Here is a 55349-nt window from a genome sequence, read left to right on the forward strand (position 1 = left end):
AGAAGGAAACCAGAACCCATGATCAAGACCCGTATCGCCGCCCTCGCCACCGCCCTTGTCCTTGGCGTTGCTCCGATCTCGTCGGCCATGGCCTATGATGCCCCGTCGCGTTACACCGCCTTCTCGCCCTATGACGTCGAGACCACCGGGTCCCTCGACGGACGCGGCCTCTCGCCCCTGCGTCACCCCTCCCATTGCCCGATGAGCTCGGCCGCTGAAGGCAACGCCAACCAGCAGAACTTCCCGACCCAGCAATACGGCCAGACCTCGGGCGGAAACCGCTGCTGATCGGGAGGAGCGGGATCACCCGATGCTGCTGAGAGGCGTCTCCTACGCCATGATCGCCGCCTTCGCCGGCGGCCTCGCCGTCACGGTGATCGGCTCGACCCAGGCCCTCCTGAACCTGTAGCCGACCCGACCAAATCCGACCCGACCCGCACCTCGACACCCCGCCCGGCTCGCGCCGCGGCGGGGTTCTTGTTCGCGTCGGCCCCGGCGACCCATCAGCTCCGGGCAAACACCAGGGCGAGGTTGTTGGCCGGCAGATCGAGGCGGGTCTCCAGGCAATCAGCAGCGCGTGAAGCGCGGAGGTCCTGCAGCAAGATTGCTCAATCATTGCTCAATCTCAGCCAAGACCGGTCGAAGAGGGCGTGAGCCCTGCCGCACCCGCAGCCAAGCCGCTGGAATGCCAGTGCGAGCGCTCATGAAGCCTCGTGCGGTCAGCGCTCGCCACTGCGCCCGTCCCTGGCTATACCGACCGTGGCGTGTGTCCGCGCTGCCGCCGCTTCACCCTGCCGACCTCGGTATCGAGGATGGCGCTCCCCTCCAATCCAGGCGGGTCCCCCTCAGGCAGGCGGGCACCCCTCAGGAGCGTGCCGCCGAAGGGATTGCCCGTGTCCGACCGCGCCTGCCATTGCCCGAGCTGATGCCGCCACACCTCCTTCTCGCCACCGCCGCGATCCTGCCCTTCCTCGGCAGCGTGGTCGCGATCTGTCTGCCCGGACAGGCGCGCAACGCCGCCGCAATCCTGGCCGGCTTCGTCATGGTGGCGTCCCTCGTCTGCATCGGGCTCCTGTATCCGGCGATCGCCGGCTCCGGCACCGTCGCCTGGACGGTGGACTGGCTGCCGACGCTCGGCGTCCGCTTCGTCCTGCGGCTCGACGGATTGTCCTGGCTCTTCGCCGTTCTGGTGCTGGGGATCGGCGCGCTCGTGGTGCTGTACGCGCGCTACTACATGGCCGCCGAAGACCCGGTGCCGCGCCTGTTCAGCTACCTGCTCGCCTTCGTGGGCGCGATGCTGGGCATCGTGCTCGCCGGCAACCTGATCCAGCTGGTGGTGTTCTGGGAGCTGACCAGCATCGTGTCGTTCCTGCTGATCGGCTACTGGACCGACAACGCGTCGGCGCGCGACGGGGCGCGGATGGCGCTCACCATCACGGCGGCCGGCGGGCTCTGCCTGTTCGTCGGCATGGTGCTGATCGGCCAGATCGTCGGCAGCTATGACCTCGCCGTGGTGCTCGCCTCGGGCGACACGATCCGCCGGAGCCCGCTCTACCTGCCCGCCCTGGTGCTGGTGCTGGCCGGCGCGCTCACCAAATCGGCCCAGTTCCCGTTCCACATCTGGCTGCCGCGCGCGATGGCGGCGCCGACGCCGATCAGCGCCTACCTGCACTCGGCCACCATGGTGAAGGCCGGCATCTTCCTCATGATCCGGCTCTGGCCGGTGCTGGCCGGCACCGAGAGTTGGTACTGGATCGTCGGCACCGCCGGCATGGTGACCATGCTGGTGGGCGCCTGGAGCGCGATCTTCCAGCACGACCTCAAGGGCCTGCTGGCCTATTCCACGATCAGCCATCTCGGGCTGATCACCCTGCTGCTCGGGCTCGACTCCCCGCTGGCGGTGGTGGCGGCGATCTTCCACACGGTGAACCACGCCACCTTCAAGGCCTCGCTGTTCATGGCGGCCGGGATCATCGACCACGAGACCGGGACGCGGGACATGCGCCGCCTCAGCGGCCTGTGGCGGGCGATGCCCTACACGGCGACGCTGGCCATGGTGGCCGCCGCCGCGATGGCGGGCGTGCCGCTCCTCAACGGCTTCCTGTCGAAGGAGATGTTCCTGGCGGAGGCGGTCGACAATGCCGGCGAGCACCTGCTGAACTTCGCCCTGCCGGTGCTGGCGACCCTGGCGAGCGCCTTCACCATGCTCTACTCGGTGCGCTTCATCCGCCAGACGTTCTTCGGCCCGGCGCCGCACGACTTGCCGCACGCCCCCCACGAGCCGGTGCGGTGGATGCGCATCCCGATCGAACTGCTCGTGCTGGTCTGCATCGCCATCGGCCTCGTGCCCAACCTCACTATCGGTCCGCTGCTGGCCGGCGCGGTCCGGTCGGTGCTCGGCGAGCGCACGCCCGATTACGACCTCGCGATCTGGCACGGCTTCAATGCGCCGCTGGCCCTCAGCGTCATCGCCCTCGTGGGCGGGGTGGGGCTCTATCGCGCGTTCGGGCGGCGGATCAACGCCAATCCCCGGGGCGGTCCCTGGCTGATGGACCGCCTCGACGGCGGCCGCCTGTTCGAGCGGACGATGACCGGCCTCGTCCTCGGCGCCCGCCGCTGGGAGCGCCACCTCGGCAGCGAGCGCCTCCAGGTGCAGCTGCGCATCCTCTTCCTCACCGTGCTGCTGGCCGCCGCGACGGCGGGGGCCATCCGGGGCCTCGACCTGTTCGCGCCCGGCCGCAGCACGGCGTTCGATCCCGCCTTCGCGCTGATGTGGCTCGTCGGCGCGGCCTGCGCGATCGGGGCGGCGGAGCGGGCGAAGTACCATCGCCTGTCGGCCACGATCTTCGTCGGCGGCGCCGGGCTGGTGAGCTGCCTGACCTTCCTGTGGCTGTCCGCCCCCGACCTCGCCGTGACCCAGATCCTGGTCGAGATCGTCACCACCGTCATGCTGCTGCTCGGCCTGCGCTGGCTGCCGAAGCGCGACGCGGCGATCCCGGTCCCGGCCTCCGAAACGGCGCGGGCCCGGCGCCGGCGCATCGTCGATTTCGGCATCGCCGCCGTCGCGGGGCTCGGCCTCGCCGGCCTCGCCTACGCGGTGATGACGCGGCCGGCGGTCGACGGCATCGCCCGCTGGTTCGTGGAGGAGGCCTACCCGAAGGCGGGCGGGCGCAACGTGGTCAACGTGCTGCTGGTCGATTTCCGGGCCTTCGACACCCTGGGCGAGATCTGCGTCCTCGGCATCGTCGGCCTCACGGTGTTCGCCCTGCTGCGCCGCTTCCGCCCCGCCGCCGACAGCCTGGAGCGGCCGCGGCAGCAGGTCAGCCACGACGCCTACGACGCTGCCCGCGCCGGACGCAGCCCCGGCGACACCACCGCCGACGCGCTCCTCGTCCCCCGGGTGGTGATGACGTGGCTGTTCCCCTTCATCGTCCTGCTCGCCCTGCACCTGTTCCTGCGCGGGCACGACCTACCGGGCGGGGGATTCGCCGGCGGCATCACGCTCACCATCGCGTTCATGCTGCAATACATGGCGCAAGGGGCCGAGTGGGTGGAGGCGCGCCTGCGTATCCAGCCGATTTCCTGGATCGGCATCGGCCTGCTGGTCGCCGTCCTGGCGGGAGCGGGCTCCTGGCTGTTCGGGCGCCCCTTCCTCACCGCCTTCTTCGCCTATTGGGAGCCGCCGCTGCTCGGCAAGGTGCCGGTGGCGAGCGCGCTGCTGTTCGATCTCGGCATCATGGTCCTGGTGGTGGGGGCGAGCGCCCTGATGCTGGTCGCCCTGGCGCACCAGTCCCTGCGCCGCACCCGCACCGTCGAGGCCGAGGCCGAACGGGCCGCCGAGAGGGAGATTGCCTGATGGAAATCGTGCTCTCGCTGGGAATCGGCGTCTTCGCCGCCTCCGGCATCTGGCTGATGCTGCGGCCGCGGACGTTCCAGGTCGTGCTCGGGATCTCGCTCCTGAGCTACGCCGTCAACCTGTTCATCTTCGCCATGGGCCGGCTCACCGTCGGGGCGCCGCCGGTGCTCGGGGCAGGCGCGGAGGTCGTCTCCGTCGACGATCCGGTGCCGCAGGCCCTGGTCCTCACCGCCGTGGTGATCAGCTTCGCGCTGACAGCCCTGTTCCTCGTCGTCCTGCTCGCCGCCCGCGGCATCACCGGCAGCGACCACGTGGACGGTCGCGAGCCGCATCAGGCCGATTCGCAGCCGGACTTCCCGCAGCAGGACTTCCCGCAGCAGGACTTCCCGCAGCCGAAATTTCCGCAATCATGAGTCCCGCAATCCTGACTGCCTCCGCCGACACCGCCTGGTCGGATCATCTCGTGGTGCTGCCGGTCGTGCTGCCGATCGCGGTGGCGGGCCTGATGTTCCTGCTGGACGAGCGTCGGCGCCGCCTGAAGGCGGCCCTGAGCCTCGGCACGGTGCTGGTCCTGCTCGGCATCGCCCTCGTGCTGGTCGGGCGCGTCGAGGCCGGCGCGCAGGTCTACCGCCTCGGCAACTGGGCCGCGCCCTACGGCATCGTGCTGGTGGCGGACCGGCTCTCGGCCCTGATGCTGGCGCTGGCCAGCGTGCTCGGCCTGTGCGCCCTGGTGTTCTCCTTCGCCCGCTGGGGCCGGGCCGGGCCGCGCTTTCACGGCCTGTTCCTGCTGCTGCTGATGGGCGTCAACGGCGCCTTCCTCACCGGCGATCTGTTCAACCTGTTCGTGTTCTTCGAGGTGATGCTGGCCGCCTCCTACGGCCTCGTCCTGCACGGCTCGGGCGAGGTCCGCATTCGGGCCGGGCTCGGCTACATCGCGGTGAACCTCGTCGCCTCGCTGTTCTTCCTCGTCGGCGTCAGCCTGGTCTACGGCACCATGGGGACGCTCAACATGGCCGACCTCGCCCGTCGGCTCGCCGGCCCGGCGACCGAACCGGCCCTGTTCGAGATCGGCTGCGCCGTGCTGGGCATCGCCTTCCTGATCAAGTGCAGCGCCTGGCCGCTCGGGTTCTGGCTGCCGACGACCTATGCGGCGGCGAGCGCGCCGGCGGCCGCGATCCTGGCGATCCTCAGCAAGGTCGGCATCTACGTCGTGGTCCGCCTCAGCCTGCTGCTGTTCGGCGCCGGGACCTCGCAGGGATTCGGACAGACCTGGCTGCTGGCGGCCGGGCTGGCGACCATGGCGTACGGCACCATCGGCCTGCTGGCCGCCCGCGACCTCACCCGGGCGGCGGGCTACGCGGTGATGATCTCGTCCGGCACGGTGCTGGCCGCCCTCGGCACCGGGGGCGACCGGGCGCTGGCCGGAGCGCTGTATTACCTCCTCGGGTCGACGCTGGCGGCCGCCGCCCTGTTCCTGCTGGCCGAGATCCTGCAACGCGGCCGCGACCCGGGCGACGCCCGGCAGGCGGTGTTCGCGGACGAGTACCGCGATCCCTTCGACGACGCCGACGCGACCGAGATCGGCCGGGCGTTTCCGGCGGCGGTGGCGATCCTGGGCTGCGGCTTCGTGGTCTGCACGCTGATGCTGGCCGGCCTTCCGCCGCTCGCCGGGTTCGTGGGCAAGCTCGCGCTGTTCACGGGGCTGGCCGCCGGCCCGATCACGGCCTCGGCCTGGGCCCTGATCGCCGCCCTGACGCTGTCGAGCTTCGGCACCCTGATGCCGCTGGTGCGCCTCGGCATCCTCACCCTCTGGGTTCCGAGCGACGACCCGCCGCCGGTGCTGCATCCCACCGAGTTCGCGGCCCTGGCCGGGCTGCTCGCGGCCTGCATGGCGCTCGCCCTCTGGGGCGGTCCGGCCCTCGCCTACGCGGACGAGACCGTGCGCTGGCTCGCGCAGCCGCAGGCCTACATCCAGGCCGTGCTCGGCAACCAGGAGGGCGCCGGATCGTGACGCGGCTGCTGCCCTATCCCTGGCTGTCGCTCGGCCTCGCCCTGACCTGGCTCCTGCTGAACGCACCGCTGACCCCGGGAAGCGCCGTGCTGGCGCTCCTCGTCGGCCTGGCGGTTCCCGCCGTGATGCGGGCCTTACGTCCCCCGGCGGTCCGGGTGCGCGCGCCCGGCACCCTCGTGCGGCTCGCCGGACTCGTGGTCTACGACATGGTGCGCTCGAACATCGACGTCGCCCGGATCATCCTCGGGCTCCGCCGCGGCGAGCGACGGACCGGCTTCGTCACGATCCCCCTCGACCTGCGCGATCCCTTCGGACTCGCGGCGCTGTCGATCATCCTGACGGGCACGCCCGGAACGCTCTGGGTCCAGTACGATTCCCAGAGCGGGAGCCTGCTCCTGCACGTACTCGACGAGACCGGCGGGGACGAATGGGTGCGGCGGGTCAAGGGCCGCTACGAGCGCCCTCTCATGACGATCTTTTCCTGATGGAGTTTCCGGCATGACGGCCATCGCGGTGCTCGATGGGGGGCTCGGCCTCGCGCAGGGAATGCTGGTGCTGGCGATGGCCATCGCCGTCTGGCGGATGCTGCGCGGCCCGCGCGCGCAGGACCGGATCCTCGGCCTCGACACCCTCTACCTCAACGGGATGCTGGCGATCGTGGTCCACGGCATGCGGACCGGCAGCGGCCTCTACTTCGAAGCGGCGCTGATCCTCGGCATGGTCGGCTTCACCGCCACGGTGGCGCTGGCCAAGTTCCTGATGCAGGGCGAGGTGATCCAGTGACCGGCGCGGCATTGCCCGTCTGGGCGGCCTGGCTGGTGGTCGCGCTGGCGATCACCGGCGCCGGTTTCTCGCTGACCGGTGCCCTCGGCCTCATCCGCCTGCGGACGTTCTACGAGCGCGTCCACGCGCCGACGCTCGGTGCCACCCTGGGCATGGCCCTGATCCTGACGAGTTCGATGGTCCTGCTGTCGCTGATCGAGGGGCGCCTCGTCCTGCGCGATGCCCTGATCGGCATCTTTCTCACCATCACGACCCCGGTCACCCTCCTGGTCCTCGCCCGGGCCGCCGCCCAGCGCGACCGCCACGAGGGCAATCCCGGCGCGCCGCCCGAACTCTGATCCGGCAGGGCTCCGGCATCCGCCCGGACGGCGCCCGGATGCCGCCACCTTCCGGGTGGATCAGGGTCCGTCGGCAAACCCGGCGCCCAACGCCGCGATACCCAGATCTCGACACCCAGATTCCGCCACCCAGATACCGACAGCCGGATTTCGACAAAGGCCCCGACACCCCGTTCGGACAGCGCGTTCGTCCCGTCCCGGAGAGCCCCCCGCATGCGCCTCGATGCCGTCACCGCCGCCCTGGGGCTCGCTTTCGCGGGACTCCTCGCCGCGAACACGCGTCCCGCCCCCGCCCTGGCCGCGCCGGCCGCGTCAGCTCCCGCCCAGCCGGACTCCACACCGGCCAACCGCGCGCCTGCCCAAATCGCCCCAGCCGAAGTCGCCCCGACCGAAGTCGCGACATCCGGGATCGCCGGGCGCCTCGACGGAGTCCATCTCTGGACCCTGCCGGACACGCCGAACGGGCTGCACCCGACCCAGAGCTGGCACGCGACGGGCTCGGCCCCGAACGGCGACCTCTACGTCGCCGGAATGGACCACCGCACCAACGCGGCCCTGTACCGCCTGCCAGCCGGCAGCGACACGCTGCGGCTCGCCGGCGATGCCCGGTCCGCCTCGGAAGCCGCCGGCAACTGGAAGCCCGGCGAGACCGCCGAGAAGTTCCACACCCGGCCGCTGTGGTTCGGCGGCAAGGTCTATGTCGGCACCATGGACCGCTCGACCCTGGACGACGGCTACCGCGACCGGCGCGGCTTCCATCTCTACGCCTACGACCCGGCCACGGCCCGCTTCACCGACCTCAGCGCCGCCGAGCCGGGCGGCACCGGCCTGCCGCATGGCAGCCTGGTGACGCTGGCCGGCGATCCCGCGCGCAACGTGATCTACGGCGCGGTGGTGCCGACCGCCGAGATCGTCCGCTACGACGTCGCCGCCGGCACCACCGCGTCCCTCGGGCGGCCCGCCGCCTACGATCGCGCCTTCGTCTATACCGGCCGCTTCATGTTCACCGATGCGCGCGGGCGCCTCTACTTCTCGGCCGGCAACCCGCTCACCGGGCCAGCGCACGACCCCGCCATCTACGGCCACCTCTACAGCTACGATCCCCAGCAGGGCATGGTGGCGCGGCCGGACTTCGCCCTGCAGGCGCCGCGCGCCCTGGAGGTCGGCCGCTGCCTGCCCGCGCGCGGGCTCTGCTACGCCGCCGACGACAAGGGCTACCTCTACCGCTTCACCGAGGCCGCGGCGGGGAAGCCCGAAACCTGGACCGCCCTCGGCCGGGTGACGCTCGACTGGACCGCCAGCTTCTTCTGGATGTTCCAGGTCGCCCCCGACGGCCGGACGGCCTATGCGGCGGTGACCAGCTACGTCCCGGGCACAGGGCCGTCCTCGCTCTACGAAGTCGACCTCGCGACGGGCGCCGCGACCCGCCTGTGCAGCCTCGCCGACCTCGATCCCCGCCTGGAGCGGCTCAACGTCCACACGGGCTCGGATGCCTGGGACGACCAGGGCCGCTTCGCCTTCGCGAGCTTCGCGGGCGACGGATCGAGCGAGGTGGTGCTGACGCGGGTCGATCCCGTGCGCCTGAAGGCGGCGCTCGCCCGGCACTGACGCCCGCTCGACGAACGGGCGCGCCCGTTCGTCGAGCGGGCGTGTCAGTCGAGCGCGCGAAGCTCCTCGCGGTAGCGGCGCCCGTTGGCGACGTAGCTCTCGGCCGTGCGGGCGAGCCGGGCGGCGGCGGCCTCATCGAGGGTCCGGGAGACCCGGGCGGGGGCGCCGACGATCAGGCTGTTGTCGGGAAATTCCTTGCCCTCGGTCACCAGCGCGTTGGCGCCGACGAGGCAGTTGCGGCCGATGCGGGCGCCGTTGAGGATCGTGGCGCCCATGCCGATCAGGGTGCCGGCCCCGATGGTGCAGCCATGCACGATGGCGCGGTGCCCCACGGTGACGTCGTCGCCGAGATCGAGGGGAAAGCCGGGATCGACATGCAGCACCGCCCCGTCCTGGATGTTGCAGCGGTCGCCGATCCGGATGGTGTCGTTGTCGCCCCGCAGGGTGGCGCCGAACCAGATCGAGACGTCGCGGCCGAGATGGACCTGCCCGATCACGTGCGCCCCGGGCGCGATCCAGACGCGGCCCGCCTCGGCGAGCTGCGGGTGATGGGGGCCGAGGGCGTAGAGGGTCATGGCGATCCGATCCGGGTTCAGGTGCCCGTCCAGGCGGCGGGCCGCCGGGCCAGGAAGGCCTCGACGCCCTCGGCGAAATCCCGGCTGCCGTAGCACTCGGCGATCAGGTCGGTCGCGTCCGCTTCCGCGTCCCGGGCGAGGCGGCGCAGCATCGCACGGGTCACCCGCAGGGTCACGGGGGCATGGCCGAGAAGCCGGTCGCAGATGCCGGCGACCTCCGCCTCGAGGGCGTCCGGCGCCACCACGGCGGCGAGGTAGCCCAGCGGCGCCAGGGTCTCGGCGCTGGGCATCTCGGCCAGCAGCAACATGCGGGCGACGAGGCTCGGGCCGAGGGTCGCGGTCAGGCGGCGCAGGTTGGCGGGCGACAGGCAATTGCCCAGGGTCCGGGCGATCGGCACGCCGAATCGCGCCCCGGCCTCGGCGATCCGGATGTCGCACGCATTGGCGATGGCGAGGCCGCCCCCCACCGCGAAGCCCTCGATCACCGCCACGGTCGGCACCCGGACGGCTTCCAGACCGGCGATGTAGCCGTCGATGCGGGCCTCGTAGGCGACGCCGTCCTGTCCCGTGAACCCGACGAACTGCTCGATGTCGGTGCCGGCCACGAAGGCCTTGCCGCCGGCGCCGCGCAGCACGGCGACCCGCACCGCCGGGTCGGCCTCGATCCGCCCCAGGGCCTCGGCGAGGGCCTCGTACATCGCAAACGTCATCGCGTTGCGGGCGGACGGGCGGTCGAAGGTGAGATGGGCGACGCCGCCCTCGACCCGGTAGCGGACCGCGCCGTCATCGGCGGGGCGGGTCATGCGGCGAAGGCCCCGTCGTCGCGCAGGCGCGCGATCGCCTCGCTGGTCAGCCCGAACTCGCGCAGGACCTCGTCGGTGTGCTCGCCGAGCAGCGGCGCGTGCCGGCGCACCTCGGCGGGCGTGCCCGAGAGCTTCACCGGAAAGCCGATATTCGGAACGCTGCCCTCGATCGGGTGCGGCACCTCGATCCGCATCTGCCGATGGCGGCCGTGTTCGCTCTCGAAGGCCTCCGGGTAGGTGTTCATGCGCCCGGCCGGGATGCCGGCGGCGAGCAGATCGCTCACCCAATCCTCGGCGTTCCTGGCCGCGAAGCTCGTCTCCAGCGCGGCGATCAGGGCCTCTCGGTGGGCAAGCCGCCCGGCGATATCGCGAAAACGTTCGTCGGTTAGAAGGTCCTCGCGCCCGAGCACGTCGCAGAGCAGGCGCCAGAGCTTCTGGTTGGTCGCCCCCATGACGAAGTAGCCGTCCGCCGCCCGCACCGCCTGATAGGGCGCGCTCATGCGGTTGGCGGTGCCGAGCGGCTCCGGAATCCGGCCGGTGCCCCAGTATTCGCTCGTATCCCAGATCGAGAAGGCCAGGGCCGAGTCGAACAGCGACGCGTCGATGTACTGGCCCGCGCCGCTGACCTGCCGGCCGATATACGCACTGAGGATGCCATAGACCGCGAACAGCGCGCAGCCGATATCCGCCACCGGCACGCCGGCCTTCACCGGCGGCCCGCCGGGATGGCCTGTGACGCTCATCACGCCGGACATGGCCTGGGCCATCAGGTCGTAGCCCGGGCGCTTGGCCCAGGGACCCGACTGTCCGAAGCCCGAGATGCTGGCATAGATCAGGCCCGGATTGCGCGCCCGCATCGCCTCGTAACCGAGGCCGAGCCGGGCCATGACGCCGGGGCGGTAGTTCTCGACCACGATGTCGGCGGTCTCGGCCATGTCGAGCAGGAGGTCGCGCCCGGCCGGGCTCTTCAGGTTGAGGGCGAGGCTGCGCTTGTTCCGGTTCATGTTGAGGAAGCCCATGCTGTCGGGCCCCTTCATCTTGAACCCCATGGCGCCCCGGGTCTGGTCGCCGGTGCCGGGCGGCTCGACCTTGATCACGTCGGCCCCGAGATCGGCCAGCAGCATGCTGCAGACCGGACCGGCCATCACCTGCGTCACGTCGAGGACGCGCAGGCCCGCGAGGGGCAGGGGGCGCGGGGTGAGGGTGTCGTGCACGGCTTGGTCCATCGTGCCGGGTTCCTGTGTTGTGCCGGAATCGGGCGCAGCCCGCCGGCTGGAATGTCGCTGACGGCCGCAAAGTCCGCCCGCATTTCCTCGCCTCGCTCGCAGGGCACCACGCCGTCATTCCGGCGCGCCGGAGGCGTGCAATCCAGACACTCGGGTGGTGCAGGATCTGACGCCGTCGGCGGCTCTGGAGCTCGGGCTCCGCTGCGCGGCCCCGGGATGACGTGGTGCTGCGCCTGGGTTTCCGACGAGCACAGCGCCAGCCGTGGGGAAACGGGAACGCCCGCTACTCCGCCGGCATGACCCGCCCCAGAGGCACCTCCGGCGCCTCCACGAAGGGCTGCTCGGGGTGCATGGTGAAGGCGAGGCCGGCGCCGAGCAGGCACAGGCCGATGGAGCCGGCGAAGGGCAGGGTCCAGCTTCCCGTCATGTCGACGATCATCCCGAAGACGATCGGCGAGATGATCGCCGCCACCGCCGAGCCGGTGTTCATCAGGCCGGCGGCCGTGCCCGAATATTTCGGTGCGATGTCCATCGGCACCGACCAGATCGGGCCGATCACCAGCTCGGCGAAGAAGAAGCCCGAGCTGAGCAGCAGCGCCACCAGGGTCAGGTCGCGGGTGAAGAACACGCCGGTGAGGCTCGCGGCCGCGCCGAGGAAGCCGACCACGATGACGCTGAGCCGGGCCAGCTTGAGGTTGCCGGTCTTCTTGAGAATGCGGTCGCTGAAGACGCCGCCGAGGGTGTCGCCGACGACGCCGGCGAAAAACACCCCGGAGGCGAACAGGGCCGAGTTCTTCAGGTCGAGGCCGTAATTCAGCTTGAAGAAGCTCGGCAGCCAGCCGAGGAACAGCCACAGGGTCCAGCCGTAGCAGAAATAGGTCACCGTCACCGGCAGCATGCGCCGGGTCAGGCGGCCCCAGGGCACGGTCTGCTTGGCGCCGACCTTGCTCGGCGGCGGCAGCACCGCGAGTTCCTCCGGGGTGATCGCCGGATGGTCCTTGGGGTCATCGCGGAAATACGCGTACCAGACGACGACCCAGGCGAAGCTCGCGACGCCCAGGATGACGAAGCCGATGCGCCAGCCGAACTGGTAGATCAGGAAGGCGACGATGGGAGGCGCCACCGCGTTGCCGAGCCGCGCGAAGGCGTGGGTGATGCCTTGGGCGAAGCCGCGCTTGCCCGGCGCGGTCCAGTTCTGCATGGCGCGGGTGGCGGTCGGGAAGGTCGCACCCTCGCCGAAGCCGAGCAGCACGCGGGCGAGGAACAGACTGATCAGGCCGCCGACGAGACCCGTGAGGATCGTCGCCGAGGCCCAGATCAGGCCGCAGACCAGCAGGGTCCGGCGGGCGCCGAACTTGTCGCCGACCGATCCGCCGATGACCTGGAAAATGGCGTAGGGGTAGGCGAAGGCGGAGAGGATCAGGCCGAACTGAGTGTTCGACATCCCGAGATCCTTCATGATCTCGCCGCCCGCCGTCGCGATGTTCACCCGGTCGAGATAGGTGACGAAGTACATCAGGCACAGCAGGAACAGGACCATGTTCGACGCGGAGACGCGTCGTTTGGCAGGGACTGACGCGGAGACGCGTCCAGTTGCTGGCGTCATCGGGGTTTCCTCCAGTTGAACGCGACACCCCGCCCGGTCTGATCGCCGGGCTTTTTTGCGGGGGCACGCAGGATCGGTGTAATCGGCTGGCGTTAGGGGCTTTCAGTTTTACGAAGTCTTCGTCCCAGGCCCTCCGTCATCCCGGGGCCGCGCAGCGGAGCCCGAGATCCAGAACCGTAGGTTCGATCGCGTCCTGCACCGTCGGCGGACCTGGATTCCGGGCTCGCCTTCGGCGCCCCGGAATGACGGTCTGTCGGGTCCGCCGGAGGTGTCGCTCAGTCGTCGAGGCCGGAACGGAGCGCATCCATCGCCGCCAGCACGCCGCCGCGCGTGTGCGGCACGCCGCCCGCCTTCAGGCCCATCTCGACGCCGGACAGGGCCGCCATCAGCATGAGGTCGTTGGTCTCGCCGAGATGGCCGATGCGGAAGACCTTGCCGGCGACCTTGGCCAGCCCGGTCCCGAGGGACAGGTCGTACTTGTCGAGGATCAGGTTGCGCAGGGCGTCGGCGTCGTGGCCCTGCGGCATCACCACGGCGGTGAGCACCGGCGAGTATTCCGACGGCTCCTGGCACAGGACCTCGAGGCCCCAGGCCTCGACGGCGGCACGGGTGGCGGCCGCGAGGCGCTGGTGGCGGGCGAAGACCTCGGGCAGGCCCTCCTCCATCAGGATGGCGATGGCCTCGCGCAGGCCGTAGAGCAGGTTGGTGGCCGGCGTATAGGGGAAGTATCCGGCCGCATTCGGCTTGAGCATCTCCTGCCAGTCCCAGTAGGAGCGCGGCAGCGTCGCGGTCTTCGTGGCGGCGAGCGCCCGGTCCGACAGGGCGACGAGCCCGAGGCCGGGCGGCAGCATCAGGCCCTTCTGCGAGCAGCTCACCGAGACGTCGACGCCCCAGGCGTCGTGAGCGTACTCGGCAGAGCCGAGACCCGAGATCGTGTCGACCAGGAACAGGGCCGGGTGGTTGGCCCGGTCGATGGCCTTGCGGATCTCGGCGATCCGGCTGGTCACGCCCGTGGAGGTCTCGTTGTGGACCACCATCACGGCCTTGATCGACTTCGCGCGGTCCTCGGCAAGGATGGCCTCGACCCGGGCCGGGTCGACGCCGCGGCGCCAGTCGCCGGGCACGAACTCGACCTCGATGCCCCAGCGGGCCGCCATCTGGCGCCACAGGGTGGCGAAGTGGCCGGTCTCGAACATCAGCACCCGGTCGCCGGCCGAGAGCGTGTTGACGATGGCGGCCTCCCAGGCCCCCGTGCCCGAGCCCGGATACAGGATCACCGGGGCGCGGGTCTGGAACACCGCCTGGGCACCTTCCAGAACCGCCCGGCCGAGCTTGGCGAAATCCGGCCCGCGATGGTCGATCACCGGCATGTCCATGGCGCGCAGGACGCGTTCGGGCACGGGGCTCGGCCCCGGGATGTGCAGGAAGTGGCGTCCGGTGCGTGTCGTCATCGCGGGCCTCGCAGGGCGATTGGGGAGCAGGCGACGGGGAAGTCCGGGTCCGAGGCGGAACGGGTCCGACCGGCGGTGCCGGACCGTCCGGAGGACCAGAACGGTGCCGGAAATCCTGCGCGGTGCCGGAACGCAGCGCGCGATTGTCGGCGACGAGCCCCGGTTTCAATTGCGTTGCCCCGAAATTTGCATTCATTTTTCGAACGCACAAGCACTATTTTGCGAACGGTTCCGCTCGACCCCGCCGCTTCGGGCTGATAAATCTGGAACGATGATGCTTGAGTCCGCCCCGGATCCCGCGACCGAAGCGGGCGCCGCCGCCGCGCCCACGGGACTGCCAATCCTCGCCGTCGCCTCCCTGCACGGCACGCTCTTGGCCAACCTGCGCGACTACATCGTGGAGGGGAACCTGGCGCCTGGCGCCCGGGTGCCGGAGCGCCTGCTGTGCGAGCGCTTCGGCATCTCCCGCACCCCGTTGCGCGAAGCCCTGAAGGTGCTGGCCTCCGAGGGGCTGATCGATCTGTTGCCGAACCGGGGCGCCCGGGTGCGCCAGCTCGGCGCCGACGAGATGGTGGCGCTCTTCGACGTGATGGGCGGCCTCGAGGCCCTGGCCGGCCGGCTCGCCTGCGAGAAGATCAGCGACGCGGCCTATGCGGAGATCGAGCGCCTGCACCACGAGATGTACGCGTCGTACCTGCGCCGGGACCTGCACGGCTACTTCGCCTGCAACCAGGCGATCCACGACCGTATCGTGCGCGCCGCCGACAACGAGCCCCTGGCCACCACCTACGCCAACTTCGCCGGCCGCCTGCGCCGGGTGCGCTACTCGGCCAATCTCGACCAGAACCGGGACCGGTGGGGCGAGGCGATGCGCGAGCACGAGGAGATCCTCGACGCCCTGCACCGGCGGGCCGGCCATGAGCTGAGCGACATCCTGTTCCGGCACCTGCGCAACAAGCGCAAGGCCGCTGCCGTCCGCGAAGCCGCCCCCGCCCCCGACGCGACCGAGGGCTGACCCGGGGCGATGGCGGTTGCCCTGGCGGTCATCCTGCTCGGTGAGGGTTCGGACCGCGTCCGGTCGATGGACCCGGATGGGCAGAACACGACCGGGTTGGCGAAATCCGGCCCCGAACGACGCTCCTCCCCAGAGGTCATCGCGTCCACGCCTCGATCTCGCAGACCCCGCGAGGGTCTCGTCCCGGCACGGGTCGACCCATCCCCCTCTGCGGGGGAGGGTGGTCGCGCAGCGGCCGGGAGAGGGGATGCGCGGGCCCCGCGCTGCGGCCAGACCCGTCTCCGAATCGCGCGAGCGAGCCCCGTGTCAGTCCCGCAGGGCCGACAGCCGTTCGGCCTCGGCGCGGATCACGTCCGCCGCCCGGAGGATTCCGGGTTCGTCGACCTCCAGATGGGTGGTAGCGCGGATCTCGTGGGCGCCGATCGCCCGGACCCGGATGTCCTGCGCCAGGCAGGCCTCGGCGAAACGGGCGGCCGTGACCCCGAGGGGCGCCACGGAGAAGCACAGGATGTTGGACTGGGCCGCCCCGGCCGCGATGGCGAGGCCCGGCGCGCCCGCGATCCGGTCGCGCAGCAGGGCCGCGTGGGCGTTGTCGCGGGCCAGTTGGTCGACATGGTGATCGAGCGCGTAGAGCCCCGCCGCCGCCAGGATGCCGGACTGGCGCATGGCGCCGCCGAGGCGGTACTTCCAGCGCCAGGCCTGGGTGATGAAGTCCCGGTCGCCGCACAGGACGGCACCGACCGGGCAGCCGAGCCCCTTGCTCAGGTCGATCCAGGCGCTGTCGAAACCCTCCGCATAGGCTTTCGCGGCGATGCCCGTGGCCGCCACGGCGTTCAGCAGGCGGGCCCCGTCGATATGGGCCTTGAGCCCGCGGGTTTTGGCGATGTCGCGGATGCGCCGCATATCGGCCAGATCCCAGACCGAGCCGCCCGAGAAGCTGGTGGTCTGCTCGATCGAGACCAGGGCCGAGCGCGGCGCGGTGCGAGCCGGAACCCGGATCGCGGCCTCGAACGCCTCCGGCGTGTAGACCCCCGCCGGGGTCTTCAGCGCCGCCACGGACACGCCGCCGATCGCCGCCGAGCCGGCGGCCTCGGTGTTGTAGATGTGAGACTGGTCATCGACGATGATCTCGTCGCCGGGCCGGGTCTGCACCAGGATCGCCACGAGATTGCACATCGTGCCGGAGGGCATGAACACGCCGGCCTTCTGCCCGAGCAGGTCCGCCACCCGCGCGCACAGGGCCAGGGTGGTCGGATCGGAATCCGATTGCTCGTCGCCGACCTCGGCCGCCGCCATCGCGGCCCGCATCCCCGGCGTCGGCCGCGTCTGGGTGTCGCTGTACAGGTCGATCATGGTACCCCCCTATTTTGCATGCAGATTTTGCGGGTTATCTTATCCGCATCGCGGCGGGCTGCCACCCTGTCAGGCCTCGGACGCACCGGGTCTTCGACCCGTTCCCCCGGGCGTTCTCCGACTCGCCTTCGTTTCGTCTTGCCTTCCTCCGTCTTGCCTTCCCCCGTCTTGCCTTCCCCCGTCTTGCCTTCCCCCCGTCTCGCGGCGCGGAGGCCCACCGGCCCCGTGCGAGGACCCGATGCATGACCGCCACGGCTGAGCCCTTCGTCGCGCCGCGCGCCGCCACCCGCCGGAATGCCGGGCTGCCCCGGCGGCTGGCCGAGGCGCTGGAAGGAGAGGCGCGCTTCGACGCCTTCACCCGCGGACGCTACGCCACCGATGCCTCGATCTACCAGATCGTCCCGGCCGGCGTGGTCCTGCCCCGCTCCGCCGCCGACATCGCCGCCACCCTGAAGATCGCGGCCGAGCACGACGTGCCCGTCATCCTGCGCGGCGGCGGCACCTCGCAGAACGGCCAGCCGATCGGGCGCGGGCTGGTGGTCGACTGCTCGCGCCACTTCAACCGCATCCGCGCCTACGATCCGCAGGCCGGCACCGTCACGGTGGAGCCCGGCATCGTGCTGGAACAGCTCAACAGCCGGGTGAAGGCCAACGGCTGGTTCTTCCCCGTCGAACCCTCCACGGCGACCCGCTGCACCATCGGCGGCATGGCGGGCAACAATTCCTGCGGTGCGCGCTCGCTGCGCTTCGGCAAGATGAGCGACAACGTCCTCGCCATGGAGGCCCTGTTCCACGACGGGGTTCCGTTCGGCTTCGGGCCGACCGGCAACGACAGCACGGGCGTGATCGGTTCAGGCGTGACAGGCTCGGGCCGCGCCGAGTCCCTGGCCGCCGCCATGCGGGCGCTGGCCGAGTCGGAGCGCGCGGAAATCCTGGCCCGCTTCCCGCAGGTCCAGCGCCGGGTCGGCGGCTACAATCTCGACGCCCTGATCGAGCCGCGGCCGAACCTCGCCCACCTGCTCGTCGGCTCGGAGGGCACGCTGGCGGCCACCACCAGCGTCACCCTGAAGCTGTCGCGGCTGCCCGCCCACCGGGTCATGGGCGTCTGCCATTTTCCGTCCTTCCGCGCCGCCATGGAGACCACGAAGGCGCTGGTGGACCTCGATCCCGTGGCGGTCGAACTGGTCGACAACAACGTCCTGGTGCTGGGCGCCGACATTCCGCTGTTCCGCACCACGCTCGCCGACATCACCCGCGGCACCCCGAACTGCCTGCTGCTGGTGGAATTCGCCGGCGACGACCGGGCGACGCTCCTGGCCGACCTGAAGCGCCTCGACGCCTGCATGAGCGACCATGGCTTCACCGGCGCCGTGGTGGAGGTGCCCGAACCGGTCAGGCAGAGATCCGTCTGGGAGGTGCGCGAGGCCTGCCTCAACATCATGATGTCGATGAAGGGCGACGCCAAGCCGGTCTCCTTCATCGAGGATTGCGCGGTGCCCCTGGAGCACCTGGCCGACTATACCGACGCCGTCACCGAGGTGTTCACCCGGCACGGCACCCGCGGCACCTGGTACGCCCACGCCTCGGTGGGCTGCCTGCATGTCCGCCCGATCCTCGACATGAAGCAGGGCGGCGACGTCGCCAAGATGCGGTCCATCGCCGAGGAGGCCAGCGCCGCGGTCCGGCGCTTCAAGGGCTCCTATTCCGGCGAGCACGGCGACGGCATCTCGCGCTCGGAGTACATCGAGCCGATGTTCGGGGCGCGCCTGACCCGCGCCTTCGAGGCGGTGAAGGACGGATTCGACCCGGAGAACCGCCTCAACCCCGGCAAGATCGTCCGGCCGCTGCGCATGGACGACCGGTCGCTGATGCGCTTCCAGCCGGGCTACGCCGTGACCGAGCCGACCGTGCCGGCCCTCGACTGGTCCGACTGGGGCGGCTTCGGCCCCGCCGTCGAGATGTGCAACAGCAACGGCACCTGCCGGAAGCTCGCCGGCGGCGCCATGTGCCCGTCCTACCGCGTCACCAAGGAGGAGCAGCACCTGACCCGGGGCCGGGCCAATTCCCTGCGGCTCGCCATCTCGGGCCAGCTCGGACCGGACGCCTTCACCAGTCCGGAGATGAAGCGGACCCTGGACCTCTGCGTCTCCTGCAAGGCCTGCCGGCGCGAGTGCCCGACCGGCGTCGACATGGCCAAGATGAAGATCGAGTTCCTGCACCATTACCATGCCCGGCACGGCCTGCCCCTCAAGGAGCGCCTGGTGGCGGCGCTGCCGCTCTACGCCAGCACGGCCGCCCGGCTGGCCCCGCTTCTCAACCTGCGGGACCGCCTGCCGGCCCTGGCCCGCCTGTCCGAGCGGCTGGTCGGCCTCTCGGCGCGCCGGACGCTGCCGCAATGGCGCCGGCCCTGGCGCGAATCGGGCGAGCCCGCCCATCCCTCCGACGTCACCGGCGATTTTCGCGACATCGTCCTGTTCGGCGACACCTTCAACCGGGCCTTCGAGCGCGAGAACCTGGAGGCCGCCGAGCGGGTTCTGCTCGCCGCCGGCTATCGCCTGCACCGGGTCTTCCCGCATCGCGGACGCCGTCCGCTCTGCTGCGGCCGGACCTACCTCGCCTCCGGCCAGACCGACCGGGCCCGGGCCGAGGCGCGGCGGACGCTCACGGCGCTGCTGCCCTATGTCCGGGCCGGCGCCCGGATCGTCGGCCTGGAACCGTCCTGCCTGCTCACCTTCCGGGACGAGTTCGCCTCGCTCCTGCCCGGACCCGAGGCGGCCGAACTCGGACGGGCCAGCCTGCTGTTCGAGGAGCTGCTGGCCGCCGACCTCCAGGCCGGCCGAATCGACCTGCCCCTCGCCGATCAGGGCGGCCGGGTCGCCCATCTCCACGGCCATTGCCACCAGAAGGCCTTCGGCGCGATGGGCGCCGTCGAGGCCGTGCTGCGAGCGGTGCCGGGCCTCGACGTCCGGGTGATCGAGTCGAGCTGCTGCGGCATGGCGGGTGCCTTCGGGTACGGAGCCGACACCATCGACGTGTCCCTGGCCATGGCCGAGCTGTCGCTGTTCCCGGCCCTCCGGGCCGCCGGTCCCGACGATCTCGTCGTCGCGGACGGAACCAGCTGCCGGCACCAGATCCACGACGGTCTCGGCCGAGACGCGCGTCACGTGGCCCGCGTCCTCGACGAAGCCCGCGCGACCTCGACGCGACCCTCGGGGAATACACGGGTCTGCAATCCCGCGATTTCACCCTGAAGCGCGCGACGGAGACGCGACGGAGACTCAGCCGACGAGGGCCTGAACGGGCGCAGACGTGCGGCGCAGCACGCGGCTCCGCTTGCCGTTTTACATTACATACGTCATCTATAAGGGGACGGGCCGGCAGGTCGGCCCTGCCAGGAGAGCGCCATGGGCCAAGCCATCCAGAAGACCGCCATCGTCACCGGAGCCTCCTCGGGCATCGGCCTCGCCACCGTTCGGGCCCTGCAGGCCGCCGGCTATCGGGTGTTCGGGACGAGCCGGCGGCCCGGCGCCGCCCTGGGAGATGCCGGCACCCTGCTCACCTGCGAGATAACCGACGAAGCCTCCGTGGCCGCCATGGTCCGCACCGTTCTGGACGAGACCGGCCGGATCGATCTCCTCGTCAACAATGCCGGCTACGGCATCAGCGGCGGCGCCGAGGAATCCTCGGTCGCGCAGGCGCAGACGCTCTTCGACGTCAATCTGTTCGGCGTCATCCGCACCATTCGGGCGGTCCTGCCGACCATGCGCGCCCAGAAGAGTGGCCGCATCGTCAACATCAGTTCCGTCCTCGGCTTGGTACCGGCGCCCTACATGGCGCTCTACGCCGCGAGCAAGCATGCGTTGGAAGGCTATTCGGAATCCATCGACCATGAGATCCGTGGCCAAGGCATCCGCGTCGTCCTGGTGGAACCCGCCTATACCCGGACGTCCTTCAACCAGAACCTGGTCGTGCCCGATGCACAACTGAGCATCTACGCAGAGGCCCGCGCCGGTGCGGACACGATGCTGCGGACCGTGATGGCGACCGCCGACGCCCCGGAGGTCGTCGCCCGAACAGTGGTGGAGGCCGCCGCCGCAGCCGTGCCCCGCCGCCGCTACACCGCCGGAAAGGTCGCCCGCCAGGTGAGCCTGCTCCGCCGCTTCGCGCCGGCCCACCTCTTCGACAAGAGCCTGCGTAAGCAGATGGGTCTGCCGAACTGAGCGCCGGACGCCGCCGCGGGATCTAGAATTCCATGCCGAATTTAACCCGAAGGTTGTGCCGCTCGAACTGGTTCAAGCCCAGGCCGCGACTGGCCAGGGTCGAATCCCTGTCCCGGCCCCAGACCTGTCCGGCATAGGCCAAGGTGAACCAGGTCTTCTCGGTGAAGCGGTGATGGAGGGCCGGGCCGACGAAGACCGCCTGGCTCTCCAAGTCGTTGAGAAACGTGCCGTTATAGCCCCGCAGGTAACGGACTTCCGGCCCCAGATAGGTGCTGTCCCCGACCCGCGCCACGAGGGCGTTCGACCAGAGGAAGGTGGACGAGCGATAGCCGGATGCCCCGACGCCGCGCTGGCGCCCGGCCGCCAGCTCGAAGCTGATGTTGCTGCCGTACCAGAGTTTGTCCGGCACCACCTGAACATCGAGTTGCAGCACGCTCTCGAGGTCGAAGATGTCGGCTCCGTTGCCCTCGATCGGTAGCACGCGGGCAAACCGGGGCCTCACTTCGAGGGCGAGGCCGAGGGGCTGCTCCTTGCTGCTCTTGAGAAACTGATATTTCACTTCGACGGATATGCCATCGAAGGTGCCGTAGGACTTGTCGTCGAGGTCGGTAATGTTGCGGACGTTTCGAAGGTTGCCGAAGGCTCCGATCTCGATGCTCAACTTGTCCATCGGATCGAACTGATAGCCGAGCTTGGTGTCGAGAACGCGGTAGCGGCCTCGGCCGGGACCGGCCGGCCGCTTGCCCAGCCGGGACACCGTATCGACCACAACCTCCTGCTCGCCCTTCTCGCCCGTATCGGCGCCCTCGGTGAAGCCGAACAGATGTTCGGTATCGACCTCCTTCGCGGCTTTGTCGTCGCCAGCACCGGAATCCGCTCCGGTCTTGGCCGTGCCATCGGTTTTCGGAGACGTGCCCGAAGGCTTCGACCCCGCTCGCTCCGCAGTCCCGGAAGCCTGGACGGCATGCGCGGAGACGTTGGCCAAGACCGCCGCAATCAGCCCGAGCAAAACCCCGACCGGACGCGCGTAACGCGATGTCATCATTGAGAAACCCCATGGCGTCGCTCAACCCGATGACGGTCCGGCAACTGCCGGCACCTTAGATACGCTTCGGCTTATCTTGCCTGCGGCCGCCTGGACACAGATGCAGGAAATGTGAATTTTCCGGGATTAACCCCGCAGCATCACAGCCGTCGCTCCCCGCGGGGAGGGGCCCGGATTCCCGCGCGCGCTGCCGTATCGACCCGGGGAACGGCGCAGGGGCAAGGCTGTTTCTTCGACACAGCAGCCAGGAGTTTCACCATGCGGATCATTGCGACAGCGTCGGCCCTCGCCCTTCTCACCTTCGGCAGCGTCGGGGCGGCGGAAGCCAAGGGGTGCATCAAGGGCGCCATCATCGGCGGGATCGCCGGGCACTACCTCGCCGAGCGCGGCGTCGTCGGTGCGGTCGCGGGTTGCCTCGGCGGTCGCTATCTGGCGAACCGTCAGGCGCGGCGTCAGCGGGAGATCGATTACGGTTCGCGAGTCGAGCCACGCGGCACGGGCTACGGCCAGCCCGCCTCCGGTCCGCGTCGCAACTACAGCTACTGATGCGACGTCGGCTCGGCCCTCATCGAAGGCCGGGCCGACCCAGGGTCAGGGTGCCGCGAAGGTCAGAGGCGCCTCGGGCCGCGTCGCCATCCAGAGAACGTGACGAGGTCCGCCGTTGCCCTCTTTGGCATGAACCCGGACCTCGTCGACCCCGTATCCATGCAGGCGCAGGCGCGCCTTGAAGCGACGATCCGGTTTGCCCGACCAGACTCCCAGGATGCCGCCCTTCCGCAGGGCGTAATGGGCTCGCTTGAGACCCCAGGCATCATACAGGCGGTCATTCTCCCGCCGGGTCATCCCCGAGGGGCCATTGTCGACATCCAGCAGGATGGCGTCGAACTGCTCCGGTCCTGACTGGATCAATCGGTTCACATCCTCCTCCACGATCGTGACGCGGGGATCGTCGAGGCTGCCCGCGAAGAGGTGGGCGAGCGGGCCGCGTGCCCAGGTTACCACCGCGGGAATGAGTTCGGCGACGACGATGCGCGCCTCCGGCCCGAGCGCGGCGAGCGCCGCCCGAAGGGTGAAGCCCATGCCGAGTCCACCGATGAGGACGCGCGGGGCAGGGCGATCCCGGAGCCGCTCGCAGGCGATCGTGGCGAGCGCCTGTTCCGAGCGACGATCCAGATTGGTCATCAGCTCCGCATCCCCGACCTGGATCGAGTAGGCATCGCCCTGTTGCAGAAGGGTCAGCCGGGCCTTGGTGCCCGGAATGGCGCTGGTGTCGATGGAGACCCAGGGAGGCGAGGGGATCAACGCTGAACTCCGTCCGCGCAGGCATCGGGCCGCGCTCGCACGGGCCTCATCCGAATCCGACCCGAAGGTCAACCGGATTGCGGGCCTGCACCGGGCGGATCAGCGCGTCAGGAAATCGCGGAGCGCCATGTTGACGGCGTCGATCGCCTCATGGTGCAGCCAGTGCGTCGCCTCGGGAAACCAGGTGAGCTGGCCCTGCGTGCAACGGGCCAAACTCTCCATGGCAAGGCCGGGCGAGAGGGCGAAATCCTTCCGGCCCCAGAGGATGTGTGTCGGCACGCCGATCGGCCCGTCCTGCGTCCGACGCTTCAGGCGCAATGCCCGATACCAGTTCAGCATGCCCGTCGGCGCACCGCGCTGTGTCCAGGCCTCGGCATAGCGTTCGAGATCCGCTTCGGTGAAGGTTCCGGGCCGGCTCGTCAGGCGCAAGGTCTGGCGTAGGGCACGGAAGTTTCCCGCACGAAGAGCTGCCTCCGGCAATCGAGGGATCTGGAAAGCGGCGGCGTACGAGGATCGGAGTGCCTGGATCGGGTGTCGACGCGTATAGGCCCCGATCACGTCGGGATGGGGCGCATTCAGGATGACGAGGCGACGAATGCGCTCGGGGTTACGGGCGGCGAGCCACCAGGCGATGATCCCGCCCCAATCGTGCCCGACCACCTGAACCTGCTCGGCGCCGAAATGGTCCGCCAGCGCCAGGACATCGTCGGCGAGCCGGTCGAGATGATAGGCCGAGAGAAGCCGAGGCTTGCTGCTCCGGTTGTATCCGCGTTGATCGGGGACGATGATGCGCAATCCTGACGCTGCCAAGGCGTTGATCTGATTGCGCCAGCCGAACCAAGCCTCGGGAAACCCATGGAGAAGGATCGTCGGCGTTCCATCCCGAGGGCCGGCCGTGGCGACCTGCAGGGTGACGTCGGGCAGGGTCAAGAAGCTTAGATCCGGATCACGCGGCGCCATGGTGCCGTCTCTCCTCGGGTCAGGGAGAAGCGAGGGGAACGCCGGCCACTCGGCGCATCCCTCGCCCACGAGACGCCAACGCCGCCCGGACGGCTTTTTCTCCCCTCGCGCCTGTCGAATTCGGGCTCGCCCATGAACCGGGGGCTCGTCGCAGAGCCGGCCCGGCCGACGCCGCATTCCCGTCAGGGGATCATGCTGCCGGCCGATGCGGTTGAAACTCGGGTCAGCCGTGAAACACCAGCCTCCTGTCCCGCCCGATGCCGATACCCTTTGGACGTCCGAAGCTTCCCTCCAGCCAGCAGGCCCTCGAGGAATCCGCGCGGCCGACCTACCGGCCGCCCCAGCCGTCGGGTCTGTCCCCAGTCTTAGCGCGCAACATCGAGGCCTTGCAGCAGCGACGCGCGGCCGAGGAGCGCCGGTCGAGCGCGGCGGACCGGATCGCGGAGACGATCACCCGCTTCACCGGCAGCATGCCCTTCGTCGTCCTGCACGTGGTGGTGTTCGGTCTCTGGACGCTGATCAACACCGGCCTCCTGCCGGTCCTACCGAGATGGGATGCGAGCTTCGTCATCCTCGGCACCTCCGCATCGGTGGAGGCGATCTTCCTCTCGACCTTCGTGCTGATCAGCCAGAACCGCATGGCGGCCGCAGCCGATAAGCGCGCCGACCTCGATCTGCATATCGGACTTCTGGCCGAGCATGAGGTCACGAAGCTGGTCACGCTGGTGTCGGCGATCACGGATCATCTCGGCATCGCCACGGAGGCGGACGCGGAGGTCGGCGAACTCAAGCAGGATGTCTCTCCCAACCTGGTCCTCGATACCATCGCGGAGACGCAGCCGGTCAGAACCTGATGTCCCGGCACCTCGTGGGTCGAGCCTTCAGACCAGGGCACCGGATTGCGCCGGCGCGGCCGCCCGGGCAGCGTCGGGCCCTGGAGTGGGCACTTCGACGGCGGGCGCCTGGACGACCTTAGCGCCCGCCTGCCGCTCGAGCGTCACGACGGTGCGGAAGGCGAGAACGATGCCGGCCAGACCGAACAGGACGGAGCCGGCACCGACCCCCGCGATCACGCCCTTTGGTCCGTAGTAATGGGCGCCGATCAGGGCCGGCGGCACGGTTCCCAACGTGGCGCGGCCCCAGTTCAGGGCGGTCGAATAGAACGGGAAACCCAGGTTGTTGAACGAGGCGTTCGCCAAGAACAGGAGCCCGGTAAAGAACCAGACACCGCCGCTCACGAGGCAGAAGAACCCGAACAGGTCGGCCGCGACGCCCTGAAGTTCGAAGAGCCTGATGAGAGGAGCCGCGCCCAGTGCCAAGGCGAGCCAGACCACCAACACGTAAGCTGCCGTCACCAGGGTGCCGTCACGCAGAACGCCGCGCATCCGGTCGAAGCGTCCCGCGCCCCAGTTCTGGCCGAGGATCGGCCCGATCGACCCCGACATCGCGAACAAGCCACCGAAGGCCACCGGGGTCAGCCGGTCCACCACAACATTGCCGGCCACCGCGACGGCGCCGAACTGCGCCAGCGCATGGGCGATGAAGGCACTGGCCACGGAGGGCGCCAGGTTCGTCAAGACGGCGGGCAGGGCGATGCGCATGACGACGGGCGCATCCGCGATCACATGGGCGAGGCGCGGCCGGGCGAGCATTCGATGCTGACGCACGCCCCAGAGGCCGATGATGGCGAAGGTCGCGCGCGCAAAGCAGGTCGTGATGGCCGCCCCGTCGACGCCGAGGCCCGCGCCAAAGATCAGCAGCGGGTCGAGGCCGGCGGTCACGATCGCCCCCCCGAGCGTGACGTACATGGCCTGACGCGCAGCGCCAACGGCGCGCAACAGGCCGGCAAACATCATGCCGGGTCCCATCAGCAGGTTCGACGGCAGCGTGATCCAGAGGAAGCGCGTCGCCACCGGCAGGGTCTCGGCATCCGCCCCGATCCAGCCCAGAAACATCGGCAGGAACGGCAGCATCCCGAGCACGAGAAGCCCCGACACGACGATGCCGTGGATGGTGCCAGAGGTCGCCAGGCGTCGGGCGCCCTCTCCATCGTCGGCGCCGATTGCCCGTGAAACCAGGGCGCCGGCCGCGATCATCAGGCCGATATTGATGGCGATCGCGAAGAACTGGACGATGGTGGCAAAGCCGACGGCCGCCGTGAGGGTCGGATCACCGAGCTTGGAGACGTAGAGGAGAGACAGGAAGTCGACGACGAAGATTGCCATCAGTCCGACCGAACCGGTGGCGCTCATCGTCACGACATGGCGCAGGATCGAGCCTTCGACGAAGCGCGCCGAGCCGCTTCGGGTCACCTCAGCCATCCGATCAGGCATCCGAGCGAAGATCCTGGTGGACATCGTGCACTTCGAGGGTGCGGGTGGCCGCCTCCCGCTTCTTCGAGCCGATGATGTCGCGGGTCTCGGCGTTGAGCGCGCGTGACGGACGTTGAGGCTCGGTCAGCGGCTCCGGCTTGATCTCGGACACGCCGCGCGTCCAGATCGTCGTGTCCGGCAGGGTGCCGGCCTGTTGCAGCACGAGACGGGCGACGTCGCGCTTGCGAACATCCTCGGCGGTCGCGGCCGCAGCCTCGGCGCTGAGGCCGAGACCTTCCAGGGTCGCGCGTCCGAAGGCGAGAGCGGATTCGACCGTCTCACGCAGTTGGAAATCCACGTCTCGATTCATCAGTTCCACCGCATGCATGCGGTCATAGGCCCTGACGTAGGTCCGCACGGTCGCGAACTCCTCGTGGACGATGTCGATGATTTTCAGGGCCGCCTCGCCGTCGTTGACGCAGACGCAGAGGAGTTCGGCCCGGCCGATGCCGGCGGCACGCAGCACATCGAGGCGGGTTCCGTCGCCATAATAGATGCGGAAGCCGAAGCGTGACGCGCTGCGGATCTGTTCGACATCCTTGTCGATCACCGTGACGCTGATGCCCTCGGCCAGGAGAACCTGAGTCAGGATCTGACCGAACCGGCCGAAGCCCACGACGAGGACGCGGGCCTCGGTACTCTCGATGGCTTCCGGCATCGCCTCGGGGCCTTCGGGACGGCGGGCGAGCACGGTGTCGAGGGCCTTTGCGGCGACCGGACCGACCAGCATGGTGAGGGCGGCGAGCGCGACGGCGAAGCGCGTGCTGGCCGAATCGATCAGACCGAGTTCACCGCCAGCCGGGAGCAGCACGAAGGCGAATTCGCCCGCCGGCGCGAGGATCGCGCCCCCGCGCACAGCATCGAGCCAGGGTGAGCCGAACAGGCGGAACAGCCCCGCCACCAGTGCCACCTTCAGCAGAATCGCGCCGGCCGTCGCCCCGAGAAGGGTCGGCCATTCCGACTTCAACAGACCTCCGTCGATCGACATGCCCACGCTCATGAAGAACAGGCCGAGCAGCATGCCGCGGAACGGCTCGATGTCGGCCTCGAGCTGGTGCCGAAAATTCGACTCGGCGAGCAGCACGCCAGCGAGGAAGGCGCCCATCGCCATCGACAGCCCGACATGCTCCATCAGCATCGCGGTGCCGAGCACCACCAGGAGGGCCGCCGCCGTCATCACCTCGCGGGCGCCGCTGGCCGCCAGCAGGCCGAAGAACGGATTGAGGCCGTAGCGGCCGACCAGCACAACGGCGAGGATCGCAGCCCCGACGGTTCCGGTGGATTGCAGGGCCGAGAGGAGCCAACCATCGCCTCCGCCCATGCCCGAAGAGGCGAAGAGCGGCATCAGCGCCAGGATGGCGACGACCGAAATGTCCTGGAACAGCAGCACCGCGAAAGCGCGCCCGCCATAGGGCGACCCCAGATCGCCTCGCTCCTCCAGCAATTGCAGCGCGACGGCCGTCGCCGACAGTGCGAGCGCGATGCCGATGAGCAGGCTAGCGGAGGGCTTCGCTCCCATGAGGATGCCGACACCTGCGAGCGCCGCCGAACAGACGAGCAGTTGCGTGGTGCCGAGCCCGAAGATGTCGCGGCGCATCGAGACGAGGCGCGAGATCTGCAGTTCGAGCCCGACGATGAAGAGCAGTAGCACGACGCCGAGTTCCGCAACGCTGGCGGCTGTCTCGGGCTCGGCAATGAGCGAGAAACCGAACGGGCCGATCACGACGCCGGCCACGAGGTAGCCCAGTACAGCGCTCTGCCCGATGAGGCGGAAGATCGGGACGCCGATGACCGCCGCCGACAGAAATGTCAGCACGGGTGGCAGGAAGCTGACATGGGTCGTGGCGCTTGCCATGGGAATCCGAGACTGGAGAAATCCGAGACTGGAGGAATCCAGGGCTGAAGGAGGCCAACCTCGATCGAACGTGATCCTGGAGTGCCGGGCAGGCCCGTCTTACCCACGGCCGGGCCATCCGTCACGTCCACGGGTATCCCGATGGCATCTGGGACTGAGTCCAGCGGTGCGAATCATCACCTCACACCGTCCCGGCTGGTATGGGCAGGGTCGGTGCCACCACGCCTCTCAGCGATCGTGCGGAGACCGCGTCTCGACCGAAATGCGGCCACGGCCCTGTCGACGCTCCTCACGACGTCCGATCAGGAAGGTCGATGCATCGCCTTCCAGCAGCAGCATTTCCGAATCCCACACATCCTGGCGGATTAGGCCAATGTCCTTCAACTCTCGATCGGACATCACCGAGAGTTGCCGGACCACGCGGCGGTTGAGAGCGGCCCGTGACAGGCCCTCCGCGATGGCGGTCCTCAAACCAAGCACCCAAACCCTGCATCGCACCGCTGCCGCTCGGACCGCAGCTAAATGTCCGTAACGGATGATCGTCCCTTTCCTCCGGGTTGTGGTGATGGTGTCCATGATGCGCGTCCTCCTTGATGGGCGTGCAAAGCCGCCGCGCGTCAGTCGCGAGCGCCAATGCCGAACAGTGCGGCGACGGTCCTGGCGCCGACAGGGACAATCCAGTACAATCTGGTAAAATTGTCCGGGACAAGGAGCAGGACAGATGAAGGCCGTTCCGCAATCGGCACCAACGCTGGTCGAGACCGTCGCGGCCGTCATCACCGAGAGAATCGACGGGCGTCAGCTCATGCCGGGGGCACGCCTCCCCTCCGTCCGAGCCTTCGCGGAAGCCATGGGTGTCTCCAAGTCCACGGTCGTCGAAGCCTATGACCGCCTCGGAGCCGAGGGGGCGATCGTCGCGCGTCGAGGCTCCGGTTTCTACGTGGCCGGAAAGTTGCGCCCGCTCTGCCTCAAGGCAGTGGGTCCGCAACTCGATCGTGCGGTCGACCCGCTGTGGATCACCCGGCAATCGATGCAGGCCGGCTCGGATCTGGTCATGCCGGGGTCAGGCTGGCTTCCCCCAGCCTGGATGCCTGACGAGGCAGTCCGTCGAGGCCTGCGACAGCTCGCACGCGGAGCCGAAGCGAACCTCGTCGCACACGATCAGCCCCTCGGCTTTCCGCCCTTGCGCGCACAGATCGCCCGGCGTCTGGCCGAGAAGGGGGTGGAGGCGGGCGCCGACCAGGTCGTGCTGGTCGATTCGGCAACGCAGGCCCTGGATCTACTCTGCCGCTTCCTGCTTGAGCCGGGCGATACCGTGCTGGTCGATGACCCCTGCTACTTCAACTACCACGCCCTGCTTCGGGCACAGCGGGCGCGGATCCTGGGCGTGCCGCTGACGCCGAACGGCCCCGATTTGGCAGCCTTCGCGACGCTGCTGGCCGAACACCGGCCGCGCTTCTACGTCATCAATTCCGCGCTCCAGAACCCCACCGGCTCGACCCTTTCCCCCGCTGTTGCGCACCGCATCCTCAAGCTTGCCGAAGCGCACGACACCCTCATCATCGAGGACGACATCTTCGGGGATTTCGAGAGTGAGCCGTCTCCGCGCCTTGCTGGGTTCGACGGGCTTGAGCGGGTGATCCAGATCGGCAGCTTCTCGAAGACCCTTTCCGCTGCCATCCGCTGCGGGTTCATCGCCCTGCGCGATGATTGGGTTGAGCCGCTCGTCGACCTGAAGCTCGCCATGAGCCTGGGCAACAGCCATCTGTCGGCAAGCCTGATGCATTGCCTCCTCACCGATGGGACCTATCGTCGGCACCTCGCAGACGTCCGGGAGAAGCTCGGACGGGCCATGGCGCCGGCCCTGCGGCAGCTGGAGGGCTGCGGCCTCAAGGCTTGGCTGGAGCCGTCAGGCGGGTTCTTCCTCTGGATGCGTCTGCCCGACGGCCTCGACTCGGCCAATGTCGCCCGGTGCGCCCTGGCACGCGGGCTCGTGCTCGCCCCGGGGGGAGCCTTCAGCCCGTCGTCGCTGAGCAACCGCTTCCTGCGCTTCAACGTGGCCCAGTGTGCCGATCCCCGGATGGTCCCCCTGCTGAAAGCAGCCTTGGCCGAATGCGCGGCCGTACGCCCCCTTCCGGCGACCCGAGGGCATGTTCCTGGCGCGTCCTCCGACGTTTGAACGCCATACGGACCCGCTTTCGTGGCACCGCAGGTGCCTGTCCGGGAGTTTTCCGCTATGACAGGTTGACAGGGGCGTCCCCGCCTCGCCACATCCCGGCTATCATGAGCGACGCGAATCTGACGACCTCCCCCGTTTCCGGCGAAGCGGTCAAGCCGCCCCTGGAGATCCTGCTTTGCGCACCACGTGGCTTCTGCGCCGGTGTGGTGCGGGCGATCGACGTGGTGGAGCGGGCGCTCGCCATATACGGACCTCCGGTCTACGTCCGTCATGAGATCGTCCACAACAAGTACGTGGTCGAGAGCCTAAAGCGGAAGGGCGCAGTGTTCGTGCGCGAACTCGATGAGGTTCCCGACGGCTCCGCCCCGGTGATCTTTTCGGCCCATGGCGTGGCCAAGACCGTTCCTCACAACGCCGATTCCCGCGGTCTCACCACCATCGACGCGACCTGCCCGCTGGTGACCAAGGTCCACCGCGAGGCTGAAATCCATCACAAGCGCGGGCGCCATGTGCTGCTCGTCGGCCATTCCGGCCACCCCGAGGTCGTCGGGACCATGGGTCAGTTGCCGAAAGGCTCGATCACTCTGGTCGAGGATCTGGAGCAGATCGCTGCCCTCGAGCCGGAGAACCGCGACAACCTCGCCTGGGTGACGCAGACCACCCTGTCGGTCGACGACACCCACCACATCGTGGAAGCGCTCAAGAAGAAGTTCCCGACCATCACCGGGCCGCACAAGGACGACATCTGCTACGCGACCACCAATCGCCAGGAAGCGGTGAAGCAGGTGGCACCGCTGGTCGACGCCGTCATCGTGGTCGGTTCGTCGAACTCGTCGAACTCGCAGCGCCTGCGGGAGGTCGCCGAACGCGTCGGCTGCCCCATCACACGCCTGGTGTTGCGGGCCGAGGAGATCGACTGGCCTGCCTTCGAAGGCATTCGCAAGCTCGGCCTCACGGCTGGCGCTTCCGCACCAGAAGTGCTGGTCGAGGAAATCATCGACGCCTTCGCGGCCCGCTACACGGTCACGGTGGATACGGTGTCGACGGTCGTGGAGGACATGTCCTTCCCGCTGCCACGCGAGTTGCGCAGCGAAGCCGCCGAATAAGCCTCACGTCCATTTGGAAAATTGCCGTCAGCAAGGGCGCCATCTGGCGCCCTTGTCCTTTTCGTCCCTAAGAATTCAAGCGAAGCGCAGTGGCTGTCTACACAGAGGTCTCCGACGCGGCGCTGACCGCCTTCCTGGCCGCCTACGACATCGGCACCCTGCTGTCGTACAAGGGCATCGCCGAAGGAGTGGAGAACACCAACTACTTCCTACACACCACCGGCGGCACCTTCATTCTCACCCTCTACGAAAAGCGGGTGCGCGCCGACGATTTGCCGTTCTTCCTGAACCTGATGGAGCATCTCGCTGCGCGGGGCCTTGCCTGCCCGCAGCCGATCCGCGACCGGGCCGGGATCGGACTGGGAGAGCTTTGCGGCAAGCCGGCGGTGATCGTCACGTTTCTTGAGGGCGTGTCGGTCAAGCGCCCCGGAATCGACCATTGCCGGGCCCTCGGCGGAGCGCTTGCGGGTCTGCACGCCGCCGGCGCCGACTTCGGCATGCGTCGCGCCAACAATCTCTCGGTGGAAGCCTGGGAGCCGCTGTTTCATCTGGCGGAGCTAGAGGCCGATAGAGTCTCGCCGGGCCTCGGCGAGCGCATCGCCGGCGACCTTGCCATCCTCCAGGCCGGCTGGCCCTCGGGACTGCCCTCCGGGGTGATCCATGCCGATTTGTTCACCGACAATGTCTTTTTCATCGGCGACGATCTGTCGGGCCTGATCGACTTCTATTTCGCCTGCAACGATGCATTCGCGTACGATCTCGCGATCTGCCTGAATGCCTGGTGCTTCGACGCGGACGGCACGTTCCATCGCGAGATGGGCGCGACGCTGATCGCGGGCTACGAGGCGGTGCGTCCGCTGACCCCCGCAGAGGTCGAAGCCTTGCCGATCCTATGCCGGGGTGCCGCCCTGCGTTTCCTGCTCACCCGTCTCGTCGACTGGCTCAACGTGCCGCCGGGAGCCCTGGTTCAGCCGAAGGACCCGCTGGAATACGACCGCCGGCTGACCTTCCACCGGCGCATCACGCACGCGCGGGACTACGGTTGGGGCAGGGTGGCTTCGGCCTGACGACACCGAAGGCTCGCTGCTCCACCACCCTGAGCCCGCCAGGGGGCACAGGGTGGTGCGGTTCCCTCGGGCGTCAGAGAGGTGCCCGGAGGCGAAGGATCTTCAGATTACCTTGAGCAGGGCATCGACGCCCGAGATCTCGGTCTTGGCCGGGGAATCCTCCACGTTCAGGATGCGGACGACGCCGTCATCGACGAGCATGGCGTAGCGCTTCGAACGAGGCCCGAGGCCGAAACCGGCGCCATCCATGTCCAGGCCGATGGCCTTGGCGAACTCGGCATTGCCGTCCGCGAGAAACTCGAGGCTCTCTGCACCGCTGGCCTTCTGCCAGGCGTCGAGAACGAACACGTCGTTGACGGAGGTGATTGCGATCGCGTCGATGCCCCGTGCTTTGATCTCCGCCTGCTTCTCGACAAAACCGGGCAGATGGTTGCGGTGACAGCTGGGCGTGAAGGCGCCCGGGACGCCGACGAGAACAACGCGGCGCCCCTTGAAGAGGTCATCGGTGGTCTTGGCTTCCGGTCCGTCCGTGCCGCTCACACGAAACGTCACCTGGGGGAGGTGGTCGCCAACCTGAATGGTCATCCGTCGTCTCCTGAAGATCGCTGGGGCACCCGAACCATCGGGACCCTGGTCGTGCCACGCATTCCGGCCGTGCGGAACCCGTTGCCCCGCCGCGCAGGCCCGCTTCGCACCGCGCTCGAGCCCCACGAAAAACCGTCTAGCTCGCAGGAGTTAGCGTGTCGAGTTGCAGATCTGTTGCGTCCAGTGCGGCCGGCCTCGGACGTGACCCGGTGGCCGATCCGACACGGCCGCGCCCTGGACAAAGCCACCATGCGGCGTAGCATGCCGGCATGCAGACGCCTCGACCCCGTGCGGGTGATCCCGCCTATCTCGACGGTCAGTTCCTGGTAGCGATGCCGGGGCTTACGGACTCGCGGTTCGCGCGTTCGGTCATCTACCTGTGCGCCCATTCGGCCGATGGAGCGATGGGGATCATCCTGAACAAGGCGGTATCCGACCTCAATATGCCGGACCTGCTGATTCAGCTCGACATCGCCAGCGAAACCGACGCCATCCGCCTTCGTGAGCGCGTCGGGCACATGCCCGTCCTGATGGGTGGCCCGGTCGATGCCAAGCGCGGCTTCGTCCTCCACACCGATGATTTCCACATTGATCAATCGACATTGATCATCGATGACGGGATCTGCCTGACTGCGACCGTCGACATCTTGCGGGCGATCGCGACGGGCGATGGGCCCGCAAGCGCGGTCCTGGCCCTCGGTTATGCCGGGTGGCAGGCTGGCCAACTGGAGGATGAGATCCTGGCCAACGGATGGCTGGTTTGCCCGGCCGATCCCGATATGATCTTCCATACGGCGCTCGACGCCAAATATGAGCGGACTCTTCGCAACAACGGCATCGACCTCGCGATGCTCTCCGTCAGCGCGGGCCATAGCTGAGCTAAGCCAAGTTTTACGGCTCGACGAAGGGTGCTCCACCGGAGTCGGGGTTCATGCCTTCCACCGGGGGCTTACGGCGCGGGCGGGGTGGGGCCGCCGAGGCGCTCGGTGCCGCCGTGCCGATCGTGACGCCAAGACGGGTGGCGAGGGCGAGCGCCCGCGCTTCGGTGAAGCGTAGATTGCAGAAACCGTGCGTGCCCTCTCGGGCGTAGGTCCGGCACATCTGCTCGCGATCCGAGGAGAAGGCGGCCTGCTCCGTCACCACCGGACGCAGATCCGAGCCCCGGAGACGCTGGCTCATCAGCTTGTAGTTTTCTCGCACCGCCCGATCGGCCCCGCCGCGCGCAGCCTCGAACTCGCCGGCCCGTGGAAGCAAGGTCGCGGCGGCAGGCCCCCAGAGGCCGTTCGGGGTCGTGGCGCAATCGTCTGCCGCGAAGGTGCAATTCGGCCCGGAGAGCGACCGAACCAGCACGGCGCCGTCGAGCACCTCGAAGCGCAGGGGGCACTCCCCACCCGTTATTTCAAAGCGGCTGACACCCTCCGGACGTCCTTCGGAGGAGACCGCGATCGGCGCGCCGCCGTTCAGGGGAACTTTACAGGTCTCGACCGGCTGCGAAATCTTGTTGCCGGGCAGGATGATCCGGGCCGTCGTGCCACCGCCTGCCTTTTCCAGCTTGAGGCTTCCATTGAGGCCATTGAGCTGCAGGTCCTGCCCCATCACGCTCTCCTCCGATGGAGCCTTGAGCACCACGGGCTGCCGCGGCGCCGGAGGGGCACGAGGGATATCGGCGGCTGGCGGAGGCGCTTCGCCCGGCGCTCCCGGCGGCGGAGCCCCGGGTGCGGTGGGAACCCCACGCGGCGGAACCGGAGGCTTGGCAGCACGCCCGATACCGAACAACTCCTCGAAGAACGACTGAGCGGATGTCGGTTGAGGCATCAACGCCAGCACCGGCAGAAGGAGAAGCACGCGGGTCAGACGCATCGAGACTTTCGGGCCTATGGCAGGGGAGGTAGAGGACTGCGCAGCCAAGCATGTTTACCTCATGCTTACCATGCGTGAACCGCCCAGCCACAGCGGCGACGACACTTTAGCACTGAGCGGATCCTAGTCTGAAGCCGCGGCACGATCCGATCCGCAGCGTGAGCGAACGGCAGACACGACACCTTGGAAACTCCAAGGCGCTGAGACGGGTAACGCGTTTTGCCGGGATCGGATGCACCTCGTCGCGGCACTTCGCCTTGCGGCCCTGCGGCACCCTTCTTATATCGGCCGAGACGCGGGATTAAGACCCGGCTCCGCACCGTTCCGGGGCGCGAACCGGTGCCCGAACCCGTTCTCATACATTCAGTTTCGCACAGCCATGGGCCGAGCTGCTTCGGGGCTCGGCGGTCTGCTTGACCAAACGACAACAGAGGGATCCCACCATGGGTAAGGTTATCGGTATCGACCTCGGCACCACCAATTCCTGCGTGGCCGTCATGGAGGGCACGCAGCCCAAGGTAGTCGAGAATTCGGAAGGTGCGCGGACCACGCCGTCCATCGTTGCCTTCACCGACGAGGGCGAGCGACTCGTCGGCCAGCCGGCCAAGCGCCAGGCGGTTACGAACCCCGAGCGCACCTTCTTCGCCATCAAGCGTCTCGTCGGTCGTACGTATGACGACCCGATGACGCAGAAGGACAAGGGCCTGGTTCCCTACGCGATCGTGCGCGGCGACAACGGCGACGCCTGGGTCGAGGCAGACGGCAAGAAATACTCGCCGTCGCAGATCTCGGCCTTCACCCTTCAGAAGATGAAGGAGACGGCAGAGGCGCACCTCGGGCAGCCCGTGACCCAGGCCGTGATCACCGTGCCGGCCTACTTCAACGATGCCCAGCGTCAGGCCACCAAGGATGCCGGCAAGATCGCTGGTCTCGAAGTGCTGCGTATCATCAACGAGCCCACCGCGGCGGCCCTCGCGTACGGCCTGGACAAGAAGAAGGCCGGCACCATCGCGGTCTACGATCTTGGCGGTGGCACCTTCGACGTCTCGATCCTTGAGATTGGCGACGGCGTGTTCGAGGTGAAGTCCACCAATGGCGACACCTTCCTCGGCGGAGAAGACTTCGACAACCGCGTGGTCGAGTACCTGTCGGCGGAGTTCAAGCGTGAACAGGGCATTGACCTGACCAAGGACAAGCTCGCGCTTCAGCGCCTGAAGGAGGCGGCTGAAAAGGCGAAGATCGAGTTGTCTTCGGCGACGCAGACCGAGATCAACCTGCCCTACATCACGGCCGACGCTTCGGGACCGAAGCATCTCGCCCTGAAGCTCAGCCGCGCCAAGTTCGAGTCGCTCGTGGATGATCTCGTCCAGCGGACGATCGAACCATGCCGCAAGGCGCTCAAGGATGCGGGTGTTTCGGCGTCCGAGATCGATGAGGTCGTTCTCGTCGGCGGCATGATCCGCATGCCGAAGATCCAGGAAGTCGTGAAGTCGTTCTTTGGCAAGGAGCCCCACAAGGGCGTCAATCCGGATGAGGTCGTGGCGATCGGTGCTGCCGTCCAGGCCGGCGTGCTTCAGGGCGACGTCAAGGATGTGCTGCTCCTCGATGTCACGCCGCTGTCGCTCGGCATCGAGACCCTTGGAGGCGTCTTCACCCGCCTGATCGACCGCAACACCACGATCCCGACGAAGAAGTCCCAGACCTTCTCGACGGCCGAGGACAATCAGAACGCGGTCACGATCCGGGTCTTCCAGGGCGAGCGCGAGATGGCGGCCGACAACAAACTGCTCGGCCAGTTCGACCTGATGGGCATTCCCCCGGCGCCGCGCGGCATGCCGCAAATCGAGGTGACGTTCGACATCGACGCCAACGGCATCGTCAACGTGACAGCCAAGGACAAGGCGACGAACAAGGAGCATCAGATCCGGATCCAGGCCTCGGGCGGCCTGTCGGATGCCGACATCGAGCGGATGGTGAAGGACGCCGAAGCAAACGCCGAGGCCGACAAGAAGCGCCGCGAACTGGTTGAGGTGAAGAACCAGGGTGAGAGCCTCGTCCATGCCACCGAGAAATCGGTGAAAGAATATGGCGACAAGGTCTCGTCCGACGACAAGGGTGCCATCGAGACTGCGATCACCGCTCTGCGGACCGCTCTTGAGGGCGAGGACGTCGAGGTCATCAAGGCGCGCACCACCGATGTGATGCAGGCTTCGATGAAGCTCGGCGAGGCAATGTACGCCGCCAACCAGGCCGGTGAGGCGGGTGCCGCACCGGGCGCCGACGAGGCGAAGAAGGACGACGTCATCGATGCCGACTTCCAGGAAGTCGATGACAAGGACCAGAAGAAGCGGGCATAACGCCTGCATCTGAAAGCGGGGCCGGAGCGATCCGGCCCCGTGTCATGTCCGGGTCCCTTCCACGTGTGCGATGGGGTCGGGACAGCGCTCCTGCAATCATGAAGACGGCGCGGTCCCGTTGGATCGGCGCGCCGGGGGACTTTGAGGACGGGAATGTCGAAGCGGGACTATTACGAGATTCTGGGCGTCTCCAAGACCGCAACCGACGGCGAGATGAAGATCGCCTTCCGTAAACTTGCCATGACCTACCACCCGGACCGCAATCCCGGGAATTCGGAGGCCGAGCTCAAGTTCAAGGAAATCAACGAAGCCTATCAGTGCCTTTCGGACGGCCAAAAACGCGCAGCTTACGACCGTTTCGGCCATGCGGCTTTCCAGCAGGGCGGCGGGGGAGGACCCGGGTTCGGCAACGAATTCGGCGACTTCATGTCGGATATCTTCGACAATTTCTTCGGCGACGGTCGCGCGGCTCCGGGAGCAGGACGTGGCGGCGCACGCAGTGGCCCCGCCCGGGAGCGGGGCGCCGATCTTCGGTACAATCTCGAGATTTCCCTGGAGGAAGCCTTCAGCGGCAAGGCCGAGACCATCAAGATGGCCACGTCGGTCACCTGTGAGGTCTGCTCCGGGTCCGGCGCCAAGGCGGGTTCCAAGCCGCGCCCCTGTCAGACCTGCGGTGGATACGGCCGCGTGCGCGCGGCGCAAGGCTTCTTCGCGATCGAACGCACCTGTCCGAATTGCCATGGGCGCGGCGAGGTGATCGACGATCCCTGCACGGCCTGCGGTGGGGCGGGTCGCGTCACACGGGAGCGCACGCTCTCTATCAATGTGCCGGCTGGCGTCGATGATGGACTACGGATCCGCCTCGCCGGGGAGGGCGAGACCGGCCTGCGAGGCGGACCGGCAGGCGACCTCTACGTTTTCCTGTCGATCAAGCCGCACGAGTTCTTCCAGCGGGATGGGGCGGACCTGTTCTGCCGCGTGCCGATCTCGATGGTGACCGCTGCCCTTTCCGGCGAGATCACCGTTCCGGTGATCGACGGCTCGCAGACGCAGGTTCGGATCCCGGCGGGTACCCAGACGGCGAAGCAGTTCCGCATCAAGGCTAAGGGCATGCCGGTGCTTCGCTCACGCGATGTTGGAGATCTCTACATTCAGGTTTTTGTCGAGACTCCGCAGAACCTCTCCAAGCGCCAGCGTGAACTTCTCCAGGAATTCGATCAAACTGCGTCGGATGAGAACCATCCGGAAAGCGCAGGCTTCTTTTCGAAGGTTAAGGACTTCTTCGACGGACTTGGCGGTACCGCCCGTACTTGAGTCATCACAAACCTGCGGATCAAATTGACGCGGCCCCGGTTATCGGATGTGGCGTGCCGGCACCGCCACCCCAATCGTTGTGTGCGCCGGGGTCTGTTCCATGGATGCGCGCTTGACTGCCGAAGAGCTTCGTCGTCTAGCCTTTCCCTCCCACCCGTGATCTGAGGACATAGGGTCTTGCCGCCGCTACGCCGCCCCAGCGCAAAAGCCGACCTCGCCTCCGGTGCCAACCGTACGCGACGGGACCCGCTGGAGGACGAGGCGCGATTTCTACGCTCCTGGTTCGAGCGACCGCTCGTCACCGGAGCCGTGACCCCCTCGGGCAAGATGCTCGCGCGGACCATGGCATCCTATGTCGACCCGCGCGTCACCGGTCCGGTCATCGAACTCGGTCCCGGTACGGGTCCGGTGACGGAAGCCCTGATACGCCGCGGCATCGAACAGGAACGTCTGATCCTGGTCGAGTACAATCCCGATTTCTGCAAGCTTCTCCAGAAACGCTTCCCGCGCGCGACGATCGTCCGTGGTGACGCTTACAACATCCGCGAGACCCTCGGCGCGATGCTGTCGGATAAAGCTGCAGCGATGGTCTCAAGCCTGCCGCTGTTCACAAAACCCCTGGAGCAACGCCTCGATCTGCTCAACGCTGCTCACGCGATGATGCACGCCAGTGCGCCGTTCGTACAATTCACCTATGCTGTGGTGCCGCCCATCCCGGCACGCTGCGATGCCGGCACCTACACGGCGAGCCGATCGAATCGGGTCTGGCTCAACCTGCCGCCTGCCCGCGTCTGGGTCTACCGCCGCCCCTGACCCATACGCCCGGAAGATCAAATCCGAACGGGAGCTGAAGGGCGAGCTGGGGTTGGGTTCAGGGCTTTCCCTCTATCTCCGAGGTGAGAGCGGGAGGCGCCCGCTCGTTCGAGATAGGATCCGACCATGACCACATCCCCCATGGGATTGATGCGGGCCGTCAAGGCCTCAGTCGTGGTGGCTGCCCTCGCGTGCGGCCTCGCGGCCGGAAGTCCGGCCACCGCCATGCCTGCGTTCGCACCCCCTGCCGCTTCGGAGCCGGCTGCGATCAGCACCGTTCAGTACTGGGGTGGGCATGGCGGATGGGGACATCACCGTCACCATGATCGCTACGATGGCGGTCACGAGCGGGGACGCCATCGCGGATGGGGGCACCGCCGTCATGGCTGGGATCATCACGGTGGCTGGGATGAGCGCCGCGGCTGGCATGAGCGCCGGCACCACCATCGTGGCCATGGCCGTTACGAGTACTAAAGCGGCGATTCCAGCTCCCGGCGACTGCGCCCCGTAGAAACCGGGACGTCGTCATCCGGCGATCCGCTCGAGGATGGCGTCGGGCTCTGACATCGGGGCCGGATCGATGCGATAGGCTGCGGACACGGCAATTTCTGCCCGGTCCGCGGCGGTCGCATTGGGCGCATGGATCATCGCGAGCACCTCGCCCCGCTTCACTCGCGCACCGACCCGAGGAAGCCGGGTCAGACCGACCCGAGGGTCGATATCATCCTGGGGGCGAGTTCGGCCCCCCCCGAGCCCGATGACGGCCAGCCCCAACTCGCGGGTGGCCACCGCGGTCACAAACCCACTCGTAGGCGCCGCGATGGTCCGGATAACAGGAGCCACCGGCAGATGGCGCCCCGGACTCTCGACAAGATCGCTCGGGCCTCCAAGCGCGGCGACCATCCGACCGAAGGTTTCGGTCGCACGGCCGGAAGCCAGGGCTTTCTCCAGGGCCGTTACGGCGTCTTTGATATCAGCACGCAGTCCGCCGATCACCAGCATTTCGGCGGCCAGTGCCATGGTGACAGCATGGAACGCAGGCTCCCGTGATTGTCCGGTGAGATAGTCCAGGGTGTAGGCGACCTCCAGGGCATTTCCGGCGGAGGAGGCGAGGGGTGAATCCATATCGGTGATCAGCGCCACCGTGGGCAGGCCGGCGCCGTTGGCGACGGCGACGATGCTGCGCGCGAGTCCTTGTGCCTCGGAACGCTGAGTCATGAAGGCTCCCGAGCCGGTCTTCACATCCATCACCAGACCATCGAGGCCAGCCGCAAGCTTCTTCGAAAGGATGGAGGCGGTGATGAGGTCGAGGGACTCGACCGTGCCGGTGACGTCGCGGATGGCGTAGAGCCGACGATCCGCGGGAGCCAGGTCGGCGGTCTGCCCGATGATGGCGCAGCCGACCTCCGCGGTAACACGCCGAAAGCGGTCGAGATCGGGCGTTGCGTCGTAGCCCGGGATGCTCGCGAGCTTGTCGAGGGTGCCACCGGTGTGGCCGAGACCACGGCCCGAGATCATGGGCACATAGCCGCCGCAAGCCGCCACCATCGGCGCAAGCGCGAGGCTGACGGCATCTCCGACGCCCCCAGACGAGTGCTTGTCGAGAACGGGCCCGGGCAAATTCCAGTGCAGAACCGTGCCCGAGCGGGTCATGGCTTGGGTCAGGGCGACGCGCTCCGCCCGCGAAAGCCCCCGGAAAAACACCGCCATGGCGAAGGCCGCCGCCTGTCCCTCGGTGACCCGCCCGTCGATCAGGCCGGCGATGAAGTCGGCAATGTCTTCGGACGGGAGTTCGCCGCCATCGCGCTTCGCCCGGATCAGTTCCTGCGGCAGCCTCATCGGGCCGGCTCTCCGCATGCCGACACCAGTGCGGCATGCAGACTGCTGGCGCCGAGACGGACAGTGCGGGGCGAGACCCAGGCGGGTCCCATGATGCGATCGGCGAGTGCGAGATAGCGACCGGCATCGGCGACGCTGCGCAATCCGCCCGAGACCTTGAGCCCGACAGAGCGCCCATCTGCCCGGTCCCGGATGGCGAGAAGCATCGCTTCGGCCGCTTCGGGCGTAGCGGAAACCAGACTCTTACCCGTTGATGTCTTGAGAAAATCCGCGCCGGACTCGATGGCGAGGCGGCTGGCTGCGGTGATCGCCGTCGATGTCGCCAGCTCGCCGCTCTCGAGGATCACCTTGAGCAGTCGGTCGCCATCGCAGACCTCGCGGATGGCGCCGAGCATCGACCGGCATATCCCGGTCTCGCCAGCGAGGAAGCTGCGATAGGGCAGCACGAGGTCGATCTCGTGCGCGCCGTCCGCCAGGGCCTCCGTCGTGTCGTCCACCGCCCGCTCGATATCGTCGCCCCCGGCGGGAAAGTTGATCACGGTGGCGATCCGCACCGGGCTGCCGGCGAGAAGCCGGGCGGCCCGGCTCACGTAATGCGGCCAGACGCAGATGGCGGCGACCCGGCTCGCGCGGGCGTCTCGGCAGAGCGTGTCGATGGCGGCTTCGGAGCAGGACTCGCTGAGATCGGTGAGGTCGAGCAACGGCAGGGCTCGCCGGGCGATGGCGGCATCGTCGGTCATGAGGGCGTCCTTGCGGGCAGGCGGGCCACGAAGGCCGCGACGAGGCGGGCGAGGTCGTCGCCGGCATCAGCGGCGACCGCCTTGGTCTCGGCATGGTGGGGATTGCCGTCGCCGATGCCGGCGCCGAGGTTGGTCACCACCGACACGGCGGCGACGGGCAGGCCGTAGAAGCGGGCCAGAATGACCTCCGGCGCCGTCGACATGCCGACGAGATCGGCGCCGAGGCGCCCGGCCATGCGGATTTCGGCCGGCGTCTCGAAGCTCGGGCCGGAGAACCAGGCGTAGATCCCGGTGTGGAGTACCAGGCCGGATTCTGCTGCTGCGGCAAGGAGATGGTTCCGGAGCGACGCGTCGTAGGCCTCGACCATGGGCACGAAGCGGCCGTCGCTCGGCTCGCCGATGAGGGGGTTGAGGCCCGACAGGTTGATGTGGTCGGTGAGCGTGACGAGACTGCCGGGACCGACCTCGGGCCGCAGCGAACCGGCCGCGTTGGTGAGAAGAAGGGCTTCTGCGCCAAGTACTTGGGCGACGGCGAGGGGCCCCCGCATGATGGCGGCGTCACCCGCCTCGTAGGCGTGCGCGCGGCCCTCGAAGACCAGAACCCGGCGGCCGGCGAGGCGGCCGGCATGCAGGCGACCGCCGTGGCCGCTCACCCCGAGCGCCGGAAAGCCCGGAATCTGCGCGTAGGATACCGAGAGGGTTTCGTCGAGGTCACACACCCAGGCACCGAGTCCGGTCCCGGTCACGATCGCACAGGCGAACGGGCCGCCGAACCCCTGGGCGCGAAGCAGGCCGGCGGCGGCCTCGACGGTCGGCTCGGGCTCACCCATGATCGAGACTCTCGGCAGAGACGAGATTTTCGGGTGAGGCGAGGTTCTCGGGTGAGCCAAGGTTCTCGGGGCCAAACGATTCGGGCAGCAGCGTCCCGAGGGTGAAGGCCGCGCGGATACCCTCGGCATCGGCGACGTGGACCAGAACCGCCGGTCCGGCGAATTCGCGGATGCGCTGGCGGCAGGCGCCGCAGGGTGTCACGAGGCCGGGGCCCGGACCGAGCACCAGGAGTTCGGCGATGGCGCGACCGCCCGCCGCCACCATGGCGGCAATGGCGCCGGCCTCGGCGCAGGTCCCGACCGGATAGGCGGCGTTCTCGACGTTGCAGCCGACATGGACGGCGCCCGAGTCGTCGCGCAGGGCCGCACCGACGGGGAAGCGCGAGTAGGGCGCGTAGGCCCTGGCCTGCGCGGCCCGGGCGGCGTCGAACAGGCGGGCGAGATCCGGGTTCATGAGAGCAGGACGCGGAGCGGCATCCTGAGACTTAAGGCACCAAGTCGCGGGTCTGTCGAGGGTCAGGCGTCATCGACACCGGGCCGCCGCGCTCCTAAGACGGGGCCAGTGGGCGAATGGGCCGGGAGGCGGCAGGATCATGTTGGGACGTTTCGAGCGCGGAGCCTCCGGCGAGGCGGTGGTGGAGTACGGCGACGGCACCATGCGGGTGGTCAAGCCCGGCAGCTTCGTGCGCTGCGCGGTGACCGGCGAGCCGATCGCCCTCGACGCTCTGCGCTACTGGAGCGCGACCCTGCAGGAGGCCTATGCCGGCCCCGAGGCCGCGATGAAGCGCCTCGCCCAGACCGGGCGGCCGGCTTGACGGCGCGGTCGCCTTCGGCCCGCCAGCGGGTGCGGGGGTGACCGATTCGCCCGGTTGCCGAGCCCCAGCAACCCCGTGATCACGGACGGTCTGCGTCGAGCCCCCCATCGCTTCAGGCGGATGGCGTGTGAAGCTCGGCCGCGACGAGGTCGATGAACCGCCGCACCTTGGAGGCCAAATGGCGGCGGCTGGGGTAGAGCGCACAGATCGGGATGGGTGGGGCGGCGTAGTCTGAGAGGACGACGCGCAGGCGGTCGTTCGCGATATCCTCGTCGACGACGTAGCTCGGCAGGTAGGCGAGGCCGGCTCCGGACAAAGCGGCATCGCGCAAGGCCTCGCCGCTATCGAGCGCGAGCCGCGCACGGGGCCGGATCGCGATCGTCTTGCCCTCGGCGACGAAACGCCAGGCCCGGTGCCGCCCGGCGCTGAGATAGCTCAGGCAGGTCTGCTCGGTCAGGTCGTCCGGGTGCCGGGGCAGCGGCCGCGTGGACAGGTAGCCCGGGCTTGCCACGACGAGGTCCTGCTGGCGCGTCAACGTCCTGGCGATCAGGGTCTTGGCGATCAGGCTGCCGTTCTCGCGCGGATCACCGATCCGGATCGCCAGATCGTAGCCGTCGTCGATGATGTCGTTGACCCGGTCGGTGAGACTGACCTCCGCACGCAGCTTCGGCCACGCCGCCAGGAACCGGTTGAGCACGGGCAGAACCACCACCCGTCCGAAGGTCGCCGGGGCCGTGAGGCGGAGGATGCCCTGCGGTTCGCCGCCCCCCTCGGCCAGCGACAGTTCCGCATCCTCGAGATCCGAGAGGATCTGCGTACACCGATCGAGGAAGAGGCGGCCGTCGTCGGTCAGGGCGAGGCTTCGCGTCGTGCGATGGAACAGCCGCACGCCGAGGCGGCTTTCGAGGCGCCCGACGCTCTTGGCGATCCCGGATCGCGTCATCGACCGGAGGCGCGCCGCGGCGACGAAGCTTCCGGCCTCGGCCGCGGCGACGAAGGCTGCGATGTCGCCGACATGCCCGAATGACATCCGCGCCGTTCCATCCCCGCAGTGTTGACGCCCATTCGCCAATCGTCGGCGTATACCGGCCATTCGACGCAATTGACAGCACTTGCGACAAGACTTGCAACAGCACTGGACGGGTGTCTCATGGCCTTCAACGATCTCGTGACCCATCGGCTCGCACAATGGGCCGGCAGCCTGCAGGACCTTGGACCGGTCATCCTCGGCGAGACCCGGGGCGCGACGCTGGAGGAGATCCGTCGCGCCTACATCGACACGATGGCGCAGCATCCGACGCCCGAGGGCGTTCGGATCGAACCCGTCGATATGGGCGGCGTCCCGGGCACCCTGGTGACGCCGGACGACGTCGTCGGCGACCGCGTGCTGTTCTACATCCACGGCGGGGCCTACATCGTCGGAGGACCGGGCGGATATCACGGCCTGGCCGGCGCCTTCGCCAAGGCGATGAAGGCCCGCGTCTACCTGCCGGATTACCGGCTGGCTCCCGAGCATCCCTTCCCGACCCCGATCGACGATACCTTCTCGGCCTATCGCTGGCTGATCGACCAGGGCCAGGACCCGCGTTCGGTCACCGTCGCGGGAGATTCGGCGGGTGGCGCCATGGTGGTCACCGTGATGGTCATGGCGCGCAACGCGGGCGTGCCGTTGCCGGCTGGCGGGGCCGCCCTCTCCCCATGGGCGAACCTGGAGCATACCGGCGCCTCGATGTTCAACCGCGAGGGCCTCGATCCGCTGAACACCAAGGCGGGTCTCGACCTGATGGCCCGGACCTTCCTCGGCGGGGCCTTGCCGAACAGCCCGGAGGCTTCGCCGGTCTTCGCCGACGTTCGCGGATTGCCACCGATCCTGGTGCAGATCGGCGAGGCCGAACTGATGCTCAGCGACGCCATCCGGCTCGCCAGCCATCTCGGCGAGAATCGCGTCCGGGTCTCCCTGGAGATCTGGCCGAACATGTTCCACGTCTGGCACATGTTCCAGGCCGAGCTGGCCGAGGGCCGGGCAGCGATCGGGAACGCCGCCACCTTCCTCGAACAGGCGATCGCCTCGGCGCAGGCCGGATCGTGACCTAACGGTCGAAGGGGCGGGATCGCGTGCCCGCTTCTCTCGCGGGTCGAAGGGCCTAATCGTCGATCGGTCGTGAAGACGCGGATCGACCGTGAACCGTCCCCGAATCTGGCGTTTTGCTTTGTCGGGTCAGGATAACGGGTTTCCGCCGATCCCCGACACATTCTAGCCCGAGGCTCGGCCGAGCAGCGAGCGCAGCTGCGCGAGGAGCGGCGCTTCGTCGGCGAAGGCGAGGGTGACGGGCAGGATGGCGACGCGGGCGGCGAACGGGGCCTCGAGGCGGACGTGGTCCTTCTCGGTGGTGACGAGGTCGGCGCCGAGGCGTCGCGCCTCCGCCGTCAGCGCCGCCGTGTCGGCAGCGGCGTAGGGGTGGTGATCCGCGAAGGCGCGCCGGCCGACGAGGGTGGCGCCGGCCTCGGCGAGGCTCGCGAAGAACTTGTCGGGGCGCCCGATGCCCGCGAAGGCGAGAACGCGCCGACCCGCGAAATCGGCCCCCGGGATCAGGCGGGCGCGGTGGACCGGCAGCCCGCGCGCCCGCGCCGCCTCGGCCACGACCGCGCCGCGCGGGCCGTCGCCGATTAGCACGATCCCGTGGACGTGGCGCCACTGGCGCGACACCGGAACCCGCAGGGGGCCGGCCGGGAAAGGCCGGCCGTTGCCGAGCCCGGCTCCGGCATCGACCACGGCGAGCGACAGGGTCTTGGCCAGGCTCGGGTTCTGGAGGCCGTCATCCATCACGATGACGTCGGCGCCCTCCGCCACGCACAGGCGGGCGCCGGCCGGGCGATCGCGCGACAGGATGGTGGGAGCGGACCGCGCCAGCAGGCGAGGCTCGTCACCGGTCTCGGCCACGGTCTGCATCGTCGGATCGACCCGGATGGGACCGGCGAGGCGTCCGCCATAGCCTCGGGTCAGGAAGGCCGGGCGGGCGCCGAGGTCGCGCAGCAGGGTCGCCAGCGCCAGCGCGGTCGGCGTCTTGCCGGCGCCCCCCAGAGTGAAGTTGCCGATGCACAGGACGGGGCAGGGCGCGGCGGCACCGGGGCGATCCATGCGGGCGGCGGTGTGGCGGCCGTAGAGGGCGCCGAGGGGCGCCAGCAGACGGGCCGCCGGGTGGCCGGGCCGCGCGTCCCAGAAGGCGGGGGGCCGCATCAGTCCGGGCTCACGAGGCGGTCATCGCCGTCAGGGTCATCTGGGCGATGAAGGGGTCGAGCACCGACAGGGTGCGGGCGACCGCGCCCTCGAAGGGCTGGAGTGCGGCGGCGCCGGCCTGGTTCAGCGCCGCAATACGGGGCCGGTCGCCCAGCAGGTCGTCCAGGGTGACGGCGAGGTCGTCGGCATCCAGCACCAGCAGGGCGCCGCCGGCGCCGTCGAGGGCGCGGTAGACCTGGGTGAAGTTGTGGACGTGCGGCCCATGCAGCACAGCGGCACACAGGCGGGTCGGCTCGATCGGGTTCTGCCCGCCATGCGGCACCAGGGAGCCGCCGAGATAGACGATGCGGCTGAGCCGATAGAACAGGCCGAGTTCGCCCAGCGTGTCGGCGACGTAGAGGTCGACGCCCCCGTGCGGGCGCCCGCCCTGCGAGCGCCGGGCGCTGCGCAGACCTTCGGCGCCGGCGCAATCGGCCACGTCGCCGCCACGGTGGGGATGGCGCGGCACGACGATGGTGAGGAGACGGGGCCAGCGCGCCCGCAGGCGGGCATGGGCGCGGGCCGCCATCGCGTCCTCGCCCGGATGGGTGCTGGCCGCGACCCAGACGGGCCGGTCGCCGATAAGATCGCGCAGGTGGGCGAGTTGCTGCCCGTCCGCCGGGGGCACCTCGGAATCGTATTTGAGATTGCCGGCGATCTCGACCCGCGGGGCACCGAGGCGGCGGAAGCGGTCGGCATCCTCGTCGGTCTGGGCGAGGCAGATCGCGATGCGGGCCAGGAGCGCCTCGGCGGTGCGCGGCGTGCGCGCCCAACCCTGGAACGAGCGCTCCGACAGCCGCGCATTGACCAGAAGCAGCGGGATGCCGCGCCGGTGCAGGGACAGGATGGTGTTCGGCCAGATCTCGGATTCGGCGATCAGCGCCAGATCGGGGCGCCAATGGGCGAGGAAGCGCTCGACCCAGCGCGGCGCATCGAGGGGCATGTACTGGTGTACGGCCCCGGCCGGCAGGCGGCGCCCGATCAGGTCGGCCGCGCTGCGCGTGCCCGTCGTGACCAGGACCGAGAAGCCGCGCGCGATCATGCCGTCGACGAGGCCGACCAGGGACAACGCCTCGCCGACGCTCGCCCCGTGCATCCAGACCAGACGCCCGAGGGGGCGGGCCCGGCCCGGCAGGCCGCGCCGCTCGGAGAGGCGGCCGCCATCCTCCTTGCCCCGGCGGGCGCGCCAGCCGAGCAGGCCCACCAGCGCCGGCTCGCCGAGATAGAGGCCGTAGCGGTAGGCCCCGAGGAGCGCCGTGAGGGGCGGGGCCTTCGCCATCGCCTTCATGCGGGCGTCCCGGCGCGGGGTTCGGCCGCGCCCCGGTCCGGATGGGTGACGCGGTCCGGATGGGTCACGCGATCATGGGGTCCGACGCGGTCGGGGCGGCCGACCAGGGTGTAGGCGCGGTCATGAACCCGGTTCATCTCGGCCTCCAGCTGCCGGCGCAGTGTTTCGAGGACATCGGGCGCGACGTCGCGGGGCACGACGATCGGGTCTCCGAACACCATCGCGCCGCGGCCGAAGGGCAGGCCGAGGCAGGCCCGGTCCCAGCTGTTGAAGCGCCAGTGCCGGCTCGTCACCACCGCCACGGGAATGATCGGCCGGCCGGAAAAGCGCGCCAGGGTGAGGATGCCGGCATCGGCGCGGCGCGAGACCTTCGGCACGTCGGCGCTGAAGGCGACCGATTCGCCGTCCTTCAAGGCCCGCAGCATGGCGCGCAGGCCCTCGGCCCCGCCCTTCGCCTTGGCGTCCCGCAGCACGCGGCCGCGCGCGCCCGAGGCCCGGATGACCCGCACGCCCATCCGGGTGAGCGCGATGGCGTTGATGTTGCCGTCGGCCGACCGGGAAATGATGGTGGCGATCCGGTCGTGCGGCCGGCGCATGAACGAGATCATCGTGTGCTGGCCGTGCCACATGCCGGCGATGAAGGGGCTGTGCCGGTCGAGCCAGGCATCGGGGCCGGCCGGCTCCACGGTGAAGCGGTTGGTGCGGCGGACCAGGCGCAGGTAGCCGCCGGCGAGGATGCCGAGGGCCTGCTGGACCGCCGGCGCGCGGCCGATGCGTTTGACGAGGCTCATCACTTCGCTTTCGCGGCGCCGAGGGGCCGGTCGCGGAGCCGTCCCGCGCCTTGCGGCGACGACCGGGACGGACGGGCAGCCGGCTGTCTAGCTCCGATCGCCGGACCGGTGCAACGCCGCGGGAAGGCCGAAACCTTCGCTTTGGGTGACAGAAAGGGGCATCCGGCGCTTGTTTGGAGCCGTTCCAATCTATAGATTGGAATCGATCTAAACAGGTCGCGAGGCCGGAGAGGATGCACGCGATGACGATGTCACAGGCCCACGGAGTCGCGGGATCGGCGGCGCCGCTCGACCCCGCAGCGGCCGAAGCGCACCGGGCTTTCGTGCTGCGCTACGTCCAGCCGGGCCTCGCCGGGCTGATCGACGGCTCGGTCTCGACCCTGGCGCCGATCTTCGCCGCCGCCTTCGCGACCCACAGCAACGGGGCGACCTTCCTGGTGGGGCTCGCCGCCTCGATCGGGGCCGGCATCAGCATGGGCTTCACCGAGGCGCTCTCGGATGACGGGCAGATCACCGGGCGGGGCACGCCGTGGATGCGCGGCCTCGTCTGCGGGGTGATGACCACGCTCGGCGGTCTCGGCCACACGCTGCCCTACGCGATCCCGGACCGGTGGCCGAACGCCTTCGGCCTCGCCACCGCCCTGGCAATCGTCGTGGTGGTGGTGGAGCTGCTGGCGATCGCGGCCATCCGCACCCGCTACATGGCGACGCCGTTCTGGCGCGCGGCGATGCAGGTGGTTCTCGGCGGCGCCCTGGTGCTGCTGACCGGGATCGCCATCGGCAGCGCGTGAGCCTTGGGGCAAGAGCCTTGGGGGCAAGAGTCTCGGGGCGAGCAAAGCCGTGAGCCCCGGGGCGGGTGGCGAATCGCCCCGCGAGGGTTGACCCTCGGGGCCGGATGAGGCGATGCGGAACCCCGAAATCCCGATCATCGATCGTGCACCGGGGGATGATGTTCCGCCTCGCCCACCTGACCGACCCCCATGTGGGACCGCTGACGCGCCCGCGCCTGCGCCAGCTCCTCAGCAAGCGCGCCACCGGCTACGTGAACTGGCAGCGCGGCCGCAAGGACGCGCACGACATGGAGGTGCTGGCCGCCCTGGTGGCCGACCTCCAGGCCCAGGCGCACGACCACATCGCCTGCACCGGCGACCTGTGCAACATCGGTCTGCCGAGCGAATGGTCGACCGCCAAGGTCTTCCTCGAAGCGCTCGGCACGCCGGACGCGGTGAGCTTCGTGCCGGGCAACCACGACGCCTACGTGCGCGGCTCCCTCGAAGGGCTGCTCCTCGCCTGCGGGGCCTGGACCACGGGCGACGACGGCACGCACGGGCACTTCCCCTACCTGCGCCGGCGCGGGCCTGTCGCGCTGATCGGATTGTCCTCGGCGGTTCCGACCAAGCCCCTGATGGCGAGCGGGCGCCTCGGGCCGCAGCAGATCGCCGCGACCGAGGCCCTGCTTCGGGCGCTCGGGGCCGAGCCCGAGCCCCCCTTCCGCGTCGTGATGATCCACCATCCGTCGCATCCCGGCGGCACCTCGTCCGGGCGGGAATTGAAGGATGCGGGCGCGTTCACCGCCATGGTGGCACATGCGGGGGCGGAGTTGATCCTGCACGGGCACAACCACGTCCGCAGCGTGGCGTTCGTGGCGGGGCCGGGCGGCCGGTCGATCCCGGTGGTGGGCGCCGCCTCGGCCTCGGCTCGGGGCGATGCGCGGCACCACCGCGCGAGCTACCACCTCTATACGATCACCCGCGCGGCGGCGGGCTACACCGTCGCCGGCATGGAGCGGGGCCTGACCGAGGCCGGCACCATCGCGGATCTCGGACCCCTGGCACTGGTCCGGGCCTGAGGCGCCCGGTGCCGGGTCGAGGGGGCGTCAGGCGTCTTCCAGCACCGGCTCCTCGGCCAGATTCTCCCGGTAGCGCTCCGCCTGGAGGAGCGTCAGACCGCTCACCAGCACGGCCTCGCCGCGGTAGACCGTGTAGGTGCCGTCATGGGTCGGCTTCACGCGAATCACGTTGGACATGGCTGTCACCTTGTCAAAGGAGGTTAATCGCGAGTTGATTTGGAGCGAGCCGGAACCTTAATCCGCCGTTCAGACTACGCAAGTGATTGGCCGGACATATTCAGTATTTCGATCCCGCATCGCAGCGACGACGCCTGAGGAAAGTCACCCGTCGGGCGAAAACCGCAACGTCCTCAACGAACCACTACGCTTGCACCGCAGCACCGATGGCGGGGGATGACGGACTCGCCGATCGTGCGGCTGGCTCTGCCCGGGGTGCGTGGGACCGGAAGCGATTCGCGGATCCGCCTCGTCGACGGAGGAACCGCCTCTACCGGCCGAGGGTGGATTCGAGGAAGTCGCTGATCTTGCGCAGGTAGGCCTGGAGCCCTTCGACCTCCGCCTCGGCCTTGCGCACCTGGCGCCGGGCCTCGTGGGCGGCCTGTTCGGCCTCGCGGCGCGCCATCTCGGCCTCGCGCGCCCGAAGCTGGGCCTCGCGCGCCAGCAGCTCCGATTCCATGGCCTGACGCCGCCACTCGGCCGCCTCGGCGCGGGCCTGGGTCAATTCGACCTCCCGTTCGGCCCGCTCCCGGTGGGTGAGGACGATCAGGTCCCGGGCCTGGGCCGAGATGCTGTCCACGCGCCGATGCAGGAGCCGGATGGTCTCCATGCTGCGCTCGACCAGCCGCAGGGTGGTGGCGCCGAGAACCGAGCTTGGGGGCGCCGCCTCGTAGGGCACCAGCGCCTGCGAGCGCGACAAGTCCCGAACGCCCTCGCGCGCGGCCTCCTGCGCGAGCGCAGGGGCCAGGGCAGGAGCAAGGGCAGGAGCGAGAGACTGGGCGTCGGCGTCCTGAAGGACGACCATCGGGGCGAGCACGGTGCCCATCAGCGGCGATCGAGCAGGGGAGGCGGCTGCGGACATGGTGGCACGGACCCGTTTTCGGGAGGGTCGAGCGCGCGGGGCGGAGTGGCCTGGCGCGGTTCAACGGGAGCCGGTCGGGACCGGACCGGGGCGAACAGGATCAGGCGGCGGAACTCGTGGCCTGCGCCGCCGGCGGGGCGGCCTTTCGGGTGAAGCCCTCCACCACGGCATCGTGCAGGCGCGCCAGCCATTCCTCGGCCTCCTCGGCCCGGCGCTCCGCCTGCTCGGCCCGGGATTGGGCGGCGGCAACCTGCGCTTCGAGAGCCGAGGCCCGCTCCAGGGCGCGCGTCACGGTGCGCTCGAGTTCCTGTTCCAGCTCGGCCGCCCGCTCCTCGCTGATGCGGATCGCGGCCGTGGCCTCGTGGATGAGATCGAGGGAGGCGGACCAGTCCCGTCGCGGGCCAGCCTCGGCGCCGGGCGTCACGTCCCGCATCGCACCGGGCTTCGCCGGCTCCGTGGGCTGAGCCGGTTCGGGCGTGCCGGCCGGACGATGCGGCGTCGGCAGGCTGCGCATCAGCCAGGCCCCGGCGGAAGACGTCTCTCGGTCGCGTAGCGCGGTCTCGGACATGGCTGCTTTCCTGCGCGGGGTGTGCTCGCGCGGCATCGCGGTGGGGTGGAGGAACGGGTCGAGCGGGAGATCCGCCCGGCCGATCGACCGGCGGGCTTACTTCTCGGGCGGGGGCGTGAACGGTCGGACGTTGCTGATCTCGGCGGGGGCAGAGGCTTGCGCTTGGCCCTGAGTTTGGGCGGGCGCGGATTCGGATCGCGCCCCGGCCTCCTCTCCGGCGAAGTTGCGGGCGGAGCGCCGCAGGGCCTCGTGCTGCTTCTGGAGCGAGACCCGGCTCTCGCGGGCGATGTCGAGGGCGCCCTGGGCCAGCTTCCGCTCGGAGCGCTCGTGCTGAAGCTCCTCGATGAGACGATGATTGACGGTCTCGAAATCGGCCCGCTCGACCTCCTGGCGATGGACCAGATGGTCGATCCGGTCGGACAGGCTGGAGACGCGGCCGAGCGCCTGTTCGAGGGCCGCATCCTTGGCCGCCATCGCCTTGGTCAGCATCTCGCAGCGATGCTCGAATTCCGAGCGGGCGCGCTGCATCTCGAGGAAACGCTCGGTCTGGCGGGCGAGATCCGCCTGGGCGCTCTCCAGGCGGCGGTCGAGGGTCACCCGCTCGATCAGGGCCTCCTTGAGCCCGCGCTCGGCCGAGCGGCCGGCCTCGTCGCGCTCGCGCAGCTGGTTGCGCAGCTGCGCGAGCATCTGCTCGGTGCTGGCGAGGCGGCTCGTGCTCGCCTCCGCCCGCATGGCGAGGCTCGCGCGCTCGGTGCGATGATTGGCGACCTCGGCCTCGTACTGGGCCTCGGCTTTCTGCGCGGCGGTGACCTCGGCGGCGAGCTGCTGCTCGACGTTGCGCAGGGCGATGCGGCCGGCTTCGGCCTGCGTCTCGAAGTCCTGCGCTCGTGCGGTCAGCTCGGCCAGCTGGGCGGCCTGGGCCTCGCTGAGGGTCTGGAGCCGCAGATTGTCCCGATCGAGGGCGTGGCGGCTTTCGCGCAGGTCCTGCAACTCGCTGTCCGAGCGGGCCAGCGCCTGATCGAGGGCCTTGGCCTCGCCTCGCAAAGCCTTGCTCTCGCCCTGGAGGGCGCGGGTCTGTTCGGTCTCGGCAAACAGGCGCCGCTCCAGGTTCTCAACCTGCAGGGTCTTGTCGCGCAGGGCGAGGCGCACTTCCTCCGCCGCGGCGTCGCGGGCCTGGAGGCTGGTTTCGAGGTGGTGCAGCTGGATCTTGGCGGCCGACACGTCGTTCGTGGCCACGGCGAGCCGGCCCGTCGCATCGGCGAGGTCGCGCCGCAGGGTCGCGGCATTGGCCTGCTCGACGCCCAGCAGCGTCTCCAGCTCGGCCGTCCGGACCTTGGCCCGGGGCAATTCCTCGGTGATCGCCACGATCGGCACCAGGAGGGCCGAGAAATCCGATTGCAGCGACTTCAGGTCGTCGAGCCGCTCGGACATCTCCGCCACGCGGAAACGCAGGCTCTCGTTGTGCTGTCCCAACGAATCCAGCGACAGGTCCTCGACATGAGGTTCAGGCTCTGAATTGTCGACTTCCTCACCGACCCGCAGAAAGGGTGTCGTGAGTATTGGAGCACGCAACATCGCATCCGTCTGCTCGGGAGACTGCGTCTTGGTCTCACCGGCGGTAAACTTACGGAGCGAGATCCAGCTCATTTCTGTCGTCCATCCCCATCGCGGATCTGCCACGACATAAGGTGATCAAAGTTGCAATTTGCCAGCGCTGTCAATCACGTCAAACCGGATGCGTTAGCAAAATTTTAACGTATGGCTTTTGTGGCGCATGAGGCGCTCGAAGCGCGAACGCTCGGATCGACTTCGTCGATACCAGCGCGAATCTGCCACCCCGCGGGCGAATGCGCAGCGCGGGCGTCGAACATCTAGCGGCGTGCGACGGTGCGGGGCTGGGTCCAGGGCTGGGTCCGGGGCCGGGTCCGCCGCGACGGCAGGGCAGGATTTCGACCCATCCCCGGCGTCATCGATGGGGCCGGAATCACGCAAGCGTGATGCGTCCACGGGGTGACCGGGGCGGCCGCAGCGCAGGCCCGGCGGGCCCAGCGGGTCAGGCTTCGTCGGACTCGGGGTCGGTCGGGCCTGGGAGCGGGGCTGCAAGGCGGCTGAAGTCTCCCCAGGCCTCGCGCGCCGCACGCCAGTCGTTCAGGTTGTCGAGGGGCAGTCGGACCTCCACCACGAGGTCGTCGTCCAGCAGACCCGGAACGATGTCGGTGGTGGCGCCCGGGAAGGTGGCGACGACGATGGCCTGGATACGCCCGAGGCGCGCCATCTGGTCCGCTGTCGGCTCGACGATGATGTGTTTGATGACCCGGATCATGCCCGCTCATCGCACGAGGGAGACGAGTCCGTCAGCCGGACAGCTTGTCCTAGTGGCCGGACGTCTGCTTCGCCGCGTGCCGGCGCAGGTCGAGCCTCATCGCGGCGCGGACGACAAGAGAACCGTCAGGGAAAAGTTGTTGGCGCGCCCACGGGGAATCGAACCCCGGTCTGATCCGTGAGAGGGACCTGTCCTAACCGCTAGACGATGGGCGCGGATCGGAGGGAGGGGCGCGGTCATCGCTGCTGCGATCCGTGCTTCCCGGCCGATGGGCGATCGTATAGCGAGGGT

The 55349-nt window shown here is 69.0% G+C and carries 51 protein-coding genes, 1 tRNA gene and 1 pseudogene; 25 read left to right on the top strand and 28 right to left on the bottom strand.

Annotated features, from left to right (window positions below):
* Positions 1-21 precede the first annotated feature (21 nt).
* From ASF60_RS07230 to ASF60_RS07265, 8 genes are all read left to right on the top strand, one after another.
* Positions 22-288, top strand: a complete 267-nt coding sequence (locus ASF60_RS07230; protein WP_056182971.1) for a hypothetical protein — start codon at positions 22-24, stop codon at positions 286-288.
* 637 nt (positions 289-925) lie between these two features.
* Positions 926-3856, top strand: coding sequence for a monovalent cation/H+ antiporter subunit A (locus tag ASF60_RS07235; protein WP_056182973.1), 2931 nt, complete (start codon positions 926-928; stop codon positions 3854-3856).
* Positions 3856-4269 (top strand): Na+/H+ antiporter subunit C, encoded by a 414-nt coding sequence (locus ASF60_RS07240; protein ID WP_056182692.1) that lies wholly within the window; start codon positions 3856-3858, stop codon positions 4267-4269. The genes ASF60_RS07235 and ASF60_RS07240 overlap by 1 nt, the downstream gene beginning before the upstream one ends.
* Complete coding sequence (locus tag ASF60_RS07245; RefSeq protein ID WP_056182694.1) at positions 4266-5867, top strand: monovalent cation/H+ antiporter subunit D; 1602 nt, start codon at positions 4266-4268, stop codon at positions 5865-5867. The genes ASF60_RS07240 and ASF60_RS07245 overlap by 4 nt, the downstream gene beginning before the upstream one ends.
* Complete coding sequence (locus ASF60_RS07250) at positions 5864-6352, top strand: Na+/H+ antiporter subunit E (protein ID WP_056182699.1); 489 nt, start codon at positions 5864-5866, stop codon at positions 6350-6352. The genes ASF60_RS07245 and ASF60_RS07250 overlap by 4 nt, the downstream gene beginning before the upstream one ends.
* Before the next feature lie 13 nt (positions 6353-6365).
* Entirely contained in the window at positions 6366-6650 is a 285-nt protein-coding gene (locus tag ASF60_RS07255; RefSeq protein ID WP_056182702.1) for a K+/H+ antiporter subunit F, read from the top strand.
* Complete coding sequence (mnhG, locus tag ASF60_RS07260) at positions 6647-6988, top strand: monovalent cation/H(+) antiporter subunit G (protein ID WP_056182705.1); 342 nt, start codon at positions 6647-6649, stop codon at positions 6986-6988. Before ASF60_RS07255 ends, mnhG begins: the two co-directional genes overlap by 4 nt.
* Before the next feature lie 213 nt (positions 6989-7201).
* Complete coding sequence (locus tag ASF60_RS07265) at positions 7202-8596, top strand: hypothetical protein (protein ID WP_056182708.1); 1395 nt, start codon at positions 7202-7204, stop codon at positions 8594-8596.
* Between the two features lie 44 nt (positions 8597-8640).
* Here ASF60_RS07265 and ASF60_RS07270 read toward each other — a convergent pair whose 3' ends face one another.
* From ASF60_RS07270 to ASF60_RS07290, 5 genes are all read right to left on the bottom strand, one after another.
* On the bottom strand, positions 8641-9171 hold the full coding sequence (locus tag ASF60_RS07270) for a gamma carbonic anhydrase family protein (RefSeq protein ID WP_056182711.1): 531 nt from the start codon (positions 9169-9171) through the stop codon (positions 8641-8643).
* A gap of 17 nt (positions 9172-9188) precedes the next feature.
* Positions 9189-9974 carry an enoyl-CoA hydratase gene (locus tag ASF60_RS07275; RefSeq protein WP_056182714.1) on the bottom strand — a complete coding sequence of 262 codons (786 nt, stop codon included), beginning with the start codon at positions 9972-9974 and terminating at the stop codon, positions 9189-9191.
* The gene (locus ASF60_RS07280; protein ID WP_056182717.1) at positions 9971-11200 is read right to left on the bottom strand and encodes a CaiB/BaiF CoA transferase family protein; all 1230 of its coding nucleotides are present in this window, start codon (positions 11198-11200) and stop codon (positions 9971-9973) included. The genes ASF60_RS07275 and ASF60_RS07280 overlap by 4 nt, the downstream gene beginning before the upstream one ends.
* Before the next feature lie 283 nt (positions 11201-11483).
* A complete protein-coding gene (locus ASF60_RS07285; RefSeq protein ID WP_056182720.1) occupies positions 11484-12806 on the bottom strand; it encodes an MFS transporter in 1323 nt (440 codons plus the stop codon).
* A gap of 275 nt (positions 12807-13081) precedes the next feature.
* A complete protein-coding gene (locus tag ASF60_RS07290; protein ID WP_056182723.1) occupies positions 13082-14257 on the bottom strand; it encodes a pyridoxal-phosphate-dependent aminotransferase family protein in 1176 nt (391 codons plus the stop codon).
* A gap of 271 nt (positions 14258-14528) precedes the next feature.
* Between ASF60_RS07290 and ASF60_RS07295 the strand changes: the two genes are divergently transcribed.
* Positions 14529-15272: a GntR family transcriptional regulator gene (locus tag ASF60_RS07295; protein WP_056182726.1), complete on the top strand. Its 744-nt coding sequence runs from the start codon at positions 14529-14531 to the stop codon at positions 15270-15272.
* A 306-nt stretch (positions 15273-15578) separates the two neighbouring features.
* Here the strand turns inward: ASF60_RS07295 and ASF60_RS07300 are convergent, their stop codons facing one another.
* Positions 15579-16625, bottom strand: coding sequence for a threonine aldolase family protein (locus tag ASF60_RS07300; RefSeq protein WP_056182729.1), 1047 nt, complete (start codon positions 16623-16625; stop codon positions 15579-15581).
* A 242-nt stretch (positions 16626-16867) separates the two neighbouring features.
* Here ASF60_RS07300 and ASF60_RS07305 point away from each other — a divergent pair, with 242 nt between their 5' ends.
* Entirely contained in the window at positions 16868-19876 is a 3009-nt protein-coding gene (locus ASF60_RS07305; RefSeq protein WP_056182732.1) for an FAD-binding and (Fe-S)-binding domain-containing protein, read from the top strand.
* Between the two features lie 153 nt (positions 19877-20029).
* The gene (locus ASF60_RS07310; protein WP_056182735.1) at positions 20030-20845 is read left to right on the top strand and encodes an oxidoreductase; all 816 of its coding nucleotides are present in this window, start codon (positions 20030-20032) and stop codon (positions 20843-20845) included.
* A 22-nt stretch (positions 20846-20867) separates the two neighbouring features.
* On the opposite strand, the gene ASF60_RS07315 is transcribed toward ASF60_RS07310, so the two are convergent.
* Positions 20868-21890 carry a hypothetical protein gene (locus ASF60_RS07315; protein WP_244478357.1) on the bottom strand — a complete coding sequence of 341 codons (1023 nt, stop codon included), beginning with the start codon at positions 21888-21890 and terminating at the stop codon, positions 20868-20870.
* A 258-nt stretch (positions 21891-22148) separates the two neighbouring features.
* Here ASF60_RS07315 and ASF60_RS07320 point away from each other — a divergent pair, with 258 nt between their 5' ends.
* Positions 22149-22436: a hypothetical protein gene (locus ASF60_RS07320; protein ID WP_056182738.1), complete on the top strand. Its 288-nt coding sequence runs from the start codon at positions 22149-22151 to the stop codon at positions 22434-22436.
* A gap of 45 nt (positions 22437-22481) precedes the next feature.
* Here the strand turns inward: ASF60_RS07320 and ASF60_RS07325 are convergent, their stop codons facing one another.
* Complete coding sequence (locus tag ASF60_RS07325; RefSeq protein ID WP_200940925.1) at positions 22482-23189, bottom strand: hypothetical protein; 708 nt, start codon at positions 23187-23189, stop codon at positions 22482-22484.
* Between the two features lie 102 nt (positions 23190-23291).
* Complete coding sequence (locus ASF60_RS07330) at positions 23292-24152, bottom strand: alpha/beta fold hydrolase (protein WP_056182740.1); 861 nt, start codon at positions 24150-24152, stop codon at positions 23292-23294.
* 257 nt (positions 24153-24409) lie between these two features.
* On the opposite strand from ASF60_RS07330, the gene ASF60_RS07335 reads away from it, so the two are divergent.
* Positions 24410-25006, top strand: coding sequence for a DUF1003 domain-containing protein (locus tag ASF60_RS07335; RefSeq protein ID WP_056182744.1), 597 nt, complete (start codon positions 24410-24412; stop codon positions 25004-25006).
* A 27-nt stretch (positions 25007-25033) separates the two neighbouring features.
* Here ASF60_RS07335 and ASF60_RS07340 read toward each other — a convergent pair whose 3' ends face one another.
* The 3 genes from ASF60_RS07340 to ASF60_RS07350 form a co-directional block, all read right to left on the bottom strand.
* On the bottom strand, positions 25034-26473 hold the full coding sequence (locus tag ASF60_RS07340) for an MATE family efflux transporter (RefSeq protein ID WP_244478358.1): 1440 nt from the start codon (positions 26471-26473) through the stop codon (positions 25034-25036).
* Between the two features lie 4 nt (positions 26474-26477).
* The gene (locus tag ASF60_RS07345) at positions 26478-28379 is read right to left on the bottom strand and encodes a monovalent cation:proton antiporter-2 (CPA2) family protein (protein WP_056182749.1); all 1902 of its coding nucleotides are present in this window, start codon (positions 28377-28379) and stop codon (positions 26478-26480) included.
* A gap of 228 nt (positions 28380-28607) precedes the next feature.
* The gene (locus ASF60_RS07350; protein WP_056182751.1) at positions 28608-28955 is read right to left on the bottom strand and encodes a DUF1127 domain-containing protein; all 348 of its coding nucleotides are present in this window, start codon (positions 28953-28955) and stop codon (positions 28608-28610) included.
* A 145-nt stretch (positions 28956-29100) separates the two neighbouring features.
* On the opposite strand from ASF60_RS07350, the gene ASF60_RS07355 reads away from it, so the two are divergent.
* The 3 genes from ASF60_RS07355 to thrB all read left to right on the top strand — a co-directional run bounded on the left by ASF60_RS07355 (position 29101) and on the right by thrB (position 32731).
* Complete coding sequence (locus ASF60_RS07355) at positions 29101-30558, top strand: aminotransferase-like domain-containing protein (protein WP_056182753.1); 1458 nt, start codon at positions 29101-29103, stop codon at positions 30556-30558.
* Between the two features lie 104 nt (positions 30559-30662).
* Positions 30663-31664, top strand: a complete 1002-nt coding sequence (gene ispH, locus ASF60_RS07360) for a 4-hydroxy-3-methylbut-2-enyl diphosphate reductase (protein WP_056182755.1) — start codon at positions 30663-30665, stop codon at positions 31662-31664.
* An 89-nt stretch (positions 31665-31753) separates the two neighbouring features.
* On the top strand, positions 31754-32731 hold the full coding sequence (gene thrB / locus ASF60_RS07365; protein ID WP_056182756.1) for a homoserine kinase: 978 nt from the start codon (positions 31754-31756) through the stop codon (positions 32729-32731).
* A 102-nt stretch (positions 32732-32833) separates the two neighbouring features.
* Here thrB and ASF60_RS07370 read toward each other — a convergent pair whose 3' ends face one another.
* Entirely contained in the window at positions 32834-33316 is a 483-nt protein-coding gene (locus ASF60_RS07370; protein ID WP_056182759.1) for a peroxiredoxin, read from the bottom strand.
* A 269-nt stretch (positions 33317-33585) separates the two neighbouring features.
* Between ASF60_RS07370 and ASF60_RS07375 the strand changes: the two genes are divergently transcribed.
* Positions 33586-34194 (top strand): YqgE/AlgH family protein, encoded by a 609-nt coding sequence (locus ASF60_RS07375; RefSeq protein WP_056182762.1) that lies wholly within the window; start codon positions 33586-33588, stop codon positions 34192-34194.
* Between the two features lie 13 nt (positions 34195-34207).
* Here the strand turns inward: ASF60_RS07375 and ASF60_RS07380 are convergent, their stop codons facing one another.
* Complete coding sequence (locus ASF60_RS07380; RefSeq protein WP_056182765.1) at positions 34208-35176, bottom strand: hypothetical protein; 969 nt, start codon at positions 35174-35176, stop codon at positions 34208-34210.
* A gap of 443 nt (positions 35177-35619) precedes the next feature.
* Between ASF60_RS07380 and dnaK the strand changes: the two genes are divergently transcribed.
* The 4 genes from dnaK to ASF60_RS24295 all read left to right on the top strand — a co-directional run bounded on the left by dnaK (position 35620) and on the right by ASF60_RS24295 (position 40171).
* A complete protein-coding gene (dnaK, locus tag ASF60_RS07385) occupies positions 35620-37533 on the top strand; it encodes a molecular chaperone DnaK (RefSeq protein WP_056182767.1) in 1914 nt (637 codons plus the stop codon).
* Between the two features lie 153 nt (positions 37534-37686).
* The gene (dnaJ, locus tag ASF60_RS07390; protein WP_056182770.1) at positions 37687-38847 is read left to right on the top strand and encodes a molecular chaperone DnaJ; all 1161 of its coding nucleotides are present in this window, start codon (positions 37687-37689) and stop codon (positions 38845-38847) included.
* Between the two features lie 177 nt (positions 38848-39024).
* A complete protein-coding gene (locus tag ASF60_RS07395) occupies positions 39025-39660 on the top strand; it encodes a class I SAM-dependent methyltransferase (RefSeq protein WP_056182774.1) in 636 nt (211 codons plus the stop codon).
* A 295-nt stretch (positions 39661-39955) separates the two neighbouring features.
* On the top strand, positions 39956-40171 hold the full coding sequence (locus ASF60_RS24295) for a hypothetical protein (protein ID WP_056182777.1): 216 nt from the start codon (positions 39956-39958) through the stop codon (positions 40169-40171).
* A 14-nt stretch (positions 40172-40185) separates the two neighbouring features.
* Here ASF60_RS24295 and deoA read toward each other — a convergent pair whose 3' ends face one another.
* The 4 genes from deoA to ASF60_RS07420 are packed head-to-tail and all read right to left on the bottom strand — an operon-like array spanning position 40186 to position 43523.
* The gene (gene deoA / locus ASF60_RS07405; RefSeq protein WP_056182779.1) at positions 40186-41499 is read right to left on the bottom strand and encodes a thymidine phosphorylase; all 1314 of its coding nucleotides are present in this window, start codon (positions 41497-41499) and stop codon (positions 40186-40188) included.
* Positions 41496-42239, bottom strand: coding sequence for a deoxyribose-phosphate aldolase (gene deoC / locus ASF60_RS07410; protein ID WP_056182781.1), 744 nt, complete (start codon positions 42237-42239; stop codon positions 41496-41498). Before deoC ends, deoA begins: the two co-directional genes overlap by 4 nt.
* Positions 42236-43069 (bottom strand): purine-nucleoside phosphorylase, encoded by an 834-nt coding sequence (locus ASF60_RS07415; RefSeq protein WP_056182784.1) that lies wholly within the window; start codon positions 43067-43069, stop codon positions 42236-42238. The genes deoC and ASF60_RS07415 overlap by 4 nt, the downstream gene beginning before the upstream one ends.
* On the bottom strand, positions 43062-43523 hold the full coding sequence (locus tag ASF60_RS07420) for a cytidine deaminase (protein WP_056182787.1): 462 nt from the start codon (positions 43521-43523) through the stop codon (positions 43062-43064). The genes ASF60_RS07415 and ASF60_RS07420 overlap by 8 nt, the downstream gene beginning before the upstream one ends.
* A gap of 139 nt (positions 43524-43662) precedes the next feature.
* Here ASF60_RS07420 and ASF60_RS07425 point away from each other — a divergent pair, with 139 nt between their 5' ends.
* Positions 43663-43884, top strand: a complete 222-nt coding sequence (locus ASF60_RS07425) for a DUF2093 domain-containing protein (protein WP_056182790.1) — start codon at positions 43663-43665, stop codon at positions 43882-43884.
* A gap of 112 nt (positions 43885-43996) precedes the next feature.
* Here ASF60_RS07425 and ASF60_RS07430 read toward each other — a convergent pair whose 3' ends face one another.
* Entirely contained in the window at positions 43997-44914 is a 918-nt protein-coding gene (locus ASF60_RS07430; protein ID WP_056182792.1) for a LysR family transcriptional regulator, read from the bottom strand.
* A 120-nt stretch (positions 44915-45034) separates the two neighbouring features.
* Between ASF60_RS07430 and ASF60_RS07435 the strand changes: the two genes are divergently transcribed.
* Positions 45035-45973: an alpha/beta hydrolase gene (locus ASF60_RS07435; RefSeq protein ID WP_056182796.1), complete on the top strand. Its 939-nt coding sequence runs from the start codon at positions 45035-45037 to the stop codon at positions 45971-45973.
* 165 nt (positions 45974-46138) lie between these two features.
* Here the strand turns inward: ASF60_RS07435 and lpxK are convergent, their stop codons facing one another.
* The 3 genes from lpxK to ASF60_RS07450 are packed head-to-tail and all read right to left on the bottom strand — an operon-like array spanning position 46139 to position 49240.
* Positions 46139-47122 carry a tetraacyldisaccharide 4'-kinase gene (gene lpxK, locus ASF60_RS07440; RefSeq protein WP_056182798.1) on the bottom strand — a complete coding sequence of 328 codons (984 nt, stop codon included), beginning with the start codon at positions 47120-47122 and terminating at the stop codon, positions 46139-46141.
* 10 nt (positions 47123-47132) lie between these two features.
* A complete protein-coding gene (locus tag ASF60_RS07445) occupies positions 47133-48449 on the bottom strand; it encodes a 3-deoxy-D-manno-octulosonic acid transferase (protein WP_244478359.1) in 1317 nt (438 codons plus the stop codon).
* A complete protein-coding gene (locus ASF60_RS07450; protein WP_056182801.1) occupies positions 48446-49240 on the bottom strand; it encodes a lysophospholipid acyltransferase family protein in 795 nt (264 codons plus the stop codon). Before ASF60_RS07450 ends, ASF60_RS07445 begins: the two co-directional genes overlap by 4 nt.
* Positions 49241-49455: 215 nt before the next feature.
* Between ASF60_RS07450 and ASF60_RS07455 the strand changes: the two are divergent.
* Both ASF60_RS07455 and ASF60_RS07460 read left to right on the top strand, forming a co-directional pair.
* Positions 49456-50031: pseudogene (locus tag ASF60_RS07455) on the top strand (VIT1/CCC1 transporter family protein); the annotation flags it as partial.
* A gap of 158 nt (positions 50032-50189) precedes the next feature.
* The gene (locus tag ASF60_RS07460) at positions 50190-51089 is read left to right on the top strand and encodes a metallophosphoesterase family protein (protein ID WP_056182983.1); all 900 of its coding nucleotides are present in this window, start codon (positions 50190-50192) and stop codon (positions 51087-51089) included.
* 27 nt (positions 51090-51116) lie between these two features.
* Here ASF60_RS07460 and ASF60_RS25110 read toward each other — a convergent pair whose 3' ends face one another.
* The 6 genes from ASF60_RS25110 to ASF60_RS07485 all read right to left on the bottom strand — a co-directional run bounded on the left by ASF60_RS25110 (position 51117) and on the right by ASF60_RS07485 (position 55273).
* A complete protein-coding gene (locus tag ASF60_RS25110) occupies positions 51117-51266 on the bottom strand; it encodes a hypothetical protein (RefSeq protein ID WP_200935808.1) in 150 nt (49 codons plus the stop codon).
* Between the two features lie 310 nt (positions 51267-51576).
* Complete coding sequence (locus ASF60_RS07465) at positions 51577-52167, bottom strand: hypothetical protein (protein ID WP_156633932.1); 591 nt, start codon at positions 52165-52167, stop codon at positions 51577-51579.
* Positions 52168-52267: 100 nt separating this feature from the next.
* Positions 52268-52735 carry a hypothetical protein gene (locus tag ASF60_RS07470; protein WP_056182811.1) on the bottom strand — a complete coding sequence of 156 codons (468 nt, stop codon included), beginning with the start codon at positions 52733-52735 and terminating at the stop codon, positions 52268-52270.
* A 96-nt stretch (positions 52736-52831) separates the two neighbouring features.
* Positions 52832-54208 carry a chromosome partitioning protein ParA gene (locus ASF60_RS07475; protein ID WP_156633934.1) on the bottom strand — a complete coding sequence of 459 codons (1377 nt, stop codon included), beginning with the start codon at positions 54206-54208 and terminating at the stop codon, positions 52832-52834.
* A 580-nt stretch (positions 54209-54788) separates the two neighbouring features.
* The gene (locus ASF60_RS07480; protein ID WP_056182816.1) at positions 54789-55058 is read right to left on the bottom strand and encodes a hypothetical protein; all 270 of its coding nucleotides are present in this window, start codon (positions 55056-55058) and stop codon (positions 54789-54791) included.
* Between the two features lie 140 nt (positions 55059-55198).
* Positions 55199-55273: transfer RNA gene (locus ASF60_RS07485), tRNA-Glu, on the bottom strand.
* Between the last annotated feature and the right edge of the window lie 76 nt (positions 55274-55349).

It is taken from the genome of Methylobacterium sp. Leaf113 (assembly GCF_001423325.1).
GTDB lineage: Bacteria > Pseudomonadota > Alphaproteobacteria > Rhizobiales > Beijerinckiaceae > Methylobacterium.

What these genes read in the sequence shown, in the direction of transcription:
- ASF60_RS07235 (WP_056182973.1), top strand. Translation starts at nt 926, where the DNA reads ATGCCGCCACACCTCCTTCTCGCCACCGCCGCGATCCTGCCCTTCCTC.
- ASF60_RS07240 (WP_056182692.1), top strand. Translation starts at nt 3,856, where the DNA reads ATGGAAATCGTGCTCTCGCTGGGAATCGGCGTCTTCGCCGCCTCCGGC.
- ASF60_RS07245 (WP_056182694.1), top strand. Translation starts at nt 4,266, where the DNA reads ATGAGTCCCGCAATCCTGACTGCCTCCGCCGACACCGCCTGGTCGGAT.
- ASF60_RS07255 (WP_056182702.1), top strand. Translation starts at nt 6,366, where the DNA reads ATGACGGCCATCGCGGTGCTCGATGGGGGGCTCGGCCTCGCGCAGGGA.
- ASF60_RS07265 (WP_056182708.1), top strand. Translation starts at nt 7,202, where the DNA reads ATGCGCCTCGATGCCGTCACCGCCGCCCTGGGGCTCGCTTTCGCGGGA.
- ASF60_RS07270 (WP_056182711.1), bottom strand. Translation starts at nt 9,171, where the DNA reads ATGACCCTCTACGCCCTCGGCCCCCATCACCCGCAGCTCGCCGAGGCG.
- ASF60_RS07275 (WP_056182714.1), bottom strand. Translation starts at nt 9,974, where the DNA reads ATGACCCGCCCCGCCGATGACGGCGCGGTCCGCTACCGGGTCGAGGGC.
- ASF60_RS07280 (WP_056182717.1), bottom strand. Translation starts at nt 11,200, where the DNA reads ATGGACCAAGCCGTGCACGACACCCTCACCCCGCGCCCCCTGCCCCTC.
- ASF60_RS07285 (WP_056182720.1), bottom strand. Translation starts at nt 12,806, where the DNA reads ATGACGCCAGCAACTGGACGCGTCTCCGCGTCAGTCCCTGCCAAACGA.
- ASF60_RS07290 (WP_056182723.1), bottom strand. Translation starts at nt 14,257, where the DNA reads ATGACGACACGCACCGGACGCCACTTCCTGCACATCCCGGGGCCGAGC.
- ASF60_RS07295 (WP_056182726.1), top strand. Translation starts at nt 14,529, where the DNA reads ATGATGCTTGAGTCCGCCCCGGATCCCGCGACCGAAGCGGGCGCCGCC.
- ASF60_RS07300 (WP_056182729.1), bottom strand. Translation starts at nt 16,625, where the DNA reads ATGATCGACCTGTACAGCGACACCCAGACGCGGCCGACGCCGGGGATG.
- ASF60_RS07305 (WP_056182732.1), top strand. Translation starts at nt 16,868, where the DNA reads ATGACCGCCACGGCTGAGCCCTTCGTCGCGCCGCGCGCCGCCACCCGC.
- ASF60_RS07310 (WP_056182735.1), top strand. Translation starts at nt 20,030, where the DNA reads ATGGGCCAAGCCATCCAGAAGACCGCCATCGTCACCGGAGCCTCCTCG.
- ASF60_RS07315 (WP_244478357.1), bottom strand. Translation starts at nt 21,890, where the DNA reads ATGATGACATCGCGTTACGCGCGTCCGGTCGGGGTTTTGCTCGGGCTG.
- ASF60_RS07320 (WP_056182738.1), top strand. Translation starts at nt 22,149, where the DNA reads ATGCGGATCATTGCGACAGCGTCGGCCCTCGCCCTTCTCACCTTCGGC.
- ASF60_RS07330 (WP_056182740.1), bottom strand. Translation starts at nt 24,152, where the DNA reads ATGGCGCCGCGTGATCCGGATCTAAGCTTCTTGACCCTGCCCGACGTC.
- ASF60_RS07335 (WP_056182744.1), top strand. Translation starts at nt 24,410, where the DNA reads ATGCCGATACCCTTTGGACGTCCGAAGCTTCCCTCCAGCCAGCAGGCC.
- ASF60_RS07340 (WP_244478358.1), bottom strand. Translation starts at nt 26,473, where the DNA reads ATGGCTGAGGTGACCCGAAGCGGCTCGGCGCGCTTCGTCGAAGGCTCG.
- ASF60_RS07345 (WP_056182749.1), bottom strand. Translation starts at nt 28,379, where the DNA reads ATGGCAAGCGCCACGACCCATGTCAGCTTCCTGCCACCCGTGCTGACA.
- ASF60_RS07350 (WP_056182751.1), bottom strand. Translation starts at nt 28,955, where the DNA reads ATGGACACCATCACCACAACCCGGAGGAAAGGGACGATCATCCGTTAC.
- ASF60_RS07355 (WP_056182753.1), top strand. Translation starts at nt 29,101, where the DNA reads ATGAAGGCCGTTCCGCAATCGGCACCAACGCTGGTCGAGACCGTCGCG.
- ispH (WP_056182755.1), top strand. Translation starts at nt 30,663, where the DNA reads ATGAGCGACGCGAATCTGACGACCTCCCCCGTTTCCGGCGAAGCGGTC.
- ASF60_RS07370 (WP_056182759.1), bottom strand. Translation starts at nt 33,316, where the DNA reads ATGACCATTCAGGTTGGCGACCACCTCCCCCAGGTGACGTTTCGTGTG.
- ASF60_RS07375 (WP_056182762.1), top strand. Translation starts at nt 33,586, where the DNA reads ATGCAGACGCCTCGACCCCGTGCGGGTGATCCCGCCTATCTCGACGGT.
- ASF60_RS07380 (WP_056182765.1), bottom strand. Translation starts at nt 35,176, where the DNA reads ATGCGTCTGACCCGCGTGCTTCTCCTTCTGCCGGTGCTGGCGTTGATG.
- dnaK (WP_056182767.1), top strand. Translation starts at nt 35,620, where the DNA reads ATGGGTAAGGTTATCGGTATCGACCTCGGCACCACCAATTCCTGCGTG.
- dnaJ (WP_056182770.1), top strand. Translation starts at nt 37,687, where the DNA reads ATGTCGAAGCGGGACTATTACGAGATTCTGGGCGTCTCCAAGACCGCA.
- ASF60_RS24295 (WP_056182777.1), top strand. Translation starts at nt 39,956, where the DNA reads ATGGCGGATGGGGACATCACCGTCACCATGATCGCTACGATGGCGGTC.
- deoA (WP_056182779.1), bottom strand. Translation starts at nt 41,499, where the DNA reads ATGAGGCTGCCGCAGGAACTGATCCGGGCGAAGCGCGATGGCGGCGAA.
- deoC (WP_056182781.1), bottom strand. Translation starts at nt 42,239, where the DNA reads ATGACCGACGATGCCGCCATCGCCCGGCGAGCCCTGCCGTTGCTCGAC.
- ASF60_RS07415 (WP_056182784.1), bottom strand. Translation starts at nt 43,069, where the DNA reads ATGGGTGAGCCCGAGCCGACCGTCGAGGCCGCCGCCGGCCTGCTTCGC.
- ASF60_RS07420 (WP_056182787.1), bottom strand. Translation starts at nt 43,523, where the DNA reads ATGAACCCGGATCTCGCCCGCCTGTTCGACGCCGCCCGGGCCGCGCAG.
- ASF60_RS07425 (WP_056182790.1), top strand. Translation starts at nt 43,663, where the DNA reads ATGTTGGGACGTTTCGAGCGCGGAGCCTCCGGCGAGGCGGTGGTGGAG.
- ASF60_RS07430 (WP_056182792.1), bottom strand. Translation starts at nt 44,914, where the DNA reads ATGTCATTCGGGCATGTCGGCGACATCGCAGCCTTCGTCGCCGCGGCC.
- ASF60_RS07435 (WP_056182796.1), top strand. Translation starts at nt 45,035, where the DNA reads ATGGCCTTCAACGATCTCGTGACCCATCGGCTCGCACAATGGGCCGGC.
- lpxK (WP_056182798.1), bottom strand. Translation starts at nt 47,122, where the DNA reads ATGCGGCCCCCCGCCTTCTGGGACGCGCGGCCCGGCCACCCGGCGGCC.
- ASF60_RS07445 (WP_244478359.1), bottom strand. Translation starts at nt 48,449, where the DNA reads ATGAAGGCGATGGCGAAGGCCCCGCCCCTCACGGCGCTCCTCGGGGCC.
- ASF60_RS07450 (WP_056182801.1), bottom strand. Translation starts at nt 49,240, where the DNA reads ATGAGCCTCGTCAAACGCATCGGCCGCGCGCCGGCGGTCCAGCAGGCC.
- ASF60_RS07460 (WP_056182983.1), top strand. Translation starts at nt 50,190, where the DNA reads ATGTTCCGCCTCGCCCACCTGACCGACCCCCATGTGGGACCGCTGACG.
- ASF60_RS25110 (WP_200935808.1), bottom strand. Translation starts at nt 51,266, where the DNA reads ATGTCCAACGTGATTCGCGTGAAGCCGACCCATGACGGCACCTACACG.
- ASF60_RS07465 (WP_156633932.1), bottom strand. Translation starts at nt 52,167, where the DNA reads ATGTCCGCAGCCGCCTCCCCTGCTCGATCGCCGCTGATGGGCACCGTG.
- ASF60_RS07470 (WP_056182811.1), bottom strand. Translation starts at nt 52,735, where the DNA reads ATGTCCGAGACCGCGCTACGCGACCGAGAGACGTCTTCCGCCGGGGCC.
- ASF60_RS07480 (WP_056182816.1), bottom strand. Translation starts at nt 55,058, where the DNA reads ATGATCCGGGTCATCAAACACATCATCGTCGAGCCGACAGCGGACCAG.